The sequence below is a fragment of the Flavobacterium sp. IB48 genome (assembly GCF_016405855.1).
GTDB classification, from domain to species: domain Bacteria; phylum Bacteroidota; class Bacteroidia; order Flavobacteriales; family Flavobacteriaceae; genus Flavobacterium; species Flavobacterium ginsengisoli.
The window spans coordinates 57,672-99,110 of record NZ_JAEFCA010000001.1 but is presented as its reverse complement, the minus strand read 5'-3'; the positions used below and the strand labels follow the sequence as shown (position 1 = coordinate 99,110).

40 protein-coding genes and 2 tRNA genes (2 of these 42 running past the window's edge) are annotated in these 41,439 nt (G+C 33.3%); 29 read left to right on the top strand and 13 right to left on the bottom strand.

Annotated elements, in window-relative coordinates; genetic code table 11:
• Positions 1-54 (top strand) — tRNA-Gly (locus JC605_RS00490) (it extends 119 nt beyond the left edge of the window).
• Positions 55-148: 94 nt separating this feature from the next.
• Positions 149-221 (top strand) — tRNA-Gly (locus JC605_RS00485).
• 134 nt (positions 222-355) lie between these two features.
• Here JC605_RS00485 and pepE read toward each other — a convergent pair.
• The gene (gene pepE / locus JC605_RS00480; protein ID WP_198854376.1) at positions 356-1,063 is read right to left on the bottom strand and encodes a dipeptidase PepE; all 708 of its coding nucleotides are present in this window, start codon (positions 1,061-1,063) and stop codon (positions 356-358) included.
• A 159-nt stretch (positions 1,064-1,222) separates the two neighbouring features.
• On the opposite strand from pepE, the gene JC605_RS00475 reads away from it, so the two are divergent.
• From JC605_RS00475 to JC605_RS00445, 7 genes are all read left to right on the top strand, one after another.
• Positions 1,223-2,008: a carboxypeptidase-like regulatory domain-containing protein gene (locus JC605_RS00475; RefSeq protein WP_198854375.1), complete on the top strand. Its 786-nt coding sequence runs from the start codon at positions 1,223-1,225 to the stop codon at positions 2,006-2,008.
• Positions 2,009-2,078: 70 nt separating this feature from the next.
• Positions 2,079-2,723, top strand: a complete 645-nt coding sequence (locus tag JC605_RS00470; RefSeq protein WP_233073998.1) for a carboxypeptidase-like regulatory domain-containing protein — start codon at positions 2,079-2,081, stop codon at positions 2,721-2,723.
• A complete protein-coding gene (locus tag JC605_RS00465; protein ID WP_198854373.1) occupies positions 2,713-3,468 on the top strand; it encodes a hypothetical protein in 756 nt (251 codons plus the stop codon). The genes JC605_RS00470 and JC605_RS00465 overlap by 11 nt, the downstream gene beginning before the upstream one ends.
• Entirely contained in the window at positions 3,465-3,971 is a 507-nt protein-coding gene (locus JC605_RS00460) for a DUF6702 family protein (protein WP_198854372.1), read from the top strand. The genes JC605_RS00465 and JC605_RS00460 overlap by 4 nt, the downstream gene beginning before the upstream one ends.
• A gap of 66 nt (positions 3,972-4,037) precedes the next feature.
• Positions 4,038-6,281: a M1 family metallopeptidase gene (locus JC605_RS00455; protein ID WP_198854371.1), complete on the top strand. Its 2,244-nt coding sequence runs from the start codon at positions 4,038-4,040 to the stop codon at positions 6,279-6,281.
• Between the two features lie 153 nt (positions 6,282-6,434).
• Complete coding sequence (locus tag JC605_RS00450; protein WP_198854370.1) at positions 6,435-6,782, top strand: twin-arginine translocase TatA/TatE family subunit; 348 nt, start codon at positions 6,435-6,437, stop codon at positions 6,780-6,782.
• A complete protein-coding gene (locus JC605_RS00445) occupies positions 6,782-7,345 on the top strand; it encodes a phosphatase PAP2 family protein (protein WP_198854369.1) in 564 nt (187 codons plus the stop codon). The genes JC605_RS00450 and JC605_RS00445 overlap by 1 nt, the downstream gene beginning before the upstream one ends.
• A 295-nt stretch (positions 7,346-7,640) precedes the next feature.
• Here the strand turns inward: JC605_RS00445 and JC605_RS00440 are convergent, their stop codons facing one another.
• From JC605_RS00440 to JC605_RS00415, 6 genes are all read right to left on the bottom strand, one after another.
• The gene (locus JC605_RS00440) at positions 7,641-8,282 is read right to left on the bottom strand and encodes an O-methyltransferase (RefSeq protein ID WP_198854368.1); all 642 of its coding nucleotides are present in this window, start codon (positions 8,280-8,282) and stop codon (positions 7,641-7,643) included.
• Between the two features lie 110 nt (positions 8,283-8,392).
• Positions 8,393-8,791, bottom strand: coding sequence for a hypothetical protein (locus JC605_RS00435; RefSeq protein WP_198854367.1), 399 nt, complete (start codon positions 8,789-8,791; stop codon positions 8,393-8,395).
• A 176-nt stretch (positions 8,792-8,967) separates the two neighbouring features.
• Entirely contained in the window at positions 8,968-9,519 is a 552-nt protein-coding gene (locus tag JC605_RS00430; protein WP_198854366.1) for a hypothetical protein, read from the bottom strand.
• A 10-nt stretch (positions 9,520-9,529) separates the two neighbouring features.
• Entirely contained in the window at positions 9,530-10,978 is a 1,449-nt protein-coding gene (locus tag JC605_RS00425; RefSeq protein ID WP_198854365.1) for a hypothetical protein, read from the bottom strand.
• A 5-nt stretch (positions 10,979-10,983) separates the two neighbouring features.
• Complete coding sequence (locus JC605_RS00420; RefSeq protein ID WP_233073997.1) at positions 10,984-11,553, bottom strand: YceI family protein; 570 nt, start codon at positions 11,551-11,553, stop codon at positions 10,984-10,986.
• A gap of 294 nt (positions 11,554-11,847) precedes the next feature.
• Positions 11,848-12,432 (bottom strand): YceI family protein, encoded by a 585-nt coding sequence (locus JC605_RS00415; protein ID WP_233073996.1) that lies wholly within the window; start codon positions 12,430-12,432, stop codon positions 11,848-11,850.
• A 350-nt stretch (positions 12,433-12,782) separates the two neighbouring features.
• On the opposite strand from JC605_RS00415, the gene rlmN reads away from it, so the two are divergent.
• Positions 12,783-13,829 carry a 23S rRNA (adenine(2503)-C(2))-methyltransferase RlmN gene (gene rlmN, locus JC605_RS00410; RefSeq protein WP_177210825.1) on the top strand — a complete coding sequence of 349 codons (1,047 nt, stop codon included), beginning with the start codon at positions 12,783-12,785 and terminating at the stop codon, positions 13,827-13,829.
• Between the two features lie 172 nt (positions 13,830-14,001).
• Here the strand turns inward: rlmN and JC605_RS00405 are convergent, their stop codons facing one another.
• Complete coding sequence (locus JC605_RS00405; protein WP_198854362.1) at positions 14,002-14,868, bottom strand: hypothetical protein; 867 nt, start codon at positions 14,866-14,868, stop codon at positions 14,002-14,004.
• A gap of 158 nt (positions 14,869-15,026) precedes the next feature.
• On the opposite strand from JC605_RS00405, the gene JC605_RS00400 reads away from it, so the two are divergent.
• On the top strand, positions 15,027-16,004 hold the full coding sequence (locus tag JC605_RS00400; protein ID WP_198854361.1) for a polyprenyl synthetase family protein: 978 nt from the start codon (positions 15,027-15,029) through the stop codon (positions 16,002-16,004).
• Positions 16,005-16,111: 107 nt separating this feature from the next.
• Here the strand turns inward: JC605_RS00400 and JC605_RS00395 are convergent, their stop codons facing one another.
• Positions 16,112-16,615, bottom strand: a complete 504-nt coding sequence (locus JC605_RS00395; RefSeq protein ID WP_198854360.1) for a hypothetical protein — start codon at positions 16,613-16,615, stop codon at positions 16,112-16,114.
• Between the two features lie 318 nt (positions 16,616-16,933).
• Between JC605_RS00395 and JC605_RS00390 the strand changes: the two genes are divergently transcribed.
• The 4 genes from JC605_RS00390 to dnaG all read left to right on the top strand — a co-directional run bounded on the left by JC605_RS00390 (position 16,934) and on the right by dnaG (position 22,041).
• Entirely contained in the window at positions 16,934-17,494 is a 561-nt protein-coding gene (locus JC605_RS00390) for an RNA polymerase sigma factor (RefSeq protein WP_198854359.1), read from the top strand.
• Positions 17,481-18,206 (top strand): hypothetical protein, encoded by a 726-nt coding sequence (locus JC605_RS00385; protein ID WP_198854358.1) that lies wholly within the window; start codon positions 17,481-17,483, stop codon positions 18,204-18,206. The genes JC605_RS00390 and JC605_RS00385 overlap by 14 nt, the downstream gene beginning before the upstream one ends.
• Before the next feature lie 38 nt (positions 18,207-18,244).
• A complete protein-coding gene (locus JC605_RS00380) occupies positions 18,245-19,840 on the top strand; it encodes a hypothetical protein (protein ID WP_198854357.1) in 1,596 nt (531 codons plus the stop codon).
• 128 nt (positions 19,841-19,968) lie between these two features.
• On the top strand, positions 19,969-22,041 hold the full coding sequence (dnaG, locus tag JC605_RS00375; protein ID WP_198854356.1) for a DNA primase: 2,073 nt from the start codon (positions 19,969-19,971) through the stop codon (positions 22,039-22,041).
• Positions 22,042-22,138: 97 nt separating this feature from the next.
• Here the strand turns inward: dnaG and JC605_RS00370 are convergent, their stop codons facing one another.
• Both JC605_RS00370 and nadE read right to left on the bottom strand, forming a co-directional pair.
• On the bottom strand, positions 22,139-22,768 hold the full coding sequence (locus JC605_RS00370; RefSeq protein ID WP_008467169.1) for a response regulator transcription factor: 630 nt from the start codon (positions 22,766-22,768) through the stop codon (positions 22,139-22,141).
• 92 nt (positions 22,769-22,860) lie between these two features.
• On the bottom strand, positions 22,861-23,667 hold the full coding sequence (gene nadE / locus JC605_RS00365; RefSeq protein ID WP_198854355.1) for an NAD(+) synthase: 807 nt from the start codon (positions 23,665-23,667) through the stop codon (positions 22,861-22,863).
• A 99-nt stretch (positions 23,668-23,766) separates the two neighbouring features.
• Here nadE and gldB point away from each other — a divergent pair, with 99 nt between their 5' ends.
• Positions 23,767-24,723: a gliding motility lipoprotein GldB gene (gene gldB / locus JC605_RS00360; RefSeq protein WP_198854354.1), complete on the top strand. Its 957-nt coding sequence runs from the start codon at positions 23,767-23,769 to the stop codon at positions 24,721-24,723.
• Entirely contained in the window at positions 24,723-25,055 is a 333-nt protein-coding gene (gene gldC, locus JC605_RS00355) for a gliding motility protein GldC (protein WP_164515351.1), read from the top strand. The genes gldB and gldC overlap by 1 nt, the downstream gene beginning before the upstream one ends.
• Before the next feature lie 846 nt (positions 25,056-25,901).
• Here the strand turns inward: gldC and yihA are convergent.
• The gene (yihA, locus tag JC605_RS00350; protein ID WP_198854353.1) at positions 25,902-26,522 is read right to left on the bottom strand and encodes a ribosome biogenesis GTP-binding protein YihA/YsxC; all 621 of its coding nucleotides are present in this window, start codon (positions 26,520-26,522) and stop codon (positions 25,902-25,904) included.
• 45 nt (positions 26,523-26,567) lie between these two features.
• Complete coding sequence (locus JC605_RS00345) at positions 26,568-27,332, bottom strand: alpha/beta fold hydrolase (RefSeq protein WP_198854352.1); 765 nt, start codon at positions 27,330-27,332, stop codon at positions 26,568-26,570.
• Between the two features lie 377 nt (positions 27,333-27,709).
• Here JC605_RS00345 and JC605_RS00340 point away from each other — a divergent pair, with 377 nt between their 5' ends.
• The 12 genes from JC605_RS00340 to ftsA all read left to right on the top strand — a co-directional run.
• Positions 27,710-28,183 carry a division/cell wall cluster transcriptional repressor MraZ gene (locus tag JC605_RS00340; protein ID WP_179001379.1) on the top strand — a complete coding sequence of 158 codons (474 nt, stop codon included), beginning with the start codon at positions 27,710-27,712 and terminating at the stop codon, positions 28,181-28,183.
• Positions 28,158-29,066 carry a 16S rRNA (cytosine(1402)-N(4))-methyltransferase RsmH gene (gene rsmH / locus JC605_RS00335; RefSeq protein ID WP_198854351.1) on the top strand — a complete coding sequence of 303 codons (909 nt, stop codon included), beginning with the start codon at positions 28,158-28,160 and terminating at the stop codon, positions 29,064-29,066. Before JC605_RS00340 ends, rsmH begins: the two co-directional genes overlap by 26 nt.
• A gap of 21 nt (positions 29,067-29,087) precedes the next feature.
• The gene (locus tag JC605_RS00330) at positions 29,088-29,435 is read left to right on the top strand and encodes an FtsL-like putative cell division protein (protein WP_198854350.1); all 348 of its coding nucleotides are present in this window, start codon (positions 29,088-29,090) and stop codon (positions 29,433-29,435) included.
• Complete coding sequence (locus JC605_RS00325; protein WP_198854349.1) at positions 29,426-31,432, top strand: penicillin-binding protein; 2,007 nt, start codon at positions 29,426-29,428, stop codon at positions 31,430-31,432. Before JC605_RS00330 ends, JC605_RS00325 begins: the two co-directional genes overlap by 10 nt.
• Positions 31,429-32,892 carry a UDP-N-acetylmuramoyl-L-alanyl-D-glutamate--2,6-diaminopimelate ligase gene (locus JC605_RS00320; RefSeq protein ID WP_198854348.1) on the top strand — a complete coding sequence of 488 codons (1,464 nt, stop codon included), beginning with the start codon at positions 31,429-31,431 and terminating at the stop codon, positions 32,890-32,892. The genes JC605_RS00325 and JC605_RS00320 overlap by 4 nt, the downstream gene beginning before the upstream one ends.
• 74 nt (positions 32,893-32,966) lie before the next feature.
• Positions 32,967-34,199, top strand: coding sequence for a phospho-N-acetylmuramoyl-pentapeptide-transferase (gene mraY, locus JC605_RS00315; RefSeq protein WP_198854347.1), 1,233 nt, complete (start codon positions 32,967-32,969; stop codon positions 34,197-34,199).
• On the top strand, positions 34,200-35,531 hold the full coding sequence (murD, locus tag JC605_RS00310) for a UDP-N-acetylmuramoyl-L-alanine--D-glutamate ligase (protein ID WP_198854346.1): 1,332 nt from the start codon (positions 34,200-34,202) through the stop codon (positions 35,529-35,531).
• Between the two features lie 80 nt (positions 35,532-35,611).
• A complete protein-coding gene (locus tag JC605_RS00305) occupies positions 35,612-36,922 on the top strand; it encodes an FtsW/RodA/SpoVE family cell cycle protein (protein WP_198854345.1) in 1,311 nt (436 codons plus the stop codon).
• A 44-nt stretch (positions 36,923-36,966) separates the two neighbouring features.
• A complete protein-coding gene (gene murG, locus JC605_RS00300) occupies positions 36,967-38,055 on the top strand; it encodes an undecaprenyldiphospho-muramoylpentapeptide beta-N-acetylglucosaminyltransferase (RefSeq protein WP_198854344.1) in 1,089 nt (362 codons plus the stop codon).
• Positions 38,056-38,129: 74 nt separating this feature from the next.
• Entirely contained in the window at positions 38,130-39,479 is a 1,350-nt protein-coding gene (gene murC / locus JC605_RS00295) for a UDP-N-acetylmuramate--L-alanine ligase (RefSeq protein WP_198854343.1), read from the top strand.
• Positions 39,466-40,188 (top strand): cell division protein FtsQ/DivIB, encoded by a 723-nt coding sequence (locus tag JC605_RS00290; protein WP_198854342.1) that lies wholly within the window; start codon positions 39,466-39,468, stop codon positions 40,186-40,188. Before murC ends, JC605_RS00290 begins: the two co-directional genes overlap by 14 nt.
• A 6-nt stretch (positions 40,189-40,194) precedes the next feature.
• Positions 40,195-41,439: the 5' portion of a cell division protein FtsA gene (gene ftsA, locus JC605_RS00285; protein WP_198854341.1), read on the top strand. 162 nt of this gene lie beyond the right edge of the window; the window shows 1,245 of its 1,407 coding nt (coding positions 1-1,245); it begins with the start codon at positions 40,195-40,197; its stop codon lies beyond the right edge, outside the window.

Sequence of the window (41,439 nt, the reverse complement as noted above, 5' to 3'; positions counted from 1 at the left end):
TAGAGCTCCAGCCTTCCAAGCTGGTTGTCGCGAGTTCGAGCCTCGTCTTTCGCTCTAAAAGTAAACACGTTTTACTTTTGTGAAAATAAATTTTTTGATTTTTATTTTGTTTTAAAAATTAAATTTTTTAAGTTTGCACCCGATTAATGCGAAAGTAGCTCAGTTGGTAGAGCTCCAGCCTTCCAAGCTGGTTGTCGCGAGTTCGAGCCTCGTCTTTCGCTCTTCAAAAGCCTCAAACATTGTTTGAGGCTTTTTTGTTTTCTATTCTTTTTAAAACCATATAAGTGATTTAAGTTGAAGTAAGTTTTTGAATTTAGCTTCTAAATGAACTTATATGACTTATATGGTTTTAAAATTATTTCAGATTGCTTAAGTCGCTTTCTGTTTCTAACTCTGTCGGAATTTCGTTTTGTCTGAATAAACGAGCGGACAAATCTCCTTTTAAAGTGATTTTTTCGCCTTTAACTTCTAACCAGCTTCCTTCTCTTAAACCCAAAACTGGAATAGAATTGAATGCATGAAACTCTTTAATTCTGGTTTCGCGAGTTTCCCCCATGTGTTTAGATTGTAAATCGGCATCTAAATAATGCGGATTTAAGTTGAATGGAATTAATCCTAGAGTTTGAAAGCTTGGCGGATAAATAATAGGCATGTCGTTTGTGGTTTGCATCGACAAACCGCAAATATTGCTTCCTGCACTAGATCCAAGATAAGGAGTTCCGTTTTTTACAGTTTCAGAGAGTAACTGCATAATGTTGTTTTTGTAAAGTTGAGTAACTAGTAAAAAAGTGTTGCCTCCGCCTGTAAAAATTCCTTCTGCATTTTTGACCGCGTCTTGCGGATTTTCAAATTCGTGAATTCCTTTAACATCAATGTTGATTGTTGCAAAAGCTTCAGCTGCTTTTTTTGTGTATTCGTCATGCGAAATTCCACTAGGACGCGCATACGGAATAAATAAGATTGTTTTGCAGTTTTTAAAATGTGTTTTTAGCGTAGGCAAAAGATATTCTAAGTAGTTGCCTCCGTGCAAGGTAGAAGTGCTTGCAATAATAATGCTTTTCATGGTTTTTAAACTCAAATTTTGTTAAAGATATTAAAAACTCTGTTTTTGTTTAAGTTTTTAATGGTTTAATTAACATATTTTTACCAAGTTCTTAATATTAAATTTGGAAGGACTTGAGATATTTTTACCGTTTTAAGAATATTTCTAATTTATTTTATTTTGTTTCAAAAAATTACTTGTTTTTTAATTGTCGTGGCGAGCCAAGCTTGTTGGTCTCAAAGTCAGGATCGTTCTGTTTTTAATGGTAAAGTAGTTTCGAATACCTCCGATTTAGAGGGTATTTATGTAATTAATGCACAAACAGAAGAAACAGTAATGACAAATTCATCTGGATCTTTTTCTATTTCAGCAAAAGAAAATGATGTTCTGGTTTTTTCTTCGATAAGCTTTAAAGAAAAACGAGTTTTGCTGAAACAAGAGGATTTTTCAAACCTTAATTTTACGGTTAGCCTTAGTATGGTAATGTATCAATTGCAAGAAGTTGTTGTGAGACGATATGACAATATTAATGCTGAAAGTTTAGGGATAATTCCTATGGGGCAAAAGAAATATACTGCAGCAGAGCGCAAATTGCAGACCGCAACGGCATTAAATCCGACAGCAAATAGCGAGTCAGGGGCTGAAGGTTCTCTTATGGCTGGAGGTTCTATTTCTGCAGATCCTTTATTAAATTTTTTCTCAGGAAGAACTGCTATGCTTAAAAAAGAAGTTGCGGTTGAGAAAAAGGAATTTTTCATGAGACTTTTGGAGAATATGTTTAGTCTGGACCATTTTATTGATCGATTAAAAATTCCAGCAGACTATGTGAAAGGTTTTGAATATTATGCTATTGAAAATGATAAGTTTACTGTGATTTTGAATTCTAAAAATAAAACTTCTACAGAGTTTCTTTTAGGAGAATTGGCTGTAAAGTATAAAGAAATGATTGCTGGTGAGGGTAAGTAGGTTTATATCGATTATTGTTTTTTTTGTTTTTGTTCAGATTGGTTTTGGACAAAATAATAGCGCTAAACTTTTGGTAGGAAAGGTACAGGAGCAGTCGACTCCGGTTGAAGGGGTAAATATTATAAATAACGCTACACAAGCAGCTACGATTTCAGATTTTGATGGTAATTTCTCGATTGCAGTGCGCGAAGGAGATGTTTTGGTTTTTTCCGCTGTAAATTTAGAGCCTGTTAGACGTCGAATATCTGCAGAAGATTTGACTGTTAGTTCTTTAGTTGTGAAAATGACTGCTAAAGAAGTTGAATTAAAAGAAGTAGTAGTTAATGAAAATGCTAACATAACGGCTGAAAATTTAGGGATTATTCCCTACGGGCAAAAAAAATATACGCCTGCCGAGCGAAAAGTTTATACCGCCACTTCAACTTCGATTGATAAGCTTTTGAATAAGATTTCGGGACGAACTGCAATGTTGAAAAAAGAGGTCAATGTAGAGAAAAAAGAAATGCTTTTTAGAAAGTTAGAATATCTTTTTGATGAGAATTATTACACAGATCGATTGAAAATTCCGGTAGATGATATTAAAGGATTTCAATTATTTTGTGTCGATGATACTGAATTTGCTGTATCTTTGAATACTAAAAACAAAACAATGAGTATGTTTTTAATCACAGATCTAGCAAGAAAATATCTAACAATTCTCGAAAATGAAAAATAAATTAGGAGTACTCGTTGTCTGCTTATTTTGTCAATTTGTATTAGGACAAAACGGTTTTAGGAAACCATTACACGGTCAGGTTATAAATGATTTTTTAGCCATAGAAAGTGGTTATGTAATGAATATCAATGCAAATGTTAGGACATTTATTGGTGCCGGCGGTTTGTTTGATATTGCTGCACAGCCAAAAGATACTTTACTATTCTCTGGCCTCACATTTCAATCAAAAAAAATAGTTTTAACTGAAAAAGATTGTGCTGAGATTCTTTTGAAAGTAAAATTAGATTTGGTTAACAATCAGCTTAAAGAAGTTGTTGTTCATAAAGAATTAAAAGTAAAAGCGTTACAAGGTGGTTCGCAGAAGTATGTAGATATGCAGTTTGAGGACGATAACCAGTCTACAGCGAAAAATAATGCAATGATGTCGGATCAGACTATAAAATATGGAACTGATTTTGTTCGAATTTTTAAAGATGTCAAAAAACTTTTGAGTAAAAAAGACGAAGTAAAAGACGAAGAAGTTACAGATATTGCTTTTGTAGAATATGCTAAAGACAATTTTAAAAAAGACTTTTATATTAAGACGCTTAATTTGAAAGACGATGAAATTGAACTTTTCTTAATGTACTGCTCAAACGATCCTCGTTCTAAACAATTAGTAGATCCAGATCAGAAGTTTCAATTAATGGACTTTATGATTAATAAGAATAAAGATTTTAAGAAAGCTGAGGCTACTCAAAAATGAAAAAAAAGTTAATTTTCCCTTTGCTGGGGCTTTTGTTTATGTTGTCTTCTGCATTTGCTTTTCATAAATTTTATGTAGGTGTTTTTCAAGTAAATTATGCGGCAGAAAAGAAGATGCTGCAAATTACTTCCCGCATTTTTATTGATGATTTGAATAATGCAATGGAGAAAAAGTATCACAAAAAGACGTTTGTTGGTACAAGTAAAGAGACTCCAGCAGATGTTGAATTATTAAAAAAATATTTGTCAGAACACTTTTTAATTAAAGTAAACGGGCAATCAAAAGTGATAACTTTTTTATCTAAAGAAGTTGAAGCTGACGATGTTTTGGTGTGTTATTCTAGAATTAAGGATATAGATAAGTTTAAAACACTTGAAATTTCAAATACGATTTTGGTAGATTGGAATTCAGAACAGCAAAACATTACACATATTTCAGCATTTGATACCAAAAGAAGTGTTCTTTTTACAGAATCTTCAAGGAAAGAATTGTTAAAATATTAATGTATTGGTAAAATTAATGTTTTAATTACTATTTTCACAGCCTAAAGAAATTACCATTAAATTTTTATGAAAAAACTTTCATTATTATTACTTTTTCCTGCAATGTTAGTGGCGCAGGAGAAAGCAACAACCACACCTGCTAAACAAGAAGGTAAGTACGATACCAACAAGTTTAGCCAAATGTACGATTTGTTGGCAACTCCAAACATGTTTCGTACGGCTTCTGGAGCTCCAGGGCCAGCTTATTACCAACAGCAAGCAGATTACAAAATTGATGTTGAATTAGATGATAAAAATTCAAAATTAAGCGGGTCTGAAACAATTACCTACACTAATAATTCGCCAGATAGTCTGGAATATTTGTGGGTGCAATTAGATCAAAATCAAGCAAGAGCAAATACGCAAAGCACATTGGCGGAAAGCGATAAAATTAGTCAGGTTCTTGCACTTGATGGCTTTTCTTCTAAATATTTGAAAAAAGATTTAGAGCGCGGTTTTAATATTGAGCAAGTTAAGGATGTTAAAGGAAATCCGATGTCTTATACGATCAATGAAACCATGATGCGTATTAATTTGACTTCGCCTTTAAAACCTGGAGAGAAAATTTCTTTCTCAATCAAATGGTGGTACAATATCAACAATTATAGAAAAGAAGGCGGTCGTTCAGGATATGAACTATTCGAGAAAGACGGTAATAAATTATATGTAATTGCACAATTCTATCCAAGAATGGCGGTTTACAATGATGTTGAAGGATGGCAGAACATGCAATTCTGGGGAAGTGGAGAGTTTGCGCTTCCTTTTGGAAACTTTGATGTAAATATTACAGTGCCTGCAGATCACGTAATCGATGCAACTGGAGAATTGATGAACAGAAGCGAAGTATTTACAGCTGAACAAGTAAAAAGATACGAGCAAGCACAAAAATCATTTGACAAACCTGTTGTTATTGTAACACAGGCAGAAGCAGAGGCGGCTGAAAAAGGTTTCTCTGACAAGAAAAAAACTTGGAAATTCAGTGCTAAAAATGTTCGTGATTTCGGAATTGCTTCTTCTAGAAAATTCATTTACGATGCAATGGCTGTAAAATTGAATAATAAAGTGGTAATGGCAGAGTCTGTTTATCCAAAAGAAGCAAATCCGCTTTGGGGAGAAACTTCAACAATGACTGTTGCACATACTTTAAAAAGCTATTCTGCACATACTTTTGATTATCCTTATCCAAAAGCAGTTTCTGTTTCTGCAGAAGATCAAGGAATGGAATATCCGATGATTTGCTGGAATTTTGGTCGTCCGGACGAAAATGGAGTGACTAGCAAAGAGGTGAAAAATGGAATGATTGGTGTTGTTATTCACGAAGTAGGGCATAATTTTTTCCCAATGATCGTAAATTCAGATGAGCGTCAATGGACTTGGATGGATGAAGGTTTGAACTCATTTTTAGAGTATTTAGCAGAACAGGAATTAGATCCAACTTTCCCTTCAAGAAGAGGACCAGCTAAAAATATTGTTCCTTACATGAGTGGTGATCAAAAGTTTTTGGAGCCAATTATGTCAAACTCTGAAACAATTCACCAATTTGGAAATAATGCTTACGGAAAACCAGCTACAGGTCTTAATATTTTAAGAGAAGTAGTTATGGGAAGAGAATTATTCGATCATGCATTCAAAACGTATGCAAACAGATGGAAATTTAAGCACCCAACTCCAGAAGATTTCTTTAGAACAATGGAAGATGCTTCTGCAGTAGATTTAGATTGGTTCTGGAGAGGATGGTTCTATTCTACAGATTTTGTAGATATTGGAATTAAAGATGTAAAACAATATTATGTTTCTGATACTCCGACGACAGATATTAAAGATGTAAAAGTGAGAAAAGGACGTTTTGGATTCGAAAAAGGGCCATTTGTTTACTTGGTTGCCGGAGATAATGCAGAAGTAAATAGCTCTAAGAAAAAAGCTTTAAAAATAGAAGATTTCAAGCCTTTGGCAGATTACGTAGATCAGACTTTTACAGCTGAAGAAAAAGCTTCTATTAAATCTCCAAAGTATTTCTACGAAGTAGAATTTAATAAACCAGGCGGAATGATTATGCCTATTTTAGTTGAGATTACTTATGAAGATGGTTCTAAAGATAATTACAAATACCCAGCGCAAATCTGGAGAAAAAGTAATGATACAGCTAAGAAGGTTTATGCTACTACAAAAGCAATTAAGAGTATTCAAATTGACCCACAATTGCTAACAGCAGATATTGATGTAACCAATAACTCTTGGCCAAAAGTAGAAACAAAGTCGAAATTTGACTAAATAGAATAAGGATTAGAATGAAAAGTTCATCAGGTTTAAAAGCTTGATGAACTTTTTTCTTTTTAGGAAATGCATTTTAAAGGACTTTTTAAGTTAATTTTAAAACACTAACCTGAAAAGTTTAATATCTTTGCGACAACAAAAATAAAAGTTATGTTTGGTATAGGAGGAGGAGAATTAGTTTTCATACTGTTTATAGTGCTAATGCTTTTTGGTTCTGATAAAGTGCCAGAAATTGCGCGTACAATGGGGAAAGCAATGGCTCAATTAAAAAATGCAACTAATGATATTAAAAGTGAAATTCAGAAAGGGGCAGAGGCAAATGGTCTTGATGCGAAATCTTTGAATGATCTTACAGGAAATATCAATGCAGAAATTAATAATGCAAAATCTAATTTACTTGGAGATACAGGAAACCTTTTAGGAGATACTGCAACTGAAATAGAAAAAGTAAAAGAAGATATTGATAACCTTTCTGGACCTATTAAACGCCAAATGTAATGCTTGAAAAAATACAGGAATTAGATAAAGAACTTTTAATCTTTCTTAACGGATTAGGTTCTGAAACATTCGACAAATTATGGCTTATTATAACCAATCAGTTGTATTGGACGCCATTTTTCTTATTTCTATTCTATCTTATTTATAAAAAAATAGGAGGAAAACAAACCCTGTATTTATTGCTTTTCATTGCTATTCTGATTGCTTTTACAGATCAGACTTGTAATTTATTCAAACATACTTTCCAGCGTTTGCGACCATGTAATGATCCTGAAGTAAATACTATTATTCGTGTTGTTCAAGTTAGGCAATCATATAGCTTTTTCTCAGGGCATGCAGCTAACACGATGGCGGTTGCGACTTTCTTATTTTTGATTTTAAAACGTTACTTTAAATATTTAGGATTCTTATTTCTGTGGCCTTTAATCTTTGCTTACAGTCGAATTTATTTAGGATTGCATTATCCAGGTGATATTCTTACTGGGTATTTCTTTGGAGCGCTCTTCGGATTTTTACTTTATTTAGTTTATAGAAAACTGAAACCACAATATTTTCCAGGATAGATTTTTTTTAAGGTGCTAAGTTTCTAAGATTCTGAGATACTAAGATACTAAGGTTTATATATTAATTGCCTCCAGCTTTAGCTGGAGGTTTTTTTTTATGGACAAATGAAAGGCTTTAGCCAAATTAAGATTACTTAATTTGGCTAAAGCCCTTTATTTTAGATTATGTTCCTCCAGCTAAAGCTGGAGGCAACCCAATAGTATATTTTTAGTTTAAAAGCTTAGAATCTTAGAAACTTAGCATCTTTAAAAAGAACTTAGAACCTTAGCTCCTCATTATCTTAGAAGCAAAAGCTTACACTACCCTCGAAACCGTCAATCCATCGCGAATTGGTAATAAAACTGTTTCTACTCTCGGATCATCTTTTAAAAGCTGATTGTATTCTAAAAGTACTTTTGTGCTAACGTCGTTTGGATGAACTGGCTCCAGAATTTTTCCGCTCCACAAAACATTATCCGATAAAATAATACCGCCTTTATTCATTTTTGGAACAATCATTTCCCAATAGTTCAAGTAGTTTTCTTTATCGGCATCAATAAAAACCAAATCAAATTTTAAGTCTAAATCTGGAATAATATTTACGGCTTCACCTAAATGTTGAAAAATTTGTTTTCCCCAAGGAGACATATCAAAATATTTTCGTTGAAAATCAATTAATTCTTCTTTGATATCAATTGTATGTAATTGACCATTTTCTTGCATTCCTTCGCATAAGCATAAAGCTGCATAACCGGTATAAGTACCAATTTCGAGAATATTTACAGGACGAATCAATTTAGAAAGCATGCTTAAAACACGGCCTTGAAAATGACCGCTCAGCATTCTTGGCAAAAGTATTTTTTGATAGGTTTCTTTATTTAGTTTCGCCAGTAATTCTGGTTCTTTTTCAGAATGCTGTTCGATGTAATCTTCTAGTTCTTGAGATATAAAATGCATGTTGTAGTATCTTGTAATTTGAAGACAAAAATACAAAAATATCTGCTTGCGATTGGGCATAAAAAAACCATTCGTTTTGCGAATGGTTTCTGTTAGGATTTAGATGAAGTTTATTTTTTCAAAGCCGCATCTACATCTTTAGCTGTTTTTACAGTTCCGTCTTTTGCAGCTTTTGCAGCATTTTCTACTTTTTCAGCTCCTTTCTTAGTAGCGTCTTTTACGTCAGTTGCTGTTTTCTTAGCGGCATTTTCAACATCATTTGCGGCTTTTTTAGTAGCATCTTTTACGTCTTGAGCTGCAGTTTCTGTCGCATCTTTTGCTTTAGTAGCGGCATTTTCGGCTTTGCTTACTGCACTATCTTTTACTTCTTTGATATCTGTTGTTAGAGAATCAACTTTGTTGCCAAGAGTTAATTCGTCTTCCGCAGGTTTGTTTTCTTTTTTCTCGCATGATTGAACAGCGAATGCTAATAAAGCAATTACAGCTAATGTCAAAATTTGTTTTTTCATAATTTCAATTTTTTTAGGTTGATAAAACTTAAAGGTTAAATGGCTGAAAAATAAAATTACAAATTTTAAAATGATTGAGCTCTTTGTAAGATTATTTTTTCTTTTGAGAGCAAAACAATTCTTGTGCCAAATTTTGATTTTTGTGCGCTTGCTGTTTAATTTTTTTTTGCGAAAAATTAGTTTTTATATAGACTGAAATTAATAACAATATCATCTTTAACTTTAATTAATCCCGCCATTTTTACGGGAGCTTCTAATTCAATATCAGAGAATTTTAAACTCAAAGTTCCTTGAATTTTGTCGTCGTTATTGTATAATATAAAATCTTTGTATTTTAGTGTTTTGTCGGTAATATAAAAGTTTAGTTTGCATTTGTAATTTTTTCCGCAAGGTTTTATATCACTAATGGAAACAGTACTATTCGGGAATTTCTTAACCTTTACAGTTCCTTGTAAATCTTTAGTCATTACTTTATTGCCGCAATCAAAATTCGACATTTTAATGTCGGTATTAAAAGTGTTTTTTTTGATTGAATTTACAAAGACTGTATCTTTTATAGCAAAGGTATTGGAGCAATTGTATTTGCCGACAGTTGATAAACCTGTGATTTCTATCTTTATTTTATTTATTACCACAGCCGTATCTTCTGGAAAAAAAGTGGGTTTAGCACTTCCTAATAAAAAGAACATTGCTAAACCCATAATTAATATTGAAAATCTTGTTTTCATTTTTTTTATATTAGAACGCAATGGTTGCTTCGAATACTAAACCTTCAAATTTACCACCATAAAAGTTGTTTAGGTTTCCAGTAGCAGGGTCTCCTGTAAATTGTGAGTAATCTTTATATTTTTGATTAACGTAGTTTAATTTAGCTAAAATGTTTTTAGTCATAAACCAACCAGCGCTTGCTTCAAATTTATCTACGGTAACCTTTTTAGCGTCAGCATTAGATAATTTTCCAGATACGGTATTGTATTTTCCTCCGATATAGAATTGTTCAGTTCCTCCAAATCTGTAAATAAGCTCTGAAGCATATTGATTAGCTGTACGTTTGTCGTCAGTACCCGCTTTATCACCTCCTGAAGCCAATTCGATTGTTCCGAAGAATTCAAGTCCTTTATATTTTACAAAAGGGTTAATCATGTATGTCGTAGCCCAATTTTTGAAATTAGGATTGAATGTTGCCTCTGGAGTAGATGTCTTACTAAAACTAGTAGCAACATCGGTTGTAGTTGTAGTAACAACACCGTTAGCATCGGTTTTAGTAATGGTATTTTTATAAGGATTATTATTCAATATACCCCAATAACCAAATCCTGATCTGTTAGCAGAATATATGTTTGCGTTACCAAGATTTGCATTGTGATAAAGAGAACCAGTTAATCTTACTCTTAAATCTTCATTAAGTTGTTTGTCATAACCTAATTTAGCTAAGATTGAAGGACTATGCGTTGTATTAGTGTTTGGTCCGCTAGTATAAAAAACTTCTTCATTACTTTGATTTAAATTACCATTTGTAACACCTAACATGCTTACCAATCCGTCTCTGTTGTAGTAAACCTCCATACCCATTTCTGTAGTGAAAGAATACATGATGTTGTTTCCAACAAATGCATTTCGGATTGTATTACCATTATCAGAACCTCTGAAATGAGCATCACCAAAATTGTTCTCCATTTGTCCAATTTTAATTGTAGCATATTTCATGAAATCAGCCAGGAAATCTTTTTTGATGAAGTCTAATTTGTCAATTTGTAAGTATCCACCTTTTACATAAGAATCATTATGGTGTCTTGAAGCTAAATAAATATCTAAATTTACTCTTACCCCGTCAAACAATTGAGCACCAATATACATGTCAGCAGCAGGAAGCGTAAAATTGTTTTCAGTATTCATTAAGCGATATCCTGAAATTGTTCTAGTGGTAGTTCCGTTAGGAGTAGTAGTCGTAGTGGTAATGTTAGCAGGTTGATCGTTGAATGAATTTGTTGCTTGAAAATCCATGTTGAAAGCACCACCAAGATCAATACTAAGACCTTTAAATTCTCTAGTATCTTTTTGTACGTCAAAAACATTGATACCATCTTTTCCTCTAGAGATTTGGTTTTGCATGTTTCCAAAACTAACTTGTGCCTGAACAGCAAATGTGCTGATCAATGTAACGAATAGAATATAAATTTTCTTCATGGCGTTTATAAATTAAAGTTTAAATTAAATTTTATAGTCAGGTCTTGACCTGTTTTTATTGTCCCAAGCATTGCTGTCGGTGATTTCATTCCGAAATCTGTAAAGGTGATTTTGTTGCTTCCTTGAAGATTTAATCCATTTGCGGTAACAGTTGTTTTTACAGTAGTTTTGTAAGCTTTGCTAACTCCAGCAATGGTATAAGTTCCAGTTAATTCCCAAGTTGTTTCATTTACTTTTTCAGCAGATTTAAGAACATATTTAATGTTTTTGTTTTTGTCTGTTTTTAAAGTCTCATAAGCCACTTTATCCATACTTTTTTTCTCACTTTTTACGCTTTCGGCTAAAAGAGTTACAGTCAAAGCTTCAATGTCGGTTAGTTTTCCGTTGGCAATATTTAATGATGCTGTTCCAGTTCCAGAAGTTGATTTCATTTCCCAGTCATGAAGCGTAGAAGTACCCGCAACAGAAAAAGTTGACTTGCTGTCTAAAGCATATGATTTTTGTGCTGTTGCAAAAGAGCTGATTCCTAAAAATGCTGTTACAACGGCGAAAAGTTTTAATGTACTTGTTTTCATTTTTGTCATGTTTATATTATAAAAAATAAGTTAATAGTCGGCCAGTTTCTATTTAGTACTAAGAATGTTGTTTTTAACTTGTATCAAAGATCCTTCTATAAATCAGCTTTATACATGATAAAAATCATTGTTAAAATTTTATTAAATAGGTATTTAATAACTACAACGTTTTCATTTTCTATAGAATTGATCAGTTAAGCAAAAAGAGAAGCTTGATTTTATTGAATTGCTATTTTTTAACATTTAATTCGAAGAGATAAAATGTTAAAAATGAAGATTTTTTAACATCAAGATTTAGCTTAAAATAATATTGAAAATTACAGTTAGATCTTTTCCTGCTTTTACAACTCCCAAGGCAGCTTTTGGAGGTGTCATTTCAAAATCGCCAAAAGTAATTTGATTAGAACCTTGTAAAATGATGCTCCCTTTATTAGTAGTTACTTTTACCTGAGTTTTATATTCTTTACTCACTCCAGCAATAGTGTAAATTCCTGTTAGATTCCAAGTGTTGTCATCTATTTTTTCTGCAGATTTTAATACGTATTCAATATATTTATGTGTTTCAGTATCCATGGCCTCATAAGCTACTTTGTCCATGCTGGCTTTATAGCTTTTTAGGCTTTCAGCCAATAAGGAAACACTTAAACTATTTATGCTGGCAAGTTTAGAATCTTTAATAATTAAGTTAGCGCTTCCCGTTCCTTCTGTAGATTTCATTACCCAGTCGTGTACTGTAGAGGTTCCCGCTACTTCAAAAGTTGAGTTTGCAGCTATGCTATAATTTTTTTGAGCATTTGCCTCTAATGCCATTGTTGTAAAAATAATTGTCAGTAAAAATGATTGAATTGTTTTCATGTTGATAAAGTATAGGTTAATCATTCAAATCAGGAAGTTTTAAGATTCAATTAGTGGTTAAAGAATCAAAAGCTATCCTTATTTCTTAGACCAAAATTATCGCGCGCGTGAAGAACATGAAATGATAAAAATCATGGCTAAACTTTTATTAAATTATTATAGTAAAGAGTGCAAAGGCTTATTAATGCTATGGTTATGCCCATTCTAAGGAAATGAAGTTTTGTGTAAATATTTGTTTTTTAGTTTGTTGCGTGTTTTGGTTGAGAATGGCGATATTGGTTTTCTTGTTTTATTTTTTGAAAAGAAATCAAGAAAAAAAGGAGGTAAAATGCTTTAAGTTTTAGAAAACACTGGAAATAAATTAACTTTGCAGCATGCAAATGGAGAAAAAAGACATAAGAGCCTTATCAAAAGAACAGCTTCGCGATTTTTTTGTTGAAAATGGAGATAAAGCTTTCAGAGGAAATCAGGTTTACGAGTGGTTATGGAGTAAAGGCGCTCACAGTTTTGAGGACATGACAAACGTAGCAAAAGCTACAAGGTCTATGCTTGAAAATAATTTTGTAATCAATCATATTAAGGTTGACACAATGCAAAAAAGTAGCGACGGAACAGTAAAAAATGCCGTTAGACTTCATGATGGACTTGTAGTTGAGTCTGTTTTAATTCCGACTGAAACCAGAACTACGGCTTGTGTTTCTAGTCAGGTTGGCTGTAGTTTAGATTGCAATTTCTGTGCAACTGCAAGATTAAAGAGAATGCGAAATCTAGAACCAGGCGAAATTTACGATCAAGTGCTAGCAATCGACAAAGAAAGCCGTTTGTATTACAATCATCCACTTTCGAATATTGTTTTTATGGGAATGGGAGAACCTTTAATGAATTACAACAATGTCATTAAAGCAATCGACATGATTACTTCTGAAGAAGGTTTAGGAATGTCTCCAAAACGAATCATGGTTTCGACTTCAGGAATTCCTAAAATGATTAAAAAAATGGCAGATGATGACGTGAAGTTTAAACTAGCAGTTTCTCTACACTCAGCGATAGACGAAACGCGCGCTCGAATTATGCCTTTTAGTAAAAATTTCCCTCTAAAAGATCTGAGAGAGGCTTTAGAATATTGGTACAGAAAAACTAAAAGCAAAATTTCTTACGAATATGTGGTTTGGAAAGGAATTAACGACGATAAAGCTTCAGTTGATGCTTTGGTTAAGTTTTGTAAATATGTGCCTTGTAAGGTCAACTTAATTGAATATAATCCAATTGATGATGGTGAATTCCAACAAGCTTCAGAAGAATCAATTATGGCTTACATAAAAGCTTTAGAAAATATCGGGGTAGTTGTAAAAGTGAGAAGAAGTCGAGGAAAAGACATTGACGCCGCTTGTGGACAATTAGCGAATAAAGAAGCAGAATAATATTTGCTAAAAAATATTCCGTTAGGAATATCTCGTTGGTAGAAAAAAAATATTCATAATGATAATTGTGTCCCATAGGGACATTTGATCGGTTTTTAACGATAAAAAAAAGCATTAAAAACGAGATAACAATTCTTGTTCTTAATGCTTTTTTACTGGACAAAAAGGATGTTTATTTTTTCAAATCTACTTCTTCAGTAACTCCGTCTTTTGTTACTTTTGCAAGCGTATCACACTCTCCGCTACCATAATCTATTGTTGCCGTAGCACCATTTTTAGTTATAGAAACAATTCCTTTTACTGCAAAAGATTTTCTGCAAGACGCATCAAACTCTAATGGAGTTGTAATTTCTGCCGAGAAAGTATCTCCGTTAGGGAAAGTTGTAGTGCCACTTCCGGTAATCATAAAGACATTATCATCCCAATCAAACCATGTGTCATAACCAGAAGTCATTTCTTTTGTTAAAGTTCCTTTTCTAGAATAAACTTTTCCATCATCAAAAGTAATAGTTAAATCTATAGAAGCAGTAGAAACTGGGTGAGGTGTTACCAACAAATTAGTCTCTTTAATGGTTCTAACAATACTTTTGCTTCCCTGAATTTTTTTGCCATTATGATAAAATCCTTCAAAAGTATAGCTGATTGTTTGTGTAGAAGAAGTAAAATCGTTTGCAAAAGAAACAACCATTTTACCTTTTACTGTATTTCCGTTATTTAAAGTACAGCCTTCAACACCAAAATCTACTGTTTTTGTCCAAGTATTATTGGTCAAAACGGTAGTAATTGTAGCACAGCTAGGAAGATAATTTTTTATAGGTCCGCTTGGTTTTGAATTTACATTGAGCTGAGAGCTAAATTGATCTTCGGCAATATTAGTAACATCTTCTACAGAAGCATCGATTTTAGAGTTGGTTATAATCTCATCGTTGGTAATCGCCGCTGTCGATCCCGATCCGTCATTTGTTTTTTCATCAGAATTACAGCTGACGAAAAAAGACATAGTAATACAAGTACTAATTAATAAAAGCTTTGTTTTCATAAAATAATAATTTTGGGTTCTTTTAAGTTAATGAATTCAAATCAGTATTAGTTAGAGCTATTTTTGGAGTTTTTTTTCAGGTTAAGGCATAAATTATTTAAATCCTAACCTAAAATACACAACGTATTTTTATTTAAAATAGTATATTTGGAGTCTAAATGAATATTACATCTCAAATAAAGCAGCCCATTTTTAACGAGATGGAACTTTTCGAAAAAAAGTTCCATGAGTCGATGACTTCTAAGGTTGCCTTACTAAACAGAATCACTTATTATATCGTAAACCGCAAAGGAAAACAAATGCGTCCGATGTTTGTTTTTCTGACTGCAAAAATGGTTTCAGGCGGTACTGTAAACGAAAGAACCTATCGAGGAGCGTCAGTAATTGAGCTTATTCACACCGCTACTTTAGTACACGATGATGTTGTTGACGATAGTAATCGCCGTCGCGGATTTTTCTCAATCAATGCACTTTGGAAAAACAAAATTGCCGTTTTGGTTGGAGACTATTTATTGTCTAAAGGTTTGCTGCTTTCAATAGATAATGGCGATTTTGATTTGTTAAGAATCATTTCTGTAGCCGTTCGCGAAATGAGCGAAGGAGAATTGCTTCAAATCGAAAAAGCACGTCGACTTGATATTACCGAAGATGTTTACTACGAAATCATCAGAAAGAAAACCGCAACGCTTATTGCCGCTTGTTGTGCGCTTGGCGCGAAAGCCGTAATTGAAGATGATGTACAGGTAGAAAACATGCGTAAATTCGGTGAACTGATTGGAATGGCATTTCAAATCAAAGACGATTTATTTGATTATAGTGAAGAAGCTATCGGAAAACCAACTGGAATAGATATTAAAGAGCAAAAAATGACTTTGCCTTTAATTCACGTTTTAAATACTTGTACTCCACAAGAAAAAAAGTGGCTGATAAACTCTATTAAAAACCACAACAAAGACAAAAAACGCGTAAAAGAAGTGATTGCTTTTGTAAAAGATAATAATGGTTTGGCTTACGCCGAAAACAAAATGGTCGAATTCCAGCAGGAAGCACTTGCATTACTTCAAAACTTTGACGATTCTGAGTATAAAGATGCGCTGACTTTGATGGTGAATTATGTTATTGAGAGAAAGAAATAAATTTTTAATTGAAAAATTGTCAATTAAAAATTGACTTTAAATATAAGATAAACAAAAACCTCTTTTAAAAATTTTAAAAGAGGTTTTTGTTTATAATGAAGCAAATTTTACTCTGCTGTTTCAATTTCTGTTTCGGATTCTGGTTTTTTCTTAAATTCATTGATAACGCCAAATAATGCCATCAAGCTAAATATTCCCCAGCCAATAGCCCAATATAAACTACTATTGGAGGAGTTTTTTTCTTTTTCCTTTGCTAATTCTGATTTTGGATTTGCAAGGTTAAAATCTGGGTCACCTTTAAGATAGTAAACAGTCAATTTGTTTGATTTTGGAAGGTCAACGTCAAAAGTATGTTCTCCTTCATAAGTGTTCCCATCCAAATCAAAATGATACCTAAATTTGTAGGTCTTCATTGGTATGCCAGCAATTTTAATCGTAGTCTCTTTATATTCATCATATAATTCCGCTTGGATTGTTGAATTGTCGAAAAGCATTTTTTCATAATTAGAGATTGCTTTGTTGTCTCCGCCTTTAATGTATTCAGTAGAGCAGTTTTTACAGCAAAAAACGGCAATAAAAAGAACTAGAATTGAGTAAAATTTGTCTTTCATTTAATTGGTTTTAGGTTTGTTTTTGGTAAATTTTTCGAAAGTAAATATAATAGATTTAATACGTAAATGTGTATTAATTAGAAAAACTTGCTTTAATAACGTTTAAGGAAATTCTCAATGTATTTAAGAATGCTTAGAGATTAGTATGTCTTATGTGAGAAGTTTACTTAAGTTTACATTAATAAGAGCCAATAACCCAATCTCGTTTTTGGAATTTATTTTTTTGAAAATTTTTCATACTTCATGCAACCATTTCAAATCGACAATCGTCTATGCTAATAGAAGTCTATTTCTAAAACCAAAACCAAAAGCTTATTAATGAAAATTATACCATTGCATCAAGAAGAAACCAAAATCATAAAGCTGGCTGTCGAGAACAATCGTCAGGCACAGCAGCAGATTTATGGTAAATATTCTTCTAAAATGTTAAGTGTGTGCCGTCAATATATAAAAGACATTCAATTAGCAGAAGATGTAATGATAACGGCTTTCATGAAAGTGTTTACAAATTTGAAAAACTTTGAACACAAAGGAAGTTTTGAAGGTTGGATCCGCCGAATTATGGTTAACGAATGCATTTCCTACTTAAGAGTTCAGAAAAAAGTAAAATTTGCCGAAGATGAGTTTTTTGTAGAAGAAAGATTTAATGAAATTGACAGTCATTTTACTGTAGAACAGATTCAGTATTTAATTGATGCTTTGCCAGACGGGTATAAAATGGTTTTCAATTTATATGCAATTGAAGGTTACAAACACAATGAAATTGCCAAGATGTTAGGAATTAATGAAGGAACATCGAAATCGCAATTATCGCACGCTAGAAAAATGTTGCAAACACAAATTACTATTTTAAAAAAACAAGATAATGGAACCGAATAATTTTGAAAAGGATTTCCGTGAAAAGCTAAATCAACGAGAAATAGAACCAAGCAATAAAGCTTGGGATCGATTGGATGCGATGTTGAGCGTGACAGAAGAAAAGAAACCTAAGAAAAGCAAAAAATGGCTTTATATCGCGGCAAGTTTTGTAGGGTTTTTATTGGTCGGCACAATCTATTTTAATCGTTCCGAAACTGTAGAAATTAAAAAGAATACACCAATAGTTTTAGAACAAAAAATAAATAAAGACACTTTAAATGTAGTAGGAGTAAATAAAGATGAGGTTATAAATATTAATAACCATAATCCGAAACGAATAATGAAACATGTTCAAGCTGTTGTTGAAATTCATAATCAAAACAAGAATTCAGAACAACTTGCAAGTAAAGTAGAGTCTTCAATTAAGGATGATTTAAAAGGAGATAGTGCAACAGTTAGTTCTTTTGAAAATAAGAATCACCAATCTGAAAATAAAAGCAAATACATTTCGGCAGAACAATTATTGGCAGAAGTTAATGGTAAAGTCGAAACAAAAACTACTGACGAAATAATTAGAAAAAACAGAAAAGCGGTTACAGTAAATCCTAACGATTTGCTTTTAAATGCCGAAACAGAATTAAATCAATCTTATAGAGAGTCTGCGCTAGATAAATTTAATAAAAATTTGAAAGCTGTAAAAAGTGCTATAGCAAATAGAAATTACGAAGAATAAATAAAGAATCATCAATCATCAATCAAAAAACGAAAATCATGCAAAAAATTATATTAATTACAATGATGATAGTTGCTTTGGCAACTAAATTATCAGCACAAGAGAGTGGCAGTTATAAAAAGGTTTTAGACTGGACTTATTGGCAACATGACCCTGTAAAATATGAAATGAATTTTGAGAAAAATCTGGAATCTACCGATCAAAATATCTTTACAATAAAATCAGTTCAAAGTAAAATTAAAGGTTTTGGGAGTCTTACGAAGACAATAAAATCTAATTTATATCAGGATAAAACGCTTAAAATGACTGCTTATGTAAAGACAGAAAATGTAAATTCATGGGCTGGACTTTGGATGCGTGTCGATTATTATTCAGCTCGCGTACTTGCTTTTGATAATATGCAGAACAGACCTATAAAAGGTTCAACTAATTGGACAAAATATGAAGTTGTTTTATTTGTGCCAAAGGATGCAACATCAATTTCTTATGGAGTTTTATTAGACGGAACTGGCCAAATTTGGTTTAAAGATGTAAAACTTGAAGTGGTAGAAAATACTGTTCCAGAAACTGGAGAAAATAAAGGACGAGATCCTAAAGAAATTTCATTTGAAGTAAGGGCAAAAGCGATTGCTGATCAAATTACAAAAATAACAGATGACGAAAAGAAAGCTTTAAAAATAGAAGTAGATTCATTAGATAATCAAGTCTCAAAAGGAATAATTTCTAAAGAAAAAGGAGAAGAACTTAAATTAAATAGAGCAAAAGTTCGTGCCGCTGCTATTGAAACAAATGTTGCTATCGAAGAAAATAAATTAAGCCAATTAGTTCAAGATAGAGTTGATGGTAAAATTGAGACAGAAAATACAAATAAAAACAAAGGGGCAAAAATTGTAATTGGAGATTGTAATGATTGTGATAAAGAGGATCAAACAATCATTAATCTTACTTCTATGAAAGTGTATCATGGTCAAAAAGATGTTGATAAACGCCAATCAAAAAGAACTACTACTCAATTCGTTTTTGCTTTTGGAGTAAATAATTTAGTGACAGATGGTCAAGTTGCGCATTCAGATTTTAAATATTTGCCGTCTCACTTTTATGAATGGGGGATAACTGGGAACACTAGAATTTTAAAAGACGATAATTTGTTGCATTTTAAATACGGAATGTCTCTGATGTATAATAATCTGCGGGCGACAGATGATCGTTATTTTGAAAAAAATGGCGCACAAACCGATTTAGTGACAAGCCCTGTACATTTAGACGAATCCCGATTTAGAAATGTATATGTAATGGTACCATTGCATTTGGAGTTTGATTTTACTAAGAAAGAAGTTCGAGATGGAGTTAATTATTTTAAATCTCATAAAAGTGCTAGAATTGGTATAGGAGGTTATGCAGGATTTAGAGTGAAATCAAAACAAATTTTATGTTTTGATGATGAGGTTGGAAATGATGTAAAGCAAAAAACAAAGGGCAATTTCAACGTAAATGATTTTAATTATGGGCTAAGTACATACGTTGGTTACAAATCAGCAAGTTTGTATTTGAAATACGATTTACAGCCTTTATTTGAAAAAAATAGTGTTGATCAAAATAATATTTCGTTAGGATTACGCTTCGATTTTAATTAAAAATAAAATTAAGTTTAGTTAGTGAAAAGGCATCTCGAGAGAGATGCTTTTTTTGGTTTAAAATGATTAAAAGTCCAACAAGATTTGCGTATTTTTGCAAGCTCTCAACTTTTAAAATTTAATACACTTTGATTTCACAAAGCACCATTGACTCTGTTTTTGAAACTGCTCGAGTAGAGGAGGTTATCGGCGATTTTGTCAATTTAAAACGCGCAGGAAGTAATTTTAAAGGTTTGAGTCCGTTCTCAGATGAGCGTTCGCCTTCGTTCATGGTTTCGCCAGCAAAAGGAATCTGGAAGGATTTTAGTACAGGAAAAGGCGGGAACTCTGTTAAATTTTTAATGGAACACTCGCAGTTTACTTATCCAGAAGCCATTCGATATTTAGCTAAAAAATACAATATCGAAATTGAAGAAACAGAACAGACAGAAGCAGAAAAAGCAAATACAGATCTTCGTGAAAGTATGTACTTGGTTTCTGAATTTGCAGCCAAATATTTTCAGGATGTTTTGATTAATTCTGAAGAAGGAAAAGCAATTGGTTTATCTTATTTTAAAGAAAGAGGATTTACCAATGAAACCATTAAAAAATTCAATTTAGGATATTCTCCAGAAACTTGGGATGCTTTGACGAAAGAAGCCCTTGGGAAAGGTTATAAATTAGAATTTTTAGAAAGTACAGGTTTAACAATTCCAAGAGAAGACCGTCCGTTTGATCGATTTAAAGGACGTGTAATGTTTCCAATTCAAAGCATGTCGGGTCGTGTTTTAGGTTTTGGGGGGCGTATTTTAACCAATGATAAAAAAGCAGCAAAATACCTAAATTCGCCTGAAAGTGACATTTACCATAAAAGTAAAGTACTTTACGGAATTTATCATGCCAAACAATCTATAGCCAAACAGAACAATTGTTATTTGGTTGAAGGTTATACCGATGTGATTCAGTTTAGTCAAGCTGGAATTGAAAATGTTGTGGCATCTTCGGGAACGGCATTAACACCAGATCAAATTCGTTTGATAAATCGTCTTACTAGAAATATCACCGTTCTTTTTGATGGAGATGCTGCTGGTTTGCGTGCTTCTATTAGAGGAATCGATTTAATTCTGGAAGAAGGAATGAACGTAAGAGTTTGTTCTTTTCCTGACGGAGAAGATCCAGATAGTTTTGCGCGAAAAAATTCTCATGATGATTTAGTTGCTTACTTAGAAAATAATAGTAAAGACTTTATACAGTTTAAGGCTTCGATCTTAATGGGCGAAGCTAAAAACGATCCTATTAAAAAAGCAGATCTAATTCGTGATATGGTTGCAAGTATTTCTAAAATACCAGATCGTATTCAGCGAGAAGTATATATTCAGGAATGTGCTCGAATTATGGATATTTCAGAGCAGGTTCTAACAAGTACTTTGGCACAGCTAATTCAGAAAGATATTGCTGAAGCGAATAAAAAGCAGAAACAAGAACAAAAACCTTTTGAGGTAGTTAGAAATCAGCCTGCACAAACAGGAACGTTTTCAGGAGGAGATCCAGAAGATCCAAGAACAGGACCGCCAGAAGGTTACGATTATCCTGGAGATCCAGGGTTTTATCCTTCACAACAAACTCAAAAAGTAGATATCTTATATGAATTTGAAAGAAAAGTCATTGAGGTTCTGCTTTTATACGGAAGTATAGTAGAAGATTTTGAAGATGTTTTCTTGAAAGCAGATGAAGAAGGAAATGTAAAAGAGGTTTCTGAAAAAAGGCAATATAAAGTATACCAAAAAATATATTTAAGCCTTCAGGAAGATGAGATAGAATTGTCGAATGTTTTATTTAAAAATATTTACACTAATATTATTGATTTTTATAATCAGAATGAGAAATTTAGTTTAGATAAATATTTAATGCATTTGGAGCCTGAATTTGCTCAGGAAGTGACCAATATTTTAATGGAAGACGAAAGGTTGACTATTCATAATTGGGAAGGACAGAATATTTTTCCGAAACAAAAAAGTGAAACGATTGAACAAAATGTTTCTGAGACCATATTTGCTATGCGATGGTATTTGGTGTCTGCAATTATAGCAGAATTAAAGAATTCTCTTTTAACCAATCCGCAAGAAGACAATTCAGAAACTTTGAGTATGGTTATTGACTATTCTAAATTGTTGAATAGCTTTTCGAAGAAACTAGGACGAGTAGTAGTGCCTTATCACTAAAAAAAGAAAAAACTCTATCTAATATGATAAATCAAAATAGATAGAGTTTTATAAAGTTTTTCGATTCTCTTAAAAGGCTAAGATTTTCGATTTTTGATTAAATAATTTCTAAAGTCTTAGCTTTGTTAACTAAGTCAACCAAATTTGTAACGTTTAATTTAGTCAATAATCTTAGTTTGTAAGTACTGATCGTTTTTTCGTTCAGATTTAAGATTTTAGAGATTTCATTGTTTTTCTTACCATCACTTAAATAACGTAAAACCTCGATTTCACGGTTAGAAAGTTTTCTGTACAGACGCTCACTTTTGCTTTGTTTAGCGATAAGTGCCATGTTTTTGCGTACTGTTTCGTTGATGATAATTTTTCCTTCGTGTACTTTAATAATAGAATGACCTAATGTTTCAAGTTTTTCTGTTTTGTGTACATACCCAGAAACTCCTGCTTTAATTGCGTTTGGAGCGTACATTTGCTCAGCAAGATCACTGAAAATAACAATTTTTGTTTTTGGGAAATTTTTCAAGATTGATTTAATTTCAAAGATACTTGAAAGACCTTCTAACTCTAAATCTAGAATTAAAATGTCAATTTCCTTCGTTTGAAGGATATCTCTAACCATTGAAAAATTGCCGACATTGGCAACAATTGAAATTTGATCGTGGTCTTTAAAATAAGACTTAACGCCAAAGTGCGTCACAGGATGATTGTCTGCTAGACATACTTTAATCATAATTTTTACCTTTTTTAGAATTGTTCATGTTTTTGGAATGGTAAAATTAATAAATAAATTCTGTAATAACTCGCAGAGAATGTTAAAATGTATTATTTTAACGTTTTTGGTATCAAACAAACTGGAATTGGATCCATTTTATGCTTGTTGTTGGTGTTTAGTCGTTTATAAATTTCAAAGACAGATTTTTCTCTCCCTTCGAAGTCAGATGCCGATTTTCCTGACTCCGCGGCTAACATTGCCCATTCCAATTCATCATAACTTGCTCCTAATTGGTCTTCATCTGTACGATTGTCTCCAAATAACCCGTCGGTAGGAGCTGCTGTTAAAATTGATTGCGGAATTTCTAAAAATTCTCCTAATGCGTACACATCAGATTTCATTAAATCAGCAATCGGACTTAAATCTACGCCGCCATCTCCGTATTTTGTGTAAAAACCTACACCAAAATCTTCTACTTTGTTTCCTGTTCCAGCAACAAGTAAGCCATGAATTCCTGCCAAATAATATAAAGAAGTCATTCTGATACGTGCGCGCGTGTTGGCCAAAGCCAAACTTAGTTTTGCAGCATCATCTGTTGTAGGTACAGCATTTTTAAATGATTCGAAAGTTTCTGTCAAATCGGTCTTAACATCAGAAACATTTGGGAAACGGTTTTTTAACTGTTCAATATGCTCTCTTCCTCTCGAAACTTGGCTTTCTGCCTGATGAATTGGCATTTCTACACATAAAACATTCAGTCCTGTCTGTGCGCATAAAGTTGAAGTTACTGCAGAATCTACACCACCAGAGATTCCAATTACAAAACCATTTACTTTTGCATTAGCAGCGTAATTTTTTAACCACTCTACAATGTGCGTATTTACTTTTTCTGTCTGAATTGTGCTTTTTTTAGCCATAATAGTTTAAGTTTTAAGATGCAGGGATGTATATTTGCAGAATTATTTTGAGTATGCAACTGCTTAAAATTCTGATAACACAAATCTAATTAAAATAAAATGAAAATTTATCGCTTTGCAGTGGTTCTATGCCTGTTTTTTTTGTCTTGCAACCAAAAAAGTAAGGTTGAAAAAGAAGTAGAAGAAATTCCTGTTGATGTTAAAGTAGAACGATTTGATAAAGTGTTTTTTGAAACCAAACCGGAAGATCTGGCGAAAATAAAAAAACAGTATCCGTTTTTCTTTCCTGGCAACGATGATAATATCTGGATTCAGAAAATGAATGATCCTATTTGGAGAGAAGTTTATGATGAAGTTCAGAAAAAATATGGCAATTTTGAACCTGTTCGCAAAGAGTTTAATGAGCTTTTTCAACACGTAAAATATTATTTTCCTAAAACCAAAATTCCTAAGGTAATCACCGTTATTGGAGAAATGGACTATAATGCAAAATCGATTTATGCAGACAGTCTTGTAGTTGTGGCTTTGGAATTGTATTTAGGAAAAAATCATAAATTTTATGAGTTTCCAAATTACCTGAAAGAGAATTTTGAAGAAAGACAAATTATGCCAGATGTGGTTTCTAGTTTTTCTTATCGAAATATTCCAAATTCTGTAGACAAGAGTTTGGTTGCTCAAATGGTTTTTGAAGGGAAGCGTCTTTATGCAAAAGATTTGCTTATTCCTGAATATACAGATGCAGAAAAAATGGGGTATACTCCTGAGCAAATAAAATGGTGCGAGGAAAACGAAGCGTATATGTGGCGCTATTTTATAGAAAATGAAATGTTGTACAGCGATGATCCAAAATTGAAAGCAAGATTTATCGCTCCAGCTCCTTTTTCTAAATTCTTTTTAGAAATAGATAACGATTCTCCAGGTCGAGTGGGAGCTTGGATTGGCTGGCAGATGGTACGTTCTTACATGAAAAATAATAGTAATGTTTCTTTGGCAGAATTGTTTAAGATTGAGCCAAAAGAAATCTTCGAAAAATCAAAATATAAACCTAAAAAATAATGGCAAATATAAACTCAGAGATTAGATTTAATATAGAATTGGATGAAAACCGCGTTCCTGAAAAATTAACATGGAGTGCGCAAGATGGTGGAGTTCAAGCCGAAGAGGCAAAAGCGATAATGTTGTCAATTTGGGACAGCAAAGCAAAAGAAACAATGCGTATTGATTTATGGACAAAAGATATGCCGGTAGACGAAATGAAAATTTTCTTTCACCAGACTTTAGTGGCAATGTCTGATACTTTTAAAAGAGCAACAGATGATGAAAAAATGTCTGATACGATGAAGGATTTTTGCGATTACTTTGCAGAAAAACTAGAACTTACGAAGTAGTTAAATCTCATGATAAATTAAATTCCAAATTCTGATCTTAAAGATTGGGTTTGGGATTTTTTATTTTGTAAATTGTCTAAGCAAAACAAATTATATGCTGTTTCCTTTTCTTGTGAGCCTTGTCGGATTGTTTTTTTTACTTGCTAATGCGATACGTTTTTACATGACCTGCAAAAACAGAGATGTTTTATATCGTATTATTACAGTTTATTTGGTTCTTCTGTTTTGTGTAGAATTACTTTGTAATATTATCGGAATTCTTTATCCTAATTCTAATTTTTTCCTTTCGCATTACTATTTTATTTTTCAGTTCATCACGCTAAACTTGTTTTTTTATAAAAGTTTTACAAACAAACGATTAAAGAAGATTATAGTAATAGTGTTTATTTCGGTGCTGCTTTTTTTAGGATGTCAATATTATAATAGGCCCTCGCTTTATTGGGAATTTAATTTGGCAGAAGTCACAATAACATCTATTCCGCTGCTGTTATATGCTTTCTATTTTATTGTGTCAAATTTAAAAGCAGATAAGCATAATTATTTCTATTTCTGTAACGGACTAATTATTTATTTAATGAGTAGTGCTGGTATTTTTTTATCAGGAAACACTGACTCGGTAATACTTACAGAGCCGTTTTTACTCGATTTTTGGTTTTTCAATTCACTCTTTTATATTCTTTATCAATTTTTGATTTATAAAGAATGGAAAGCTTTAAATTTTAGAAGAAAAACAAAGAAGAAGCTGTAGCGAGTAAATCCCAATAAAAAAATCCCAAATTCCAATTGTAAGCTTGGAGTTTGGGATTTTTACTATGTATAAGTTTTTTTTAACTTTAGAATTTGAGTTTAAAATTCTGAGTTGTTTTTAAAAACTTCCTGATTCACTTGATCAATGTAAGACAAAAGTTCTTCTTTTCCAGTAGCTTCTGTAGATGAGGTTACAAAGTACTGAGGCATTTCGGCCCAGTTGTTTGCAAACATCTGCTTTTTATATGCTGCAATATGCGAATCTATTTTTGTTCTACTGATTTTATCTGCTTTAGTAAAAATAATACAGAATGGGATTTCGCTTTCGCCCATATAAGACATAAATTCGATGTCAATATTTTGCGCTTCATGGCGAATATCAATTAAAACAAAAGCACAAACTAATTGTTCTCTGTTTTCAAAATAATCAGTGATAAATTGCTGAAAAACTGATTTTGTTTTCTTTGAAACTTTAGCGTAGCCATAACCAGGCAAATCGACCAAAAACCAATTATTATTGATTTTAAAATGATTAATTAATTGTGTTTTTCCTGGTCTTCCAGATGTTTTGGCTAAATTTTTATTGTTGGTAAGCATATTGATCAAAGATGACTTACCTACGTTTGATCTTCCTATAAAAGCATATTCTGGCAAAAAATCCTTCGGACATTTTGATGCGTCAGAATTGCTGATAATAAATTCGGCGGTATTAATTTTCATATTCCTTCTCGTTTTAAAACCTCCTAAAAAAATAAATTTTGATGGCTATAAATTCTTTTCAGTAAGCCATTTTTCAAGAATTTCATTAAATTCCTGAGGGTGTTCCATCATTGCTGCGTGTCCGCATTTGTCAATCCAGTATAAAGTTGAATTGGGCAATAATTTATCAAATTCTTCTGCTACATTTGGAGGAGTTACTGAGTCGTTTCTACCCCAAATAATGCAAGTTTCAACATCCATTTTAGGCAAATCTTTCGCCATGTTATGACGAATTGCACTCTTTGCAATAGTTAAAGTTTTGATTAATTTGATGCGGTCGTTAGCTGTTGCGTACACTTCATCAATCAAATCTGGAGTTGCAATTTTTGGGTCATAAAATACAGCTTCGGCTTTTGTTTTGATGTATTCGTAATCGCCTCTTCTTGGGTAACTATCTCCCATTGCGCTTTCGTAAAGCCCAGAACTTCCGGTAATTACAAGTCCAGCAACTTTTTCAGGATAAAGTTTTGTGTGGTACAAAGCAATATGTCCTCCAAGAGAATTTCCTAAAAGAATAACTTTGTCAAACCCTTTAAAAGTGATAAAATCTTTTACGTATTTCGCGAAACTTTTTACGTTCGTTTTTAAAATACTTTGCGTGTATATTGGCAAATCTGGGATAACAACTTTATATCCTTTTGTTGGGAAATATTGTGCTACACCATCAAAGTTACTTAGACCTCCCATTAAACCATGCAGAATAACGATCGGAGTTCCTTCTCCAGCTTCAAAATAGCTGTATTTGCCTTCTTTTTTATAGTGTTTGTCCATCTAATCTAATGCCAATTTCAATTTCGACAAATATAGGGTTAATTACACAAAAATGAATTTTTGATGCCATTTTTTAACTAGATAATTTGAGTAGAATTTGTAAATGGTTAAAAATCAGTAATTAAACACGTATTTGTTAAAATAATCAAATGTTAAGAAATATGCATTATAATCAATTTTTTAAGAAAATTAGCGCATTATTTTTTCGAATGAATAATGGATTTAAGAATCTGTTAATTAATAGTTAAGGTATTGATTGATTGCTGATTATGGAAAGTGGTAGAGAAGTGGTTAAACTTATTAACAAAGTGGTATAAAGTGGTAAAATGTGGTAATATTTTTTATATTTTTGCTGTATAACATGTTAACTAGTTTTTTTGAACACAATTGTTGGAACATATGAATGTAAAGTCGATGCTAAAGGAAGGCTAATGATGCCTGCACCTTTAAAAAAGCAGTTGACGGCTTCTCTTCAAGACGGATTTGTCTTGAAGCGTTCTGTTTTTCAGCCGTGTTTAGAGCTGTATCCTATGGTAGAATGGGATGCGATGATGAAAAAAATCAACAAGCTTAATCGCTTTGTAAAAAAGAACAACGATTTCATTAGAAGGTTTACTGCTGGTGTTAAAGTAGTTGAGGTTGATGCATTAGGAAGATTGCTTGTTCCAAAAGATTTGGTAACGTTTGCAAGTATTTCTAAAGATGTGGTTTTTTCATCTGCGGTTAATATTGTTGAGATTTGGGATAAAGATTTATACGAGAAATCAATTAGCGGCGAAGATATGGATTTTGCAGATTTAGCCGAAGAAGTAATGGGAAATATTAATGACGACGACAATGGAATATCATAATCCGGTTTTGCTTCATCCAACAGTAGATGGTTTAAATATTAAACCTGATGGTGTGTATGTAGATGTTACGTTTGGAGGCGGTGGTCATTCAAAAGAGATTTTAAAAAGATTAGGGCCAAACGGAAGGCTGTTTGCATTTGATCAAGATGAAGATGCGCTTGCCAATGCATTGCCAGACGAAAGGTTTACTTTGATAAATGAGAATTTTAGGTTCATAAAAAGGTTTTTGCGCTTTCACGGAGTAAAAGCAGTAGATGGAATTTTGGCAGATTTGGGAGTTTCATCGCATCAATTCGATGTTCCTGAAAGAGGTTTTTCTACAAGATTTGATGCCGAACTAGATATGCGGATGAGTCAAAAAAATGATTTAAATGCTTATCGGGTGGTTAACGAATATGAAGAACAGGATTTGCGTCGTGTTTTTTTTGATTATGGGGAGTTGAAGAATGCACCAGTTTTGGCAAGAACAATCGTAGAGGCGAGAAAAGATTATCCAATCAAAACGACTGAAGAATTAAAAGAAGTTCTGAAAAAGTTTTTGCCAGAGAAAGTTCGAAACAAAGTACTGGCTCAGATTTATCAGGCAATCCGAATAGAGGTAAATCAAGAAATGGATGTTCTAAAAGAATTTATTGAGCAGTCATTGGAGATTTTAAAACCAGGAGGAAGATTCTCGGTAATCTCATATCATTCTTTAGAAGATCGTTTGGTAAAGAGATTTATAAAGAACGGAATGTTTGAAGGAGAACCAGAGAGAGATTTTTACGGAAACTTTTCAGTTCCATTCAAAACAATAGGAAAATTGATTGTTCCGGATAATGAAGAAATCAAGATTAATAATAGAGCAAGAAGTGCCAAATTAAGAGTTGCAGAAAAGCTATAATATATATTAAGGTAGGAAATAATGAAAAGTGGTGTATTTAGCATATTAAAAGCAAGATTCCTGATTCATGAAGATGCAGTAAAAAATTGGCGATTTATTGTCTTTATAATTCTGCTGGCCATTTTGATGATTGCCAATACACAGCGATATGAACAGAAAGTTTTTGAAATCGCAAAATTAAATAACGAAGTAAAAGAGCTAAGATCTGAATTCGTCGATCGACGTTCAGAATTGATGAAGTTAAAAATGGAGTCAACTATTTCGGATAAAATGTTAGAAAAACAAATCTATCCATCGACAGTTCCTCCAGTTAAAATAGAAGTTAAAAAAGAAGAAGAAAAAAGTTTCTTTAAAAGAATATGGCAGTAGACGATAAACATATATCCTACAGAATTTACCTCGTAGCAGTTTTCATCTTTGTGATGGCAATTGCTATTGTTGTTAAATTAACCAATATTCAATGGGTTGACGGAGATTATTACAGAAAACTGGCAAAACAGCGTACGGTAAGAAACTTTGTGATTCCTGCCAATAAAGGAAATATTTATTCTGCCGACGGAAGTTTATTGGCAACATCAATTCCGAATTATGAAATTCGTTTTGATGCAAAAGCGCCAAAAACAGAAACTTTTGAGAAATATGTAAAACCATTGTCAGATTCATTGGCAACAGTTTTAGATAAACCAAGCAGTTATTTTCAGAAAGAATTGCGAAAAGCACGTGAAAATAAAAACCGTTATTACCTGATTGCTCGAAATTTGAGTTATACTGAGTATGTGAAAATTAAAGGTTTTCCGTTGTTCAGTTTAGGAGCTTTCAAAGGCGGAATCATCGTGGAACAAGAAACAGTTAGAAAGCATCCAATCGGTAAAATTGCAGAGAGAACAATTGGTTACGACCGAATTGATCCAGCAACGGGAGTAGAAGTAGGAAAAGGAATTGAATGGGCTTTTAAAAATTATTTGAACGGAAAAGACGGTAAGATTTTAAAGCAAAAAATTGCAAAAGGACAATGGAAACCAATTCGTGACGTAAATGAAGTAGATCCAATTGATGGCTACGATGTGATTTCGACTATAGATGTTTTTATTCAGGATATTGCACATCACGCTTTGTTGAAACAATTACAAGATTACGAGGCAGATCACGGTTGCGTTGTGGTAATGGAAACAGAGACGGGATATGTTAAAGCAATTTCGAATTTAGGAAGAGCAGAAGACGGATCGTATTACGAGACAACAAATTACGCAATTGCAGAATCTCATGAACCAGGATCGACATTTAAATTAGTTGATTTAATAGCGATTTTAGAAGATAAAGTAGCTGACACAAGCACGGTTTATGATAGTCATAATGGTGTTGTTAAGTATTATGGAAGGTCTGTGCGCGATTCGCATCATGGTGGTTACGGAAAAGTTTCTTTAGCACGCGGATTCGAACTTTCGTCAAATACTGTAATGGTTCAAGCGGTTTATGATAATTATAAAAGCAACCCTTCAAAGTTTGTAAATCATATTAAAAGTTTTGGTTTAGATAAGCCATTAGGATTGCATTTTAAAGGAGAAGGTAGACCAATTGTTCCACATCCTGGAGATAAAAGCTGGTCAGGAATTTCACTTCCGTGGATGGCTTTCGGATACTCGGTTTCGGTAACACCAATGCAAACATTGGCTCTTTATAATTCGATTGCGAATAACGGGGTAATGGTAAGACCGCAATTTGTGTCTGAAATTAAGGAATGGAACAAAACGGTTAAAAAGTTTGATACAGAAGTAATCAATCCAAAGGTTTGCTCGCCTGAAACGCTTAAAAAAGTAAAAGCAGTTTTAGAAAATGTGGTAAAAAAAGGAACGGCTTCTAAACTGTATTCGAAAGATTTCTCGATGGCAGGAAAAACTGGAACCGCGATGGTTAATTATGGTAAAGCAGGAAGAGAAGGAATGTACTACGCCTCTTCTTTTGCAGGGTATTTCCCAGCAGATCATCCAAAATATTCTTGCATTGTAGTGGTTCATAAGCCAAATACAGCTAAGAATAATTATTACGGAGCAGATGTTGCAGGACCAGTTTTTAAGAGAATAGCGCAAAAGATTTTTACAGACGCGCCTTCAACAAATAAGATTAAAAAATTAGATTCTAGAATCCCAAAGCAGGATGCTAGTTATGATAAATATACTGCTGAGTCAAATAAAAAAATGAATCAGATTCCAGATTTAAAAGGAATGCCTGGAATGGACGCAATTGCTTTACTGGAGAATTTAGGTTTGAAAGTAAAAGTAAATGGAATGGGAAAAGTGAAGAATCAATCGATTCAAGCGGGAACCAGTATTAGCAAGAACGCAACAATTGTATTAGAATTATCGTGAAAGTATTAAAAGACATATTATATAAAGTAGCTATTGAATCTGTAAAAGGTTCGACAGATGCGGCTATTCAGAAAATTGAATTTGATTCACGTAAAGTAGAAGCAAATGATGTTTTTGTAGCAATTCGTGGTTCACTTTCAGATGGACATGATTACATCGAAAAAGCAATTCAGCTTGGGGCAAAAGCGATTATTTGCGATACATTTCCAGCAGCTATTGCAAATGATGTGACTTATATTCAAGTAAAAGATACCAATACAGCACTGGCTTTTATGGCGGCTAATTATTTTGAAGATCCATCTTCAAAACTAAAATTGGTTGGTGTAACAGGAACAAATGGTAAAACGACAATTGCATCATTGTTATTTCAATTGTTTCAAAAAGCAGGTTTTAAAGTTGGATTATTATCAACTGTAAAAATCGTAGTAGATAAAATAGAGTATCCAGCAACGCACACAACACCAGATTCTTTGACTATCAATCATTATTTAAATGAAATGGTCGAAGCGGGAGTGACGCATTGTTTTATGGAAGTAAGTTCTCATGGTATTCATCAAAAACGTACTGAAGCTTTGCATTTTGTGGGAGGAATTTTTACAAATCTTTCTCATGATCACTTAGATTATCATCCAACATTTGCAGAATACAGAGACGTTAAAAAGTCTTTTTTTGATTCACTTCCAAAATCAGCTTTTGTTTTGTCAAATATTGATGATAAAAACGGTTCTGTAATGCTACAGAATACTGTCGCTATAAAAAGGACTTATGCTTTAAAATCTTATGCAGATTATAGAGCACAGATTTTAGAAAGCCAATTATCGGGTTTGCTTCTAAAAATCAACGATAATGAAGTTTGGGTAAAACTGATTGGTACTTTCAATGCATACAATGTTTTAGCAATTTATGGAACAGCTGTAGAACTAGGAATTGATAGTTTAGAAGCATTGAGATTGCTGTCTGATTTAGAAAGTGTTTCGGGACGTTTCCAATACATTGTTTCAAATGAAAAGATTACTGCTGTTGTAGATTATGCTCATACGCCAGATGCGCTTGAAAATGTTTTGAAAACCATTAATGACATTCGAACAAAAAATGAACAGCTAATTACTGTTGTTGGATGTGGAGGTAATCGCGATAAAACAAAACGCCCTATAATGGCAAAGATTGCTTCGGATATGAGTGATAAAGCAGTTTTGACCTCAGATAATCCTAGAAATGAAGATCCAGAGGTTATTTTGGATGAGATGGAACAAGGAGTTGAGCCTCACAATTATAAAAAAATGCTGCGAATTACAGATAGAAAACAGGCAATTAAAACAGCTTGTCAATTGGCTCAGCCTAAAGATATCATTCTAATAGCAGGAAAAGGGCACGAAACGTATCAAGAAATAAATGGTGTTCGCCATCATTTTGATGATATGGAAACGGTAAGAGAAATTTTAGAACAACTGAATAAATAAAAAAATTAAGTTCAAATACCACCACACAATTGGAATTTGGGATTTCAAAATTGGAATTTAAAAAATAAGAAAATATGCTGTACTATTTATTTGAATATTTTGATAAGACATTGGATATTCCTGGAACAGGAGTTTTCCAGTACATCACATTTAGATCAGCTTTGGCATTTATGCTTTCGTTGCTTTTATCGACTATTTATGGTAAAAGAGTAATTAACTTTTTACGCCGTCAACAAGTTGGAGAAACTGTACGTGAGCTTGGTCTTGCTGGTCAGAATGAAAAAGCAGGTACGCCAACAATGGGTGGTTTAATAATCATTTTTGCTACTCTTATTCCTGTGTTGTTATTTGCAAGATTGCACAACATTTACATCGTTTTGCTGATTGTAACTACTCTATGGATGGGAACAATTGGCTTTGTTGACGATTATATCAAGATATTCAAAAAAGATAAACAAGGATTAAAAGGTATTTTTAAAGTTATTGGTCAAGTTGGTCTAGGAATCATTGTTGGAGCAGTTCTTTATTTTAATCCAGCAGTTACAGTAAGAACAGATACAGGTCGAGCAGATATTTTTAAAACAGCTTCAAGTTCGACAGTTATAGTACCTGCAGGTATTGAAGAGAAATCTACAGCAACTACAATTCCTTTCGTAAAAAACAATGAATTTGATTATGCTGAAGTCCTATCTTTTATGGGAGATGGATATGAAAAATGGGCTTGGTTAGTGTTTATTCCAGTAGTTATTTTCATTATTACAGCAGTTTCAAATGGAGCAAATTTAACAGACGGAATTGATGGACTCGCCGCAGGAACCTCTGCTATATCTGTCCTCGCACTCGGGATATTCACATTCGTTTCTGGTAATATCATTTTTTCCAATTATCTGAATATAATGTATATACCCAATTCGGGAGAAATGACGGTCTTTATTTCGGCTTTTGTTGGAGCTCTTATCGGATTTCTTTGGTACAATTCGTTTCCAGCATCTGTATTTATGGGAGATACAGGAAGTTTGACTATTGGAGGAATCATTGCGGTATTAGCAATTGCAGTTCGTAAAGAAATATTGATTGTTTTATTCTGCGGAATTTTCTTAGCAGAAAGTGCCTCAGTAATCATTCAAGTAAGTTATTTTAAATATACGAAGAAGCGTTTCGGAGAAGGACGAAGAATTTTCCTGATGTCGCCGCTTCATCATCATTATCAGAAAAAGGGATATCACGAAAGTAAAATTGTAACCCGTTTCTGGATTGTTGCCGTAATGTTAGCCATATTGTCAATCATTACCCTAAAATTAAGATAAATGAGATTAGTAGTTTTAGGTGGAGGAGAAAGCGGAGTAGGAACCGCGATCCTCGGAAAGAAACAAGGTTACGATGTTTTTGTGTCGGATTTTGGAAAAATAAAAGAGAGTTATAAAGAAGTTCTTATCATTAATAAAATTGCTTGGGAGGAAGAGCAACATACAGAAGATTTGATTCTAAATGCTGATGTGGTGATGAAAAGCCCTGGAATTCCCGATAAATCTCCGATAGTAAAAAAGCTCGTCGCGGCAGGAATTAAAGTGATTTCGGAAATAGAATTTGCGATTCCTTACACAGAAGCAATGACCATCGGGATTACAGGAAGTAATGGTAAAACCACTACAACAATGCTAACACACCATTTGCTGAAATATGCAGGACTGAATGTAGGATTGGGAGGAAATATCGGAAAAAGCTTTGCCTGGCAGGTGGCAGAAAACAAATATGATGCATACGTTCTTGAATTAAGCAGTTTTCAGTTAGACGGAATAATAAATTACAGACCAGATATTGCCATTATAACCAATATTAGTCCAGATCATTTGGATCGATACGAATATAAATATGAAAATTATATCAATTCGAAGTTCCGAATAACGATGAACCAGACTGAAAGCGATTATCTCATTTACGATGCTGATGATGAAGCAACTGCAGAATGGTTAAAAAAGAACAAAACAAAAGCAAAACTAATTCCTTTTTCATTGACGAAAAAATTTGATGAAGGGGCTTCTATAAAAAACAACAAAATGGAAATAAAGATCAACCAAGAAGAGTTTACAATGGATACAGAACACATTGCGTTAGAAGGAAAACATAATATGAAAAACGCCATGGCAGCAAGCTCTGTAGCTAAATTGATGCAAATTAGAAATGCAACGATTCGTGAAAGTCTATCTAATTTCCAAGGTGTTGAGCACCGTTTAGAAAAAGTATTAAAAATACAAAACGTTCAATATATCAACGATTCAAAAGCAACAAATGTAAATGCTACTTTCTTTGCTTTAGATAGTATGAATGCGCCAACGGTATGGATTGTTGGAGGTGTTGATAAAGGAAACGATTACAACGAATTAATGTCGTTAGTACGTGAAAAAGTAAAAGCTATTATCTGTCTTGGAATCGATAACCGTAAAATTATCGATGCATTTGGAAATGTTGTTGATATTATGGTTGAAGTAAATAATATGAATGATGCTGTAAAAACGGCTCAAAGATTAACGGAAAAAGGCGATGTAGTTTTATTGTCTCCAGCCTGCGCAAGTTTCGATTTATTCGAAAACTACGAAGACCGTGGAAAACAATTTAAACAAGCAGTACATAACTTGTAGAAAAAAGAGTTTCAAGTTTCATGTTTCGAGTTAGAAGGAACGTGAAAACTGAAACAAGAATAACCTGAAACGAAAGAATTATGAAAGAGCTGGTAAACAAACTAAAAGGAGATAGGGTAATATGGTCATTTGTGGCTTTATTGGCTTTGTTTTCGTTTATGCCTGTTTTTAGTGCGAGTAGTAATTTAGCTTATATAGGGCATGGAACGGGGAATACACTAGGTTATTTGGTAAAACACTTGGCACATATTTGTATTGGTTTTTTAATCATTTACTGGGTGCATCGAGTGCCGTATCATTATTTTAGAGCAATTTCAAAAATTGCGCTTCCGGTGGTTTGGATTTTATTGATTTATACACTTTTAAAAGGAACTGTGATTGCGGGAGCAAATGCAAGCCGTTGGATTCAGGTGCCTTTTATTGGAATAACGTTCCAGACATCAACATTGGCATCTATTGTTTTGTTTATTTATGTTGCAAGATATTTATCGAAAACAAAAGAAGAAAATGAACCTTTTCAAACCTCGTTAATTCAGCTTTGGGTTCCAGTGTTTATTACGTTAATATTGATTTTACCAGCGAACTTTTCAACAACAGCCTTAATCTTTTCAATGGTTTTAATGCTGACATTTATTGGAAAGTATCCATTAAAATATATTGCTTTTATCATTGGTTCGGGAATTGCAATGTTGGCATTTTTCCTTTTAGTGGCAAAAGCTTTTCCAGATTCAAGATTCTTTAGTAGGGTTTCAACTTGGGAAAGTCGTATTACGAACTTTACAACTGATAAGCCAGATGAAGACGATTATCAGATTGAAAAAGCAAAAATTGCAATTGCTTCGGGAAGATTAGGAGGATTAGGTCCTGGAAAAAGTGTTCAGAAAAACTTTTTGCCACAATCTTCTTCCGACTTTATTTATGCCATTATTGTAGAAGAATATGGTTTGGTAGGAGGGGTTTCGATAGTGGTTTTGTATTTGTTGCTTTTGTTCAGATTTGTGATTGCATCGCATAAAGCACCTACTTTGTTTGGGAAATTAGTTGTTGTCGGTGTCGGTTTTCCGATGATATTTCAGGCCATGATTAATATGGCGGTTGCAGTAGAATTATTGCCGGTTACAGGACAAACACTTCCATTAATAAGTAGTGGAGGTAGTTCGATTTGGATGACTTGTCTTGGACTTGGAATTATCATTAGTGTAACGAAAAAAGAAGATGAAATCGCTGAAGAGAAATTAGAAAAAGAAAAAAGAAAAGAAGCTTTACAGCGATTAATTGATAAAGAGTTGGCAGAAGATGATGTGATTCCTCAAGAGATTTATGAGCAAGAGCCTGCCTATTCGATAGAAGACAATTCAAGAAACCCAATGAATGCGGTTTTGAATAAATAAAATTAAAAAAGAATAAATTTTAAAAAGTTGTAATTTTTAGAAAGATGACAAAGTATAAATTCATACTTAGCGGAGGAGGAACAGGAGGACATATCTATCCTGCGATTGCAATTGCAAATGAATTAAAATTACAATTTCCTGATGCAGAATTTCTTTTTGTAGGTGCCAAAGATAAAATGGAAATGCAGAAAGTGCCTCAGGCAGGTTACGAAATAAAAGGTCTTTGGATTGCTGGTTTACAGCGAAAATTGACATTACAAAACTTGATGTTTCCGCTTAAGCTCGCAAGTAGTTTATTGGAATCAAAAAGAATAATAAAAAAGTTTAAGCCTAATGTTGTAATTGGAACGGGTGGTTTTGCGAGCGGGCCTTTATTACAGGCGGCAGGTTCGGCAGGAATTCCGACAGTGGTTCAAGAGCAAAACTCTTTTCCTGGCATAACGAATAAATTGTTAAGCAAAAAAGCAAATGCAATTTGTGTGGCCTATCAAAACTTGGAACGCTTTTTTCCAAAAGAGAAAATTGTTTTAACCGGTAACCCAGTTCGTCAGGATTTAATAGATATAGAAAGCAAACGTGATGAAGCAATTGCTTTTTATGGTTTAGATCCGAATAAAAAAACGTTATTGGTTTTAGGTGGAAGTTTAGGGGCCAGAAGAATCAATCAGTTAATCGAAAAAGAATTGCAAAATTTTCTTTCGCAAGATGTACAGGTAATCTGGCAATGCGGGAAATTGTATTTTGAAGAATATAAAAAGTACAATCAGTCAAATGTAAAAGTGGTTGATTTTATTGAAAGAATGGATTTTGTTTACGCAGCATCAGATGTCATAATTTCACGAGCAGGTGCTTCATCGGTGTCAGAATTATGCATTGTTGGAAAACCAGTAATTTTTATTCCATCACCTAATGTAGCTGAGGATCACCAAACTAAAAATGCGCAAGCAATTGTAGATGAAAAAGGTGCGATTTTGTTGAAAGAATCTGAGCTTGACAACCAGTTTAGCATTGTTTTTGAAGCGCTGCTGAAAGATTCGGGAAAACAGAAACAACTAAGTGATAATATTAAAAAACTGGCAAAACCAAGAGCGACACAAGATATTGTAGCAGAAATTGTGAAGTTAATTAAATAGAAAAATTAAAAAGCTGAAGACATATAGTTAAGAGACTTTAAAAACTTTAGACTTTAAGACATTAAGACTCAATTATGAATTTAAATCAAATACAAAACGTTTATTTTATTGGTATCGGAGGAATCGGAATGAGTGCTCTGGCTCGTTATTTCAAGTTTATTGGAAAACAGGTTTCAGGTTACGACAAAACACCTTCTATGCTAACTAATGAATTGATTGAAAGTGGTATAGATATTCATTTTGAAGATAATATAAATTTGATTCCAACAGATTATTATGTTGAAAATACGTTAGTAATTTACACACCAGCGGTTCCAAAAACACATTCTGAGTGGAATTATTTTGTCGAAAGGCATTTTGAGGTTAAAAAACGTGCCGAAGTTCTCGGAATTATAAGTAGAGATACTTTCTGTTTTGCAGTTGCTGGAACACACGGAAAAACTACAACGTCTAGTATTTTGGGACATATTTTGTTTCAAAGTGGTGCTGATGTAACGGCTTTTATAGGAGGAATTGTTGAGAATTATAATTCTAATTTAATCGGAAGCGGAAAAACAGTAACAGTTGTAGAAGCAGACGAATTTGACAGATCGTTTTTGCATTTGCGTCCAGATATTGCTTGTGTGACTTCTATGGATGCAGATCATTTGGATATCTATGGAACTAGCGACGCCATTCAGGCTTCATTTAGAGAATTTGCTTCAAAAGTAGAAGATAAAAATAATCTTTTTATAACCAAAGAATTGCCTTTAGACGGTGTTCAATGTGCTATAAATGAAGATGCTGTATATAAGGCTTATAACGTTCGAATCGAAGACGGGGCTTATGTTTTTGATGTGCAAACGCCGTCAGAAATCATGAAGGACTTACGTTTCGGATTGCCAGGAAAACACAATTTAATGAATGGATTGATGGCTATTGCGATGGCTAAAACTTTCGGCACCCCGACCGATTCTATTGCAAAAGCCATTGCTTCATTCAACGGAATTAGAAGACGTTTTTCGTATCAGATTAAGAGCGAAAATTTAGTATATATTGATGATTATGCACATCATCCAACAGAAATAAACGCTGTTCATCAAGCAGTTAGAGAATTGTATCCAGGCCGTAAAGTTCTGGCAATTTTTCAGCCGCATTTGTTTAGTAGAACAAGAGATTTTGTTGATGGATTTGCGGCAAGCTTATCGCAGTTTGATGAAGTGTTTTTGATGGATATTTACCCTGCTAGAGAGCTTCCAATGGAAGGAGTGACTTCTGAGTGGCTTTTGGGTAAAATGACAAATTCGAACAAAAAAATTGTTGCAAAAGAAGATTTATTAGGTGAAATCAAAGCCAGTGATGCACCTATTATTGTAACAATTGGAGCTGGTGATTTGGGAGAAATGGTTCCGTCAATTAAAAAGGTTTTAAATGAAAATATTTAATTGGACAAATATTAGATTAGTACTTATTTTCGGACTGGTTTTGTTTCTGTATTCTTTCGCACAACATCGAAATGGCGATCGAAAATTGAAAAAATCGATGGTTGTTTTTGTAGGAGAAAATACGCTTTTTGTAAAGCCGGAAACGGTTAATAAATTGTTGATAGAAAATAAAAGAGACGCTTCCAGTATTAGAAAAGATGAAGTAGATTTGAATAAGATAGAAAAAACCCTCGATACGCAAGACATGATTGAGAAGTCAAATGTTTTTGTAAGTATTGATGGAGTTCTAAAAGCAGTAGTAAAACAGAAGACGCCCATAGCAAGAGTTTATGATGGCGCCACTTCTTTTTATATTGACTATGAGGGTAATAAAATGCCCTTATCAGACAATTTCACTGCGAGAGTTCCTCTTGTTTCAGGGGCAATTAATGCAAAAAATAACGAAGATTTAGCAGCTTTATTTCGCACAATTTATGACGATGCGTTTTTGAGAAAAAACATCATTGCTATAGAGATTATGCCGAATGGAAGCTTAAAAATGTTTAATCGTAACTATGATTACTTCATAGATTTCGGAAGAACGATGAATGTTGATAAGAAATTTAGAAACTATAAAGCCTTCTTTCAAAAAGCAGTTTTAGATAGTTCGTTATACAAATACAAAAAAATTGACCTTAGGTTTACGGAACAAGTAGTTTGCACTAAATAATAGAAAATGGAAAAAGATAACATTGCAGTAGGTCTAGATATTGGAACAACCAAAATCGTTGCCATGATTGGCAAAAAAAATGAATATGGTAAGTTGGAGATTTTGGGCATTGGCAAATCCAAAAGTTTGGGTGTTGCCAGAGGAGTAGTAAACAACATTACGCAGACGATACAATCGATACAGCAAGCGATACTCGAAGCAGAAAATAATTCGGGTTATAAAATTAAAGATGTGGTTGTGGGTATTGCCGGACAGCACATCAGAAGTATTCAGCATACTGACTATATCAGCAGAAATAATCCAGAAGAAGTAATTGGTGAAAATGATATTCAACTTCTAATTGATCAGGTAAACAAACTGGCGATGTTACCAGGAGAAGAAATTATTCACGTATTGCCACAAGAATTTAAAATTGACGGGCAATCTGAGATTAAAGAACCGATTGGTATGTACGGCGGAAGATTAGAATCTAGTTTTCATGTTGTAGTTGGACAGGCATCTTCAATCAGAAATGTTGGAAGATGTATTCAGAGTTCAGGAATTGAATTGTCTGGTTTGACATTAGAGCCATTAGCTTCTGCTGATGCAGTTTTAAGTCAGGAAGAAAAAGAAGCTGGTGTTGCACTTATCGATATTGGTGGTGGAACAACAGATTTGGCTATTTTCAAAGACGGTATTATTCGCCATACAGCTGTAATTCCTTTCGGAGGAAATGTAATTACAGATGATATCAAAGAAGGCTGTTCGATTATCGAAAAACAAGCTGAACTTTTAAAAATCAAATTTGGCTCTGCTTGGCCAGGTGAAAATAAAGATAACGAGATCGTTTCGATTCCAGGTTTAAGAGGAAGAGAGCCAAAAGAAATTTCGCTTAAAAACTTATCTAAAATTATCCATGCAAGAGTTGTGGAAATTGTAGAACAAGTTTTCGCAGAAATTAAAGCTTACGGACATGAAGATCCTCGTAAAAAGCTAATCGCCGGAATTGTATTAACAGGTGGTGGTGCACAATTAAAGCACATCAAACAGTTGGTAGAGTATATTACAGGAATGGATACTAGAATAGGATATCCGAACGAGCATTTGGCAGGAAACTCAGGAGAAGAAATTTCTAGCCCATTGTATGCAACTGCAGTAGGATTGGTAATGAATAGTATCGAAAACAGTTCGCAAAGTGCTGTTAGAATGGAAATGGTGCAAGATCAACCAAAAATTGTTTATAGAACCGCTCCACCAGTGCAGCGATACGAA

Coding starts and splice junctions, on each gene's coding strand:
- pepE (WP_198854376.1), bottom strand. CDS start 1,063: ATGAAAAGCATTATTATTGCAAGCACTTCTACCTTGCACGGAGGCAAC.
- JC605_RS00465 (WP_198854373.1), top strand. CDS start 2,713: ATGAAAAATAAATTAGGAGTACTCGTTGTCTGCTTATTTTGTCAATTT.
- JC605_RS00460 (WP_198854372.1), top strand. CDS start 3,465: ATGAAAAAAAAGTTAATTTTCCCTTTGCTGGGGCTTTTGTTTATGTTG.
- JC605_RS00455 (WP_198854371.1), top strand. CDS start 4,038: ATGAAAAAACTTTCATTATTATTACTTTTTCCTGCAATGTTAGTGGCG.
- JC605_RS00450 (WP_198854370.1), top strand. CDS start 6,435: ATGTTTGGTATAGGAGGAGGAGAATTAGTTTTCATACTGTTTATAGTG.
- JC605_RS00445 (WP_198854369.1), top strand. CDS start 6,782: ATGCTTGAAAAAATACAGGAATTAGATAAAGAACTTTTAATCTTTCTT.
- JC605_RS00440 (WP_198854368.1), bottom strand. CDS start 8,282: ATGCATTTTATATCTCAAGAACTAGAAGATTACATCGAACAGCATTCT.
- JC605_RS00435 (WP_198854367.1), bottom strand. CDS start 8,791: ATGAAAAAACAAATTTTGACATTAGCTGTAATTGCTTTATTAGCATTC.
- JC605_RS00430 (WP_198854366.1), bottom strand. CDS start 9,519: ATGAAAACAAGATTTTCAATATTAATTATGGGTTTAGCAATGTTCTTT.
- JC605_RS00425 (WP_198854365.1), bottom strand. CDS start 10,978: ATGAAGAAAATTTATATTCTATTCGTTACATTGATCAGCACATTTGCT.
- JC605_RS00420 (WP_233073997.1), bottom strand. CDS start 11,553: ATGAAAACAAGTACATTAAAACTTTTCGCCGTTGTAACAGCATTTTTA.
- JC605_RS00415 (WP_233073996.1), bottom strand. CDS start 12,432: ATGATTAACCTATACTTTATCAACATGAAAACAATTCAATCATTTTTA.
- rlmN (WP_177210825.1), top strand. CDS start 12,783: ATGCAAATGGAGAAAAAAGACATAAGAGCCTTATCAAAAGAACAGCTT.
- JC605_RS00405 (WP_198854362.1), bottom strand. CDS start 14,868: ATGAAAACAAAGCTTTTATTAATTAGTACTTGTATTACTATGTCTTTT.
- JC605_RS00400 (WP_198854361.1), top strand. CDS start 15,027: ATGAATATTACATCTCAAATAAAGCAGCCCATTTTTAACGAGATGGAA.
- JC605_RS00395 (WP_198854360.1), bottom strand. CDS start 16,615: ATGAAAGACAAATTTTACTCAATTCTAGTTCTTTTTATTGCCGTTTTT.
- JC605_RS00390 (WP_198854359.1), top strand. CDS start 16,934: ATGAAAATTATACCATTGCATCAAGAAGAAACCAAAATCATAAAGCTG.
- JC605_RS00385 (WP_198854358.1), top strand. CDS start 17,481: ATGGAACCGAATAATTTTGAAAAGGATTTCCGTGAAAAGCTAAATCAA.
- JC605_RS00380 (WP_198854357.1), top strand. CDS start 18,245: ATGCAAAAAATTATATTAATTACAATGATGATAGTTGCTTTGGCAACT.
- JC605_RS00370 (WP_008467169.1), bottom strand. CDS start 22,768: ATGATTAAAGTATGTCTAGCAGACAATCATCCTGTGACGCACTTTGGC.
- nadE (WP_198854355.1), bottom strand. CDS start 23,667: ATGGCTAAAAAAAGCACAATTCAGACAGAAAAAGTAAATACGCACATT.
- gldB (WP_198854354.1), top strand. CDS start 23,767: ATGAAAATTTATCGCTTTGCAGTGGTTCTATGCCTGTTTTTTTTGTCT.
- gldC (WP_164515351.1), top strand. CDS start 24,723: ATGGCAAATATAAACTCAGAGATTAGATTTAATATAGAATTGGATGAA.
- yihA (WP_198854353.1), bottom strand. CDS start 26,522: ATGAAAATTAATACCGCCGAATTTATTATCAGCAATTCTGACGCATCA.
- JC605_RS00345 (WP_198854352.1), bottom strand. CDS start 27,332: ATGGACAAACACTATAAAAAAGAAGGCAAATACAGCTATTTTGAAGCT.
- rsmH (WP_198854351.1), top strand. CDS start 28,158: ATGACGACGACAATGGAATATCATAATCCGGTTTTGCTTCATCCAACA.
- JC605_RS00330 (WP_198854350.1), top strand. CDS start 29,088: ATGAAAAGTGGTGTATTTAGCATATTAAAAGCAAGATTCCTGATTCAT.
- JC605_RS00325 (WP_198854349.1), top strand. CDS start 29,426: ATGGCAGTAGACGATAAACATATATCCTACAGAATTTACCTCGTAGCA.
- mraY (WP_198854347.1), top strand. CDS start 32,967: ATGCTGTACTATTTATTTGAATATTTTGATAAGACATTGGATATTCCT.
- murD (WP_198854346.1), top strand. CDS start 34,200: ATGAGATTAGTAGTTTTAGGTGGAGGAGAAAGCGGAGTAGGAACCGCG.
- JC605_RS00305 (WP_198854345.1), top strand. CDS start 35,612: ATGAAAGAGCTGGTAAACAAACTAAAAGGAGATAGGGTAATATGGTCA.
- murG (WP_198854344.1), top strand. CDS start 36,967: ATGACAAAGTATAAATTCATACTTAGCGGAGGAGGAACAGGAGGACAT.
- murC (WP_198854343.1), top strand. CDS start 38,130: ATGAATTTAAATCAAATACAAAACGTTTATTTTATTGGTATCGGAGGA.
- JC605_RS00290 (WP_198854342.1), top strand. CDS start 39,466: ATGAAAATATTTAATTGGACAAATATTAGATTAGTACTTATTTTCGGA.